This is a genomic window from Paracoccus sp. KR1-242 (assembly GCF_049446195.1).
GTDB lineage: Bacteria > Pseudomonadota > Alphaproteobacteria > Rhodobacterales > Rhodobacteraceae > Paracoccus > Paracoccus broussonetiae.
Map to the genome: position 1 here is coordinate 552,806 of NZ_JBMSED010000001.1, position 56,526 is coordinate 609,331.

A 56,526-nucleotide genomic window follows, 5' to 3' on the forward strand; every position below is an offset into this window, starting at 1 on the left:
GACGCGCTGGCCCTTGGCCGCGCAAGGCAGGTGACGAAACCGGGGCTAGCCACACGCCTGATGCAGGCGCTGCGTCAGAAGAAAGGTCAGTAACATGTGCGGGATCATTGGCATTCTTGGGGGTCACGAGGTTTCTCCGCAGCTGGTCGAGGCGTTGAAGCGTCTTGAATACCGGGGCTATGACAGTGCGGGCGTGGCGACGGTGGACGGGTCGGGTCGGCTTGACCGGCGCCGGGCGGTGGGCAAGCTGGTGAACCTGTCGGATCGTCTGGTGCATGAGCCTTTGCCGGGTCATGCCGGGATCGGGCATACCCGCTGGGCCACGCATGGCGCGGCGACCGAGGCGAATGCCCATCCCCATCGCCACGGTCCTGTGGCGATCGTCCATAACGGGATCATCGAGAATTTCCGCGACCTTCGGGACGAGGTCGTGGCGCTTGGCCTGACCCCGGAATCCGAAACCGACACGGAAATCGTGGCGCTGCTGACGGCCTGGCACATGTCCCAGGGCAAGTCCCCGGTCGAGGCCGCGCGGGCGACGCTGGCGCGGCTGCGGGGCGCCTTCGCGCTGGCCTTCCTGTTCGAGGGCGAGGGCGACCTGATGATCGCCGCGCGCAAGGGCAGCCCGCTGGCGGTGGGCCATGGCAAGGGCGAGATGTTCATCGGCTCGGACGCGGTGGCGCTGGCGCCCTTCACCGACCGCATCACCTATCTGGAAGATGGCGACCACGCGGTCATCACCCGCGAAGGCGCCGAAATCTTCAATGCCGCGGGGGCGCCCGCCAATCGTGAACTCCAGCAGATCGATGTCGGCGCGACCCAGATCGACAAGGGCGGCTATCGCCATTTCATGGCCAAGGAGATCGCCGAGCAGCCGGTGGTGCTGGGCGATGCGCTCAGCCATTACATCAAGGAGGACCGGATCGTCCTGCCCGAGGCGATCGATTTCCGCGATGTCGACCGGCTGACGCTGGTGGGTTGCGGCACCGCCTTCTATGCGGCCTCGGTGGCGCGCTACTGGTTCGAAAGCCTGGCCGGGCTGCCCTGCGATCTGGATGTGGCGTCCGAGTTCCGCTATCGCGAGCCGCCGCTGTCGCCGAAAAGCTGGGCCATGTTCATCAGCCAGTCGGGCGAGACCGCCGACACGCTGGCGGCGCTGCATTACGCCCGCGACAAGGTCGCCCGGACGGTGGGGGTGGTGAATGTGGGGACCTCGGCCATCGCGCGGGACGCCGACATCGCGCTGCCGACGCTGGCGGGGATCGAGGTCGGCGTGGCCTCGTCCAAGGCCTTCACCTGCCAGCTTGCGGTGCTGGCGGTTCTGGCGCTGAAGGCGGCGCATGACCGCGGCCGGCTGGACGATGCCGGGCTGCGCGCCCATCTGGCGGACCTGCGCACCCTGCCGGGGCTGCTGAACCGGACGCTGGCGACCAGCGAGGAATGCCGCGCCCTGGCGGGCTGGCTGTCCGAGGCGCAGGACGTGCTTTATCTTGGCCGCGGCCCGCTTTACCCGGTGGCGCTGGAGGGGGCGCTGAAGCTGAAGGAGCTGAGCTATATCCACGCCGAGGGATATGCCTCGGGCGAGCTGAAGCACGGCCCGATCGCGCTGATCGACCGCAACGTGCCTGTGGTGGTGGTCGCGCCGCGCGACGCGCTGTTCGAGAAGACGGTCTCGAACATGCAGGAGGTGATGGCCCGCCACGGCCAGGTGCTGCTGATCTCGGATGCCGAGGGCATCGAGAAAGGCGGCCACGGCGTCCATGCCAGCCTGGCCATGCCCAGCGGCGGCGGCGCCTTCCAGGCCATCCTTTACGCCGTGCCCATGCAATACCTCGCCTATCACACCGCCGTCGCAAAGGGCACCGACGTCGACCAGCCGCGAAACCTCGCTAAATCCGTTACCGTCGAGTAGCGGCTGGCCGGCTTTTCAGGGTCAGTCGGTTTCGCCCACCGCTTTCCAGATCAGGGCGCCGATCGCGGCGCCCACGATCGGCGCGACCCAGAACAGCCACAGCTGCGACAGGGCCGTGCCACCCGCGAACAGCGCCTGGCTGGTCGAGCGTGCCGGGTTGACCGAGGTGTTGGTGACCGGGATCGAGATCAGGTGAATCAGCGTCAGGGCAAGGCCGATTGCCAGCGGGCCGAACCCGACCGGCGCGCGGCCATGGGTGACGCCCAGGATGACGATCAGGAAGAAGGCCGTCAGCACGATCTCGATCACAAGGCCCGACAGCATCGAATAGCCGTCGGGAGAGGCCGCGCCGTAGCCGTTTGCGGCAAAGCTGCCAAGATCGGCGCCGGTCTTGCCCGAGGCGATCACGTAAAGGACGGCCGCCGCCAGGATCGCGCCCACAAGCTGCGCGACGATATAGGGGACGACCCGAGAGCCGGGAAATCGCCCGGCGACGGTAAGACCAATGGTGACGGCCGGGTTGAAATGCCCGCCCGAGATCCCGCCCACGGCATAGGCCATGGTCACGACCGTCAGGCCGAAGGCCAGGGCAACCCCGGCAAAGCCGATTCCAAGATTGGGGACGCCCGCGGCAAGGATCGCGCTGCCGCAGCCCCCGAAGACCAGCCAGAAGGTGCCGAGAGCTTCCGCGCCCAATTGCTTCTGCATAATTCCACTCCACATGACGATGCGCCGGTCATCCTTGGTGGCCGACGCGGCGATGGTGTCACCGAGTCACATGGGCGTGAAACAAAACTTCATCGGCAATCATCCGCTTGCGCCGGACTGTTGCAGCCCGGCTGCATGTCAGGAGAGAGCCTTAAATCCATGTTCCGCACAGAAAATCGCCGCCCGGATCGGCAGAATCACGGGCGGCGCACAGTCGGGCAGGCTCGCATCCGGCAGGATGCGGATGGGGTGTTTACAGGTGGATCCGCTGGAACGCCGCGCGGTCGATCCCCAGCTTTCCAAGGTCGCGCGCGGACGGGATCTTGTGCATCTCGACGGCCGACGCGGCATGGATCGCGGCACGGAACGTGCTGAAAGCCGAACGGAGGGATTGAAGGACGGTCATCTTTGCCACCTGTCTGGTCTCGTGAAATCTCGATACCGTTCAGATGGGCTTGCCGCCCTGTTTCTGCAACGCAGCGAAAGGGCAAGTCCGCCATGCTTTCCCCGCATGGCACGGAATGTGTACGCGCCCCGCGGGGGGCGGGGCGCGTCGGATATTTAATCCTCGTCCCCGCCCAACTGGGCCAGGACCTGGCCCTTGCCACGGGCGCGCAGGATCAGCGGGACGATCAGCGCCAGCGCGGCGATCCCCAGAAGCGTCGCGGCGATGGGCGATTGCACCAGCACCGTCCAGTCGCCCTGGCTGATCGACAGCGCGCGGCGCAGCTGCTGTTCTGCCATCGGACCAAGGATCAGGCCGACGACGATCGGCGCGATGGGGTATCCGAACAGACGCATCACATAGCCCAGCACGCCAAAGCCCAGCAGCATCCCCAGCTCGAATGTCGAGGGGTTGGCGCCAATGGTGCCCAGCGTCGCGAACAGCAGGATGCCCGCGTAAAGCCAGGGTTTCGGAACGGTCAGCAGCTTCACCCACAGCCCGATCAGGGGCAGGTTCAGCACCAGAAGCATGGCGTTCGCGATCAGAAGCGAGGCGATCAACCCCCAGACCAGAGTCGGGTTGGTGGCGAACAGAAGCGGTCCCGGTTGCAGGCCGAACTGCTGGAACCCCGCCAGCATGATTGCCGCCGTGGCCGAGGTCGGCAGGCCCAGCGTCAGCAGTGGCACCAGAGTCCCCGCAGCCGAGGCGTTGTTCGCGGCCTCGGGCCCGGCGACGCCTTCGATCGCGCCATTGCCGAATTCCTCGGGGTGCTTGGTCAGCTTCTTCTCGGTCGCATAGCTGAGAAAGGTGCCGATCTCGGCCCCGCCAGCGGGCATTGCGCCGATCGGGAAACCAAGCGCGGTTCCGCGCAGCCACGGTTTCCACGACCGCGCCCAGTCATTGCGGCTCATCCAGACGGAACCCTTGACGGCGGTGACTTCATCCTCGTGCTGGTTCATCTGGCCGGCGATGAAGAGCGCCTCGCCGATGGCGAACATGGCGACGGCCATGGTCGTGACCTCGATCCCGTCCAGAAGCTCGGGCACGCCAAAGGACAGGCGTGCCTGTCCGGTCAGCTGGTCGATGCCGACACAGGCCAGCGCCAGCCCCAGGAACAGCGAGGTAAGGCCCCGCAGCGCGGAATCGCCGAATGCGGCCGAAACGGTGACGAAGGCCAGTACCATCAGCGCGAAATATTCGCGCGGGCCAAAGACCAGCGCCACCTTGACGATGCTGGGTGCCAGAAAGGCCAGCAGCAACGTGGCGATCAGGCCCGCGACGAACGAGCCGATGGCGGCTGTCGCCAGTGCCGGCCCGCCACGGCCCTTGCGGGCCATCTTGTTGCCTTCCAGCGCGGTGATGATCGAGGCGCTTTCGCCCGGCGTGTTCAACAGGATCGAGGTGGTCGAACCACCATACATCCCACCGTAATAGATGCCCGCGAACATGATCAGCGAACCCGCCGGGTCCAGCCGATAGGTGACGGGCAGCAGCAGCGCCACGGTCAGCGCCGGGCCAATGCCGGGCAGGACGCCGACGGCGGTGCCCAGAGTCACGCCGATCAGCGCGTAAAGCAGCATCATCGGCTCGGCTGCGGTGACCAGGCCCTGCATCAGGAAATCGAACGCGCCCATGCGTCAGCCCCCCGGGAAAAACAGATGTTCAAGCGGCCCTGCAGGCAGGTGCAGCATCAGAAGCTGGGCAAAGACCACCCAGACGGCAAAGGAGAAGACGATGCCCACCGGGATTGTCATCGCCAGATTGCGCTTGCCGAAGGCCCGCGCGGTGAAGGCGAACAGGACGCCCGTCGCGATCGAGAAGCCCGCGGCGTGCAGCAGCAGAAGTTGCGCGGCCAGACCGGCCACGATCCACAGGACCGGCGGGATGTTCTGCGCGGGGCGGTCGGGAAAATCGCCCTTCACCGCTGCAATCACGGTCCAGAAGGCCAGGCCCAGCAGGCCGAAGGCGACGACGCGCGGTACGCTGGCCGGACCCACACCGGAATAGCCGCCAAGATCGGCAAGGCGCGCGCTGTCCCACAGCATCACGCCCGCAACGATGGCGAGGCCAGCGGCGATGGCAAGCGCCGCCGTATCACGGCGGCGCGGCATTTTCGGGTCGCTTGCGCTCATTTCACCAGACCGATGTCCTTGAGGACGGTCTGCGTCGAGGAGACGTCCTTCTCAAGCTGGGTGTCGAATTCGGGACCGGCCAGATAGGTGTCCGACCAGCCCTTGTCGGCCAGTTGTTTCTGCCAGTTTTCGGATTTCACCATCTTCTCGATGTCGGCAGTCACCTTGGCCTTCTGTTCGTCCGACAGGCCCGGAGCGGCGGCGACCATGCGCCAGTTCTGCAGTTCGACGTCCAGCCCGGCCTCCTTCAGGGTCGGGGCGTCGGCGCCCTCGACACGCTCGGGGGACGAGACGGCCAGCAGGCGCAGGGTGCCCGCCTTGATCTGCGCATCGAATTCGCCCAGCGAGGAAATGCCTGCCGTCACCTGGTTGCCAAGGATCGCGGCCAGCGCCTCGCCACCGCCGGAATAGGCGATGTAGTTGATCTTGGTCGGATCGACGCCCGCAGCCTTGGCGATCAGGCCCACGGCAATGTGGTCGGTGCCACCGGCCGAGCCACCTGCCCAGCTGACAGCACCCGGATCGGCTTTCAGCGCCTCGACCAGACCGGCAATGTCCTTGATGGGCGAGGCAGCGGGGACCACGATCGCCTCATACTCGCCGGTCAGGCGCGCGATCGGGGTCACGTCCTTCAGCGAGACGGGCGAATTGTTGGTCAGGATGGCGCCCACCATGACATAGCCGCCGACGATCAGTGCGTCCGGGTTGCCCTTGTTCTGGCTGGCGAATTGCGCAAGGCCGATGGTGCCGCCCGCGCCGGGGACGTTCTGGACCTGCACCGATTTCGAGATGCCTTCCTCTTGCAGGACGGTTTGCATGGTGCGCGCGGTCTGGTCCCAGCCACCGCCGGGGTTGGCAGGCGCGATGATGGTATAGTCGGCCAGGGCGGGCATGGCGACGGCGCCGGCAAACAGGCTGGCGAGAACGAAGTGCTTCATGACATTCCTCCGCAAGGCGCCGCGACGGTCGATGCCGGAGCGGTCGCATAAGTCTTGTTCTGATCAGAAACCCGCGCTTCTCCCAAAGCGCCGGGCATCCTCCCGGATCGGCACAGGGACCGATCCGGCGACAGTTCCACCACAGGAACCTGTCACGAACCTGACATGGCGCGAAAAAATCAGAAGCGGGGGGTCAGCGCCCCGAAATGGCCTCGGTCCAGCGGGCCAGCAGCTTGGCCCGCGTTGCCTGATCCAGATAGGCCAGAAGCCCCGGACTGACCGGCACCGGCTTCAGCCGCAACCCGGCCAGGTCCTGCATCCCGCCCGCAGGACTTTGCTGCCCCGCAACCTCAAGGCTGACGGCGGACAGGCGCAGTGTCCGTGACAGCAGGGTCTGCCCCTCGGGGGACATCAGAAAGGACAGAAGCTCGGCCCCCAGTTCGGGGTGGCGCGCCGCCGCGGGAACCAGCGCTACGCGCGAGACGACGACGGTGAAATCGCGCGGCAAGATCAGCCCGACATCGGGATGCCGCCGCGCCCAATCCGCCGCATAAGAACCCAGAAGGTTGTATCCGATCGCCAGCCTGCCGTCCGAGATCCGCTCAAGCAGGGCGCTGCTGGTCGGGAATTGCTGGACGCCCGCGCGTCCCATCGCCTGCACCACCGACCAGATGCCGGGGTAAAGTTCCTGGTCGCGCGCCATGAACAGATAACCCACGCCAGAGCGGGCGATGTCATAGGTACCGATCCGCCCCCGCGCCTGATCTGGATGCCCCGCGATCCAGCGCACCAGATCCGCGCGGGTGGCGGGCGGTTCCTGTCCGGCAAAGCTGGGCTTGTGATAGGCAAAGACCGCGGGTTCGAATGTCAGGGCATAGGCCGTGTCCCGCCAGTTCGCCCAATCCGGCCAGTCCGGCGTGTCGGGCGTTACGACCGCGCGGGCAAAGCCGTCATTCGCCAGCTTGATCTGCAGGTCCATCGCCGATGAAAAGGCGAAATCCGCCGTGCCGGTGCCCTGGCGCGTCTCGCGCACGATGCGTTCATGCAACTCGCCGGTCAGCAGGTTGTCATAGCGCACCGCCAGATCCGGATGCCGGGCCTGAAACGCCTGCAGCAGGGGCGCGGCCAGGTCGTTGTCGAGCGAGGAATAGACGACGATTTCCCGCGCCGAGGTGCCGGAAGGGGCGGGAAACAGGACCGTCTGCGCCCCCGAGGTTGCGACAGAAAGCGCAAGGAAGGCAGCGATTGCTGGCAATAGGGCGGGCAGGCGCATGATCGGCCAAGATTGCCCCAGCCCGGCGCCGTTCACAAGCGCCGCGCATGAGGCTAGGTTCTGCCGGTAAGGGAGGACGGGCGTGCGCATCTTGCTGGTCGAGGACAATCTTTCGCTGGCTGAAGGGCTTTCGGCGCTGCTTCGGCAGGCGGGCTATGCCGTGGACGTGGTCCATGACGGGGCCTCTGCCGAGGCGCTGGCGGCGGCCGAAAGCTTCGATCTGGTCATCCTTGATCTGAACCTGCCGCAGATGGACGGGCTCGAGGTGCTGCGCGCCATGCGCGGCCGACGGAACACGGCCGCGGTGATGATCCTGACCGCGCGCGGTTCACCCGAGGAACGGGTGCGCGGGCTGGATCTTGGCGCGGACGACTATCTGATCAAGCCCTTCGACATCGGCGAGTTCGAGGCGCGGATCCGCTCGCTGCTGCGGCGACAGGCGGGCCTGCGCAATGCGACCGTCAGCTTCGGCGGATTGAGTTTCGACCAGAACAGCCGCAGCTTTCTGGTCGAAGGGCAGCTTCTGGACCTGCCGGCGCGGGAACGGGGGCTGCTGGAACTGCTGATTACCCGCGCGGGCAAGGTGGTGCCGCGCGAAGCCATCGTGCAATCCCTGACCTCGTTGGAGGATGACCTGTCCGCCAATGCGATCGAGCAATATGTCAGCCGCCTTCGCAAGCGCCTTGCGCCTGCGGGCCTGACCGTCCGGACCGCGCGCGGGATCGGATATTACCTTGACCGGGCCTCGCCGTGACGCGGCGCGGGCCATTCTCGATCCGGCGCCGCCTGCTGGTCTGGCTGCTGGTGGCGACAGCGGCACTTGGCGTATTGGCGCTGCTTGACACCCGGAGCGAGGCTGAACGCATGGCGACCGCGCTGGCCGACCGTGTGCTGGCCGGGTCGGCGCTGGTGATCGCCGAACGCGCCTCGTTGGATGACAACGGGCTTATCGCCATCGACATTCCCTATGGCGCGCTGGAAATGCTGAGCTCCGCTGCCGAGGACCGTGTCTTTTACCGGGTCGATGGACCGCCCGGCCACGTCGTGACGGGCTATGACGATCTGCCCGTGGCGAATGCCGTGCAGGGGGGAGATCCGGCCTTTTCGACCGGCGTTTTCCGGGGCGAGCCGGTGCGCGTCGCCAGCCTTGCGCGCGCGGCTTCGACCGGGATCGACGAGGTGCCCTTTGTCGTGACCGTGGCCGAGACCACCAAGGCGCGGGTCGAACTGACGCGTGCCATCATGATGCGCTCGGCCCTGCGGCTTTCGCTGATGATCCTGGGTGCGGCGGCGATTGTCGCGCTGGCGGTCACGATTTCGCTTCGGCCGCTGTATCGGCTGGGCGACGCCATTGCTGAACGAAGTCCCGACGACCTGAGCCCGGTCGAGACGCCGGTCCCGTCCGAGGTGCGCGGTCTGGTCGGGACGATCAACCTGTTCATGTCGCGGCTGAAATCGGCACTGGACGGGCTGCGGAACTTCAGTGGCAATGCCGGGCATCAATTGCGCACGCCCTTGGCCGTGGTCCGCACCCAGCTTGCGCTGGCCGCCCGCGCCTCGAACCTTGGGGACGCGCAGGCGGCGGCGGCCAAGGGCGATGCCGCGGTCGCCCATGCCGAACGGATCCTGGCGCAACTGCTGCTGCTTGCCCGTGTCGATGCCGCGTCGGGGCGTTCGCATGGAACGCTGGACCTGGCCGGCTTTGCCCGCGCCCAGACCGCCGAGCGGATCCCCGAAGCCGCCGAGGCCGGCATAGATCTGGGCTATGAGGGCGAGGAAGGCGCTCTTTCGGTCCGGGCCGAGCCGCTGCTTCTGGGCGAGGCGCTGCAGAACCTGATCGCGAACGCGCTTCTGCATACCGGGCCGGGCGCTGTCGTCACCGTCCGAGCCCGTCGCGAAGGCGATTCGGCGATTCTGGAGGTCGAGGATGACGGACCCGGCATCCCGGCCGAGGCGCGAAGCGCCGCGATCAGCCGTTTTGCCCGTGGCCGCACGCATGGACCGGGCATGGGGCTTGGCCTGCCGGTTGTCGAGGAAATCGCACGACTTTTCGGCGGGGCGCTTGGTCTTCATGATGGAAAAGGGGGCAGGGGCCTTTGCGCCCGCATCCGTTTTCCGCTGTCCGACGCGTGATCCGAAAGCGCTGATAGCGCAAAACTGGAAGATCAGGCTTGCGTTCTGCGAATGGAGCCCCCATTTTCCCGCCATTCGCGTTTTCGTGAATACAGTTTGGTGTCCGGGCCCCTCTGGCGAAACGTGGCGGCACGTTCGTGATGTCGGCATCGATCTTTTACCAGCCGCCTGGACCCTAGTCTTATCATGCAGCAAGGAAGCAACCCTCTCGCGGGGGGAACCGCGAATGGAGCCCAATCATCCACCCTCAGCTATTTCCGCTGGTCCTTCATCGTCACGGCCATAGGCCTGGCGCTGGGCGCGGTGCTGGGGTGGCAATCGACCGGCACGGTCGGCGGGACGCTGTCCGTCTTTTTCATCTGTGCCGTTCTCGCGGTGCTTGAGATCTCGCTCAGCTTCGACAACGCCATCGTCAACGCGAACAAGCTGAAGGACATGACCCCGGCCTGGCAGCGCCGCTTCCTGACCTGGGGTATCATCATTGCCGTATTCGGCATGCGGATCGTCTTCCCTCTGCTGATCGTCGTGATCGCTGCCAATATCGGCCCCTGGCAAGCGATGGTTCTGGCTGCGACCCAGCCCGACCAGTATTCCGCGATCATGCACGACGCTCACCTGCCCATCGCGGCCTTCGGCGGCACCTTCCTGATGATGGTCGGCCTGTCGTTCTTCTTCGACCATGAAAAGGACGTGCACTGGGTTCGCTGGCTGGAAGACAAGATGACCCGCTACGCCACCATCCGCGGCATCGAGGTCGCGGTCGTGCTGGTCACCGTCCTGATCTTCTCGCGCTTCCTGGGCGAGGCGGAATCCGAGATCTTCTTCCGCTCGGCGATCTGGGGTCTTCTGACCTTCCTGCTGGTCGAGGTTCTGGGCGGGCTTCTGGACAGCACGCAGAAACAGACGCTGCAGGCGGGTGCCAAGGGTGGTCTGGGCGCGTTCCTGTATCTTGAGGTTTTGGATGCTTCGTTCAGCTTCGACGGCGTGATCGGTGCGTTCGCGCTGACCCACAACCTGTTCGTCATCGCCATCGGCCTTGGCATCGGCGCGATGTATGTCCGCTCGATGACCATCATGCTGGTCGAGCGCGGCACCCTGGCCGAATACCGCTTCCTTGAGCATGGCGCGTTCTACGCGATCATCGCACTGTCGATCATCATGTTCATCCAGCCGCTGATGCATATCCCCGAGGTCATCACCGGCCTTGGCGGCGCGACGCTGATCGGCATCTCGCTCTGGTCCTCGATCCGCTGGAACCGCAAGCGGGTGGCAAAGGGCTGATCGTTCGCCATCGCAACGACATTGGCCGTCCCCGGACAGCGGGGGCGGCCTTTTTTCTGCCCGCGCGCGACAGGGCGGTGTAACATGGCCCCGGTGTTTCTTTTGAACGAGTAATTTACGTGCGTTACGTGACCTTCCTGATTCTTGCGCTTGCGGTTCTGGCCGCGCTCTATCTGGCCTTTCGCTGGCGGGGCGGCTGGGTGCCCCGCGCAGGACTGATCGCCGCCGCGCTGGCGATGATCGCGTTCGGATCATGGCGCATGATGCCGCAGGCCATGCCCGCCCATGACAGCGGGCAGGATGTCCTGTCCCTTTACGAACAGAAGCGCATCCTGCCGGACGGCCCGATCCCGGTCTATCACCTTGGCCACAGCCTGGTCGGACGGGACATGCCGGCGATGCTGGCGCAGCTTGCCGGGCATGATTATGCCCTGCAACTGGGCTGGGGCACGGCGCTTCGCGAGCATTTCGAACCGGGTGAGACCATCAATGGCTTCGCGCAGGAAAATGCCACGCCCCATTACCGCGACGCCCACAAGGCGCTGGCCAGTCGCGACTACGCCGCCTTCGTCATGACCGAAATGGTCGATCTGAGGGATGCGATCCTTTACAAGGACGCGATCACCTATGCCGGCAAATGGGCGGCCGAGGCGGTGGCCGACAACCCGGACGTGCAGGTCTTCCTGTATGAGACATGGCCCCGGCTGGACGCGAAACCGGACTGGCTGGCGCGCTTGCCGCAAGATCTGGACCAGTTGTGGAGCCAGCTTCTGTGGTCGGCAACTCGCGCGGCGGGCCGTCCGGTCTGGCTGATCCCGGCGGGGCAGGTCATGGCCCGTCTGGTGACCGAGGCCGAGGCCAAGGGCGGTATCGCCGAACTGAAAAGCCGCGAGGACCTGTTCGGTCGCCAGCCCGATGGCAGCCTTGATCCGATCCATCCGAACGACCTTGGCTTCTATCTTGTCGCGCTGACGCATTACGCGGTCATCTATGGCAAAAGTCCGGTCGGCTTGCCGCGCCAGTTGATGCACGCGGACGGCACCCCGGCGCGCGCGCCTTCGCCCGAACTTGCGCGGCGAATGCAGGAAATCGTGTGGGAGGTCGTCACCAGCCAGCCCCTGACCGGGCTGTAGGGTCGGACTGCCTGCAGGGAACCCGACCCGCCCTTTCCGCGTCCTTTTCAGGAAGCGGCTAACCGCCGCTAGCAGAAAACGGAAAGGATACCACCATGAAGATCCTGTCTGCAGCCCTGATCGGGGGCGCGATGCTGATCCTTGCGGGATGCGGGGATAACCCGACCGAACGCGCCGCGACCGGAGGCATCGGGGGTGCCGTGGTCGGCGGCCCGGTCGGTGCCGTCGCGGGCGCGACCGTGGGTGCGGCCACCGCGAACTAGGCGCGCGATCCCTGGCGGATCAGCAAAAGCCATTCGCGGATCGCCTGCAGCGCCGGCGGCTCGTCCAGGAAGGGGATATGGCCGCGATCGGGAACCTCGGCAAAGATCATGTCGGGACGGCGGCGCTGCATTTCGGTCGCGACCTCGGCTGACAGCAGGTCGGAATTGCCACCCCGGATCAGTGCCAGCGGAAGATCCCGCATGGTGTCAAACAGTGGCCACAGGTCGATATCCGGTCCGCCAAAGGCCGAAAGCGTGGCGTCGCGCAGCGCCGGATCATAGGTGATCTTCAGACCCTCGGGCGTTTCGCGGTAATGGCGCAGTGCCTCGGCCAGCCAGCGGCTGGCGGGCACGTTGCGAAATTCGGGCATCAGCTTGGGCAGCTTGGCGGCCAGTTCGGCATGGCTGCGGGCGGCAGGATTGCGGCCGACGTAATCCTTGATCTTTTCAAGCCCTGCGCGCGCCAGCATGGGGCCGACATCGTTCAGGCAAAGCCCATGCAACCGGTTGCCCGAGGTGGCGGCCAGATACATGCCGATCAGCCCACCGCGCGATGTGCCCAGGATCGCCGCCTGCTCGATCTCAAGATGGTTGAGCAGGTCCAGCGCGTCGCGCGCCTCTTGCTGGACGGTATAGCTGTCGGCGCCCGTCCAGTCCGACGCGCCCCGGCCGCGATAGTCGGGGCGGATCAGCCTGACCCCGTCCAGCAGCGGCGCGACATAGTCGAAATCGCCCCCCGTCCGCGTCAGCCCGGACAGGGCCAGAATCGGCAGCCCCTCGCCCTCGTCGCGAAAGGCAAGGCGCGCGCCATCCCCCGCGACGAAGTGGCGCGGTTCCATCACAGGTTTTCCGATTGCGGCATCCCAAGGATGTGATAGCCGCCATCGACCAGCACGGTTTCGCCCGTGGTGCAGGCCCCCCAGTCCGAACACAGCCAGACAGCAGTGCCGCCGATCGCTTCCAGCGTGGCATTGGCGCGCAGGGGGGCGTTCGCCTCGGTATGGCGATAGGTCTTGCGCGCGCCACCGATGGCCGCGCCAGCCAGCGTCTTCATCGGGCCGGGGCTGATCGCGTTGACGCGGATGTTTTCGGGGCCGAGGTCGTTGGCCAGGTAACGGACCGCCGATTCCAGCGCCGCCTTGGCCACGCCCATGACGTTGTAGAAGGGCGTCACCCGGTTCGACCCGCCATAGGTCAGGGTGATGATCGAGCCACCATCGGTCATCAGCGGACGCGCGCGGCGCGCCACGTCGACCAGCGAATAGCACGAGATGGTCAGCGAGTTCTTGAAGTTCTCGCGCGAGGTATCTACGAAGCGACCGGTCAGCTCGTTCTTGTCGGAAAAGGCGATGGCATGGACTAGGAAGTCCAGCTTGCCCCAGCGTTGCCCGATCTGATCGAAGGCCGCATCCAGCGACGCGTCGTCAAGGACATTCACGTCCAGCAGGAAATCCGATCCGACCGATTGCGCCAGCGGTTCGACCCGCTTGCCGAAGGCGTCGCCCTGGTATGAAAAGGCCAGCTCCGCGCCCTGGTCGGCCAGCGCCTTGGCGATGCCCCACGCGATCGAGCGGTCATTCGCGACCCCCATCACAAGGCCGCGCTTCCCCTTCATCAAGTCTGTCATGGTCGATTATCCGATATACTTGGACAGCAGCATCGAACCGTTCGTGCCGCCGAAGCCGAAGGAATTGGTCATCACCGTATCAAGCCCGGCGTTTTCGACAAGCTTCGTCGCGATTTCACGTTCGTGAATTGCGGCGTCCAGCGTCTCGACATTGATCGAGGGGGCGATGAAATCGTTTTCCAGCATCAGAAGGCAATAGATCGCCTCTTGTGCGCCGGTCGCGCCCTGGCTGTGGCCGGTCATCGACTTGGTGGACGAGATCGGGGGCGTCGCGCCCAGGCCAAAGACGCGGCGCACGGCCTCGACTTCACCCACGTCGCCCACGGGGGTCGAGGTGCCATGTGCGTTGATATACCCGACCTTGCGTCCTTGCGGCAGCGTTTCCAGCGCAAGGCGCATGGCGCGTTCGCCGCCTTCGCCCGAAGGGGCCACCATGTCATGCCCGTCAGAGGTCGCGGCATAGCCGGTCACTTCGGCATAGATCTTGGCACCGCGCGCCTTGGCGTGTTCCAGTTCCTCAAGCACGAGGATGCCGCCACCGCCCGAGATGACGAAGCCGTCCCGGTTCGCGTCAAAGGCGCGCGAGGCCTTTTCCGGCTGGTCGTTGAATTTCGAGGACATCGCGCCCATCGCGTCGAAGAGGCAGCTGAGCGTCCAGTCCAGTTCCTCGGCGCCGCCCGCGAACATGATGTCCTGCCGGCCCATCGCGATCTGCTCGGCCGCGTTCCCGATGCAATGCAGCGAGGTCGAGCAGGCCGAGGTGATCGAATAGTTCACGCCCTTGATACGATAGGCCGTGGACAGGTTCGCCGAGATCGTCGAGCTCATGCATTTCGGCACCGCGAAGGGGCCGATGCGCTTGGGCGCGCCCGATGTCAGCACCGTCTGGTGCGCCGCGAACATGCTGGAGGTCGACGGCCCGCCGGACCCGGCGATCAGGCCGGTGCGCGGATTGACGATATCCGTTTCCTCAAGCCCCGCATCCGCGATGGCTTGCTGCATGGCGATATAGGCATAGGCCGCGCCGGGGCCCATGAAGCGCAGCAGGCGCTTGTCGACATGTTCCTTGATGTCCAGTTTGACCGCGCCGGCGACTTGGCTGCGGAAACCGTATTCCTTCATGTCCTCATTGGCGGTGATGCCGGATTTTCCGGCCTTCAACGCGGCAAGGACCTCGTTCTTGTCGTTTCCGATGCTGGAAACGATGCCTAGACCAGTGACGACGACGCGGCGCATGGGCGTTCTCCTGAATTCGAAGTCAGCTTTCCGACAGCGCGACTTTCATGTCCTTGACCTGGTAGATGACTTCGCCATCAGCCTCGACGCGGCCGTCGGCGACGCCCATGGTCAGGCGACGGGTCTGCACCGCCTTGGTGAAGTCTACATGATAGCGCAGCAGCTTGCGATCCGGGCGGACCATGCCGGTCAGCTTGACCTCGCCCACGCCAAGTGCATAGCCGCGGCCCTGCCAGCCGCGCCAGCCAAGGTTGAAGCCGGTCAGCTGCCAGAGCCCGTCAAGGCCAAGGCAGCCGGGCATGATCGGATTGCCGGGGAAGTGGCAGGCGAAGAACCACAGGTCGGGGGTAATGTCGAATTCGGCCACGACATGGCCCTTGCCATGGGTTCCGCCATCGGCCGAGATCTCGGTGATGCGGTCCATCATCAGCATCGGCGGCTCGGGCAATTGCGCATTGCCGGGGCCGAACAGCTCTCCGCGGGCGCAGGCCAGCAGATCTTCCTTGTCAAAGCTTGTCCGGGTCATCGTCATGCGCGTCTATTCTCCCTCGATCCGACATGGCGTCAAACGGCAGCCGCATCGGGGAACCCGGCGCGAAACCTTGGCCGGGTCTATCATTCACGCCCGCAAAGGTGCAAGGGCCGCAGGCCCACAGGCAGCGTCTCGGGACGCGATGCAGTGTCGCGGTTGGGTCAGAACCATTGCCCCGGCTCCATCAGGCCGAAGTCCATCAACTGCTGCGACTGCCAACGGAAGGGTTGCGAGTTGCGCCAGGCGAATGTCTCGATCTGCTGACGAGATCCGGGGTTGCGCGCCAGGGCCTTGGCCACGCGGAACGACGCGACCGCAGCTGTCAGATTGTGGTGCCAAGGGCAGGAATAGGTGTTGTATTCCGCAACGTTGAAGCGGTGGTCGGACAGAAGCCGCAGGCCTGGCTGGCTACGGAACAGTGAAATCCGGTCGATCCGGCGACGGTCAGCGGGAATGTGTTCCTCGAACCGCCAGCGCAGGCCGCCATGAAAATCCAGCTGGCGATCCAGCTGCTTGCCGTCGCGGTCGGCGCGACCCAGCGCGAAATAGCCCGAACGGTCGAACATTGCCTCGTTGATGCTGACGGCATCGGGGAAGCGGTGCAGGTCCGGGGCGTAAAGATCGACGACATAGCTTAGCATCGCCCGTCGCCGCTCCTCGGTGTGGAAGGCCAGCATCTCGCCCACGGTGCGGCTTTCCGAGAACGGATAGAACAGGAACTCGGCGTTGTAGCCGTAATACATCCATATGTCCGGCGGCGCGACGTCCAGGACCGCGTTGACCGCCCGGACATGGGCATCCTGGCCGCGCGTGTCGAATTTCAGGTTGACGATGCGCCCCTCTGCCTCTTCGGGCAGGACATGGGGGGGCAGGGGGTCGGCGGAAAGCGCAAGGATCAGCCGGAAGCCGCATTTCAGGTGATGCGCCAGCGTGTGTCCGACGGCGATCGCATCCTCGATCAAAAGAATCGCGATCGGCCCCTTCTGAAGCCGGTCGGGCGAGTCCTTGAGGAAGTCGACCAAGGTCTGGTGTGTCATTGCCCGACACCCCGCAATTCGGGTTGGGTCGGGTCAGCGCTCGGGGACCGGTGGTCTGGCGCAGCGGGTTTCGTCATTGCCGGACCGGCAAGGAACCACATGGCGTTCTCCGTCAGGATGTTCCCATCGGAGCCTCTATGGCATGTCCGTCCGTCTGTGGTAAAGTCGGGTCGAGCCCTCGGGCCAGAAGCAGGCCCGTCGCCGCCGAAACAGCCGAATTCCTGCGCGAATCCGGTTGAAATACGCGTTTTGCAGGGCTATTTAACCGCGCAAAGCTCCGGCGATATAAGGAAGACAGCCATAGCCCGCAGACCGCATAACGCTCCGCCCACCCGTGACACCGGCCCCCGCGTCAACGAACGAATCCGAGTCGCCGAAATCCGCCTGATCGGCGCGGAAGGTGAAAACATCGGCGTCGTCACACCTGCGCGCGGTCTGGAGCTGGCACAGGAAGCCGGGCTGGACCTGGTCGAGATTTCGCCCAATGCCGTGCCCCCGGTCTGCAAGATCATGGATCTCGGCAAGTTCAAGTACGAACAGCAAAAACGCGAGGCCGAGGCGCGCAAGAAGCAGAAGATCATCGAAATCAAGGAGATCAAGTTCCGCCCCGGAACCGATACCCACGATTACGACGTCAAGATGCGCTCGGTCATGAAGTTCCTGGACGAGGGCGACAAGGTCAAGGTGACCCTGCGCTTCCGCGGGCGCGAAATGGCGCACCAGCAGCTTGGGCTTGAGCTTCTGAACCGCGTGGCCGGCGATGTCGGCGAGGCGGGAAAGATCGAGTCGATGCCCAAGCTTGAAGGGCGTCAGATGGTGATGATGATCGCCCCCAAATAAGGCAGGACGATGGCAGCGGATGTGACGATTCTGGTTCTGCGTGAACCGGGCGCCGATCAGGCGCTGCCATTGCCCGAATACCAGACCTCTGGTTCGGCAGGGGCTGACCTGCGCGCCGATCTGGGCGGGGCAGAGCTTGTCCTTCAGCCCGGCCAGATCCGGCTGGTTCCGACCGGCCTGCGCGTCCAGATCCCCGAAGGCTATGAGATGCAGGTGCGCCCGCGATCCAGCCTTGCGCTGAAGCACGGGGTCACGCTGCCCAACACGCCCGGCACCATCGACAGCGACTATCGCGGTCCTTTGGGTGTCATCATGATCAATCTTGGCCAGCAGCCCTATGCGATCCAGCATGGAGAGCGGATCGCGCAGGCGGTCGTCGCCCCGGTGACGCGTGCACGTTATGTGACCGCCGAGGTGCTGGAAGATACCGCGCGCGGCGCGGGCGGTTTCGGCTCGACCGGCCGGGCCTGATTCCATGCTCATCCTGTTGCTGATGGCTGCCGTGCTTGTCGCGGGGGCCGCTTTTGGCTGGCCGCGCGGAAGCGGCGGCGGCGTCGTCGCGCTGCTTTGGGGGGCGGTCGTGGCGGTCCTGGCGCTTGCACCCGGTTCGGCTTTTGCCCGCATGGCCGGGGGCGACGCGCGTCTGTGGCTGCTGGGCGGTGGTGTCGTTCTGCTGGTCGTCGGCTATCGTGCGGTGCTGCGGCATCTGCACAGAAAGGCGAATCGCGTGTCCGAGCCGAATTCCGAACCTTCCTCCGTCAGCCCCTCGGGTCCGCTGTCCGATGCCGAACTTGACCGCTATGCGCGCCATATCGTGCTGCGGGAACTAGGTGGTCCGGGGCAGGCGGCACTTCGCCGCGCGCGCGTCCTGATCGTGGGCGCGGGCGGGCTTGGCGCGCCGGTCTGCCTGTATCTGGCCGCGGCCGGAGTCGGGCGGATCACGGTCGCCGATGACGACCGGGTCAGCATCTCGAACCTGCAACGCCAGGTGATCTTTCGCGCCAGCGATGACGGGCGGCCCAAGGCCGGGGCCGCGCACGACGCCATGCTGGCGCTGAACCCGCATGTCACCGTCACCGCGCTGGAACGCCGCATTTCCCAGGCCGATGCCGGGCTGATCTCGGACCATGACCTGGTGATCGATGGCACGGACAGCTTTGCCGCGCGCCAGGCGATCAACGGGGCCTGCGTCGCGGCAGGCGTGCCCCTGATCGCAGGCGCGATCGCGCAATGGGAGGGGCAGGTCACCGTCTGGGATCCAAAGCGGGACGCGCCCTGCATGGCCTGCATCTTTCCGCAAGCGCCTGCCCCCGGACTTGCCCCCGCCTGCGCCGAGGCCGGCGTCGTCGGTCCATTGCCGGGGGTCATTGGCAGCATGATGGCGCTGGAGGCGATCAAGATCATCGCCGGTGCCGGCCAGCCGCTGCGTGGGCGGATGATGATCTTCGACGGCCTTTGGGGCGAGAACCGCGTCGTGAAGCTGGCACGGCGCGCCGATTGCCCGGTCTGCGGCTCTGGACATTTCCCCCAAGGGTGAAAGACTCGCGCCGACCGCAATGGAGGCGCGCATGAATCCCGAACTGACCCACTGGACCGGCCCGCTTGGCCTGCCGCGTTTCGACCTGATCCGGGACGAGGACTTTGCTCCGGCCTTCGACGAATGCCTGCGGCTGGCTGGCGAGGCGGTCGAATCGATCGCGGCCAATGCCGCCCCTCCCAGCTTCCAGAATACCGTCGCGGCCCTTGAAACGGCCGAAGAGCCGCTGAACCGGCTTTGTGCCATCTTCTTCAACCTGGCGGGCGTAGATTCAAATCCCGCTCGGGAAGAGTTGCAGCGTCAGATCGCGCCCCGGCTGGCTGCGCATGGCAGCAAGGTCAGCATGGACCCGCGCCTGTTCGACCGGGTCGAGGCGATCATGCAGGACCGGGACGAGCTTTCGCCCGAGGATCGGCGCCTGACCGAACTGACCCTGCGCGGCTTGCGTCGCGCCGGGGCAGGGCTGACCGGCGATGCCCGCGCCCGCATGGCGGCGATCCGCGAAAGGCTGGCGGTCCTTTCCACCGATTTTGCGCAGAACGTGCTGACCGATGAACGCGACTTCACGCTGACCATCCCCGATTCCGGGCTGGCGGGACTGCCCGATTGGCTGGTCAGGTCGATGCGCGCGGCAGCGCGGGAACGCGGGCTTGAGGGCCAGATCGTCACGCTCAGCCGGTCGCTTATTGTGCCCTTCCTGGAATATGCGCAGGACCGCGCGCTGCGCGAAACCGCCTGGCGGGCCTGGACGGCGCGCGGCGATGGCAGCGGGGCAGGCGGGGCCAGCACGGACAACCGCCCGATTGCCGCAGAAATCCTGAAACTGCGCCATGAACGCGCCCGCCTGCTCGGCTATCAGGATTTCGCCAGCTACAAGCTGGAGCCCGAGATGGCTGGGAACGCCGAAACGGTCGAGGCACTGCTGTCCCAAGTCTGGTCCGCTGCCCGTCTTCGGGCCGAGGCCGATGCCGACAAGCTGGGCCGGATGCTGAACGAGGATGGCATCAATGGGGCACTGGAACCCTGGGACTGGCGCTATTACGCCGAACGGCGCCGCAAGGCCGAACACGACCTGGATGAGGCCGAGATCAAACCTTACCTGACGCTGGATGCGATGATCGGCGCGGTCTTTGAAACCGCGCATCGCCTGTTCCGGTTGGAGGCGCAAGAGGTTCAGGCCCCGCTTTGGTCGCCGGATGCCCGGGCGTGGGAAATCACCCGCGACGGCAAGCACATGGCGGTCTTCCTGGGTGATTACTTCGCGCGCCCCGGTAAGCGGTCGGGGGCATGGTGTTCGTCCCTGCAGCAGCAGCATGCGATCGGCGGGGGCGAACGCCCCATCGTCGTCAACGTGTGCAATTTCACCCCGCCCGAGGAAAAGGGTGCGCCCGCCTATCTCAGCTGGGATGACGCGCATACGCTGTTCCACGAATTCGGCCATGCGCTGCACCATATCCTGTCGGACGTGTCCTGGCCGTCGATCTCGGGGACGTCGGTGGCGCGCGACTTCGTGGAACTGCCGAGCCAGCTTTTCGAACATTGGCTGGAACAGCCCGAGGTGCTGGATCGCCACGCCCGCCACGCGACCACCGGCGCGCCGATGCCCGCCGCGCTGCGCGAACGCATCCTGTCGGCGCGGAATGCCGATCAGGGCTTTGCCACGGTCGAATACCTGGAAAGCGCGCTGGTAGACCTGGCCTTTCACCGGGGTGAGCCACCCACAGATCCGATGGCGCGCCAGGCCGAGATCCTGGCCGGTTTGGGGGCCCCTTCTGCAATCCCGATGCGCCACGCGACGCCCCATTTCGCCCATGTCTTCTCGGGCGACGGATACTCGTCAGGCTATTACAGTTATATGTGGTCCGAGGTCATGGATGCCGACGCGTTCGAGGCTTTCATGGAAAAAGGCGACGCCTTTGACCCCGAAATCGCCGCGAAACTGGAGCAGTGGATCCTGTCCAAAGGAGATTCTGCACCCGCTGACGAACTTTGGTTGAAATTCAGGGAACGAAAACCGGGGGTTCACGCTTTGTTGAAAGGACGCGACCTTCTGGACGTTGCTTCCTGATTCAACGGGAGAACCGGACATGACTGTGAAGAGACTTTATGCCCTTGCCGCCGTTGTCGTGCTGGCAGGGGTCGCAGCCTGCGATCAGGCTGGCCCCGTAACGCCCCAGGACACCCCTGGCCCGATGGCGCAGTCAAGCGCGCTGAACGGCACCTACAACCTGCTTCGTTCGAACTGCGGCGACACCACCAGCGACAAGAGCCTGGTGATCGACGGCAACAAGTTCATCTTCCCCAGCGCGACCTGCACGGTTGTCTCATCCGAGCAGCAGGTCAACCAAACCCGCGTGACGCTGGCCTGCGAAGGCTCGCCCGCCGCCGGGAACCGGGTCGTCAACCTGCAGCGGAGCCCGGATGGAACGCTGAGGATCGAAGAGAACTCGATCACGCTGACCTATTTCCAGTGCATGAAGGCATCCGCCAGCAGCAGCTCGCTGGTTGGACAGGCCATGTAACGCTGGATCAGGCCCGCACAGAAGCGGGTCGCCCGTCGGGGCGGCCCGAAACCCTTCAGCTATTCCCTGATCTCGTCGCGGTCGACGCCCCAGATCGTGGATTTCGGCACCCAGCCTTTTTCGCCTCCGCCTGACACGCGGCACCAGTCCATGTTGCATTCATGTAGGCGGACGATGGCGCCAGCCTCGGCGCGGGCGACGACATTGCTGTGTTCGTCTGGCTTTGCGAGCAGCTCCAGCATGTCCTTGCGCACGATCGCGGTGCGCACGCCAGACAGCAGCGAATAATGCACCCAGCCCCCGGCGCCGTCCTGATCCTCGACCCGGCGCCAATGGCCGAATTCTGCGACGACGCGCAATGGCATCCCGGCATGGCGGAAGACCCAATCGATCCGGTGCGACAGGCTGGGTCCGCGCCGCGCATTGCCTTCGCTGCCCTTCAGGCTGACATAGCGCGGCAAGGGCAGGTTGGTAACGGGGCCGCGACCGGGATCCGTCTCTCCATCCGGGTTCCGGCTGATCTCGGCATCCGCCGAGACCGAGGGAAGTTCCTTGGCATCCAGGTTCTCGCCCGGATCGGTGGATTGGGCCAAGGCTGCGCCGCCCATCAACATTCCAGCGGCCAATGCCGCCGCACACAGCCTAAGCCCATCAAGTCGCATCTGCCCGTCCCGCTTTTCCGGGGTCTTGTGCCCGCCCCGCATCGCAGGCACTTTGCCAAAGGCCGCCCGCTTTTGGAAGAGAGGTCGGCCAACACGGGGGGAGGGAGCGTCATGCCAGCAGTGGAAATGCAACGCGGCAGGCTGAGGGTGACGGTAACGCGGCGACTGCCCGAGGCGGTCGAGACGCGGATGTCGGAACTGTTCGACGTGGTCCTGCGCAGCGACGATCTGAGGATGTCGCGTGAAGCGCTGGTTGCGGCCATGCAGGACAGCGACGTGCTTGTGCCGACCGTCACCGACAGGATCGATGCAAGCATGCTGGCCCAGGCTGGTGAGCGGCTGAAGCTGATCGCGAACTATGGCGCGGGCTTTGATCACATTGACGTGCAGTCGGCCCGTCAGCGCGGCATCCTGGTCTCGAACACGCCGGGCGTCGTGACCGAGGACACGGCCGACATGACGTTGGCCTTGATGCTTGCGGTGACGCGCCGCCTGCCAGAGGGCATGGCCGAGATGCAGGCCGGGCGCTGGCAGGGGTGGTCGCCGACCTCGCACCTTGGGGGCCGTCTGGGGGGACGGCGCCTTGGCATCCTGGGCATGGGCCGGATCGGGCAGGCGGTCGCGCGCCGCGCCCGGGCTTTTGGGATGCAGATCCACTATCACAACCGCCGCCGCCTGCGCCCCGACGTCGAGGCCGGGCTGGAGGCGACCTGGTGGGAAAGCCTGGACCAGATGCTGGCGCGGATGGACATCGTCAGCGTGAACGCACCGCATACGCCCTCGACCTTTCACCTGCTGAACGCGCGCCGCCTGAAGCTGATGAAGCCGACTGCGGTGGTGGTGAACACCTCGCGCGGCGAGGTGATCGACGAGAATGCCCTGACCCGGATGCTGCGCGCAGGCGAGATCGCGGGCGCGGGCCTTGATGTCTTTGAACACGGGCACGAGATCAATCCCCGCCTGCGCGAGCTGCCCAACGTGGTCCTGCTGCCGCATATGGGCTCGGCCACGATCGAGGGCAGGATCGAGATGGGGGAAAAGGTTCTCATCAACATCAAGACCTATGCGGACGGCCATCGGCCGCCGGATCTGGTCGTCCCCTCGATGCTGTGACCCTTTGCGGCGCCGCACCCGATGCGTCGCTTTCATCGGCTAAATGCGTCATGTCGTTTTTCGACATGAAAATGTCGCGGGCGACCTGCTTGCCGACTGACGCTCTGCCACAACTCGCCCTGAGACAGCTCGCGCATATAGGAGTCGCTTGCCATGAAAACCCATGTGAAGGCCCTTGTGGTCGGAGGCGGGGCCGTCGGTTGCGGCATCGCGCTGCATCTGGCGCGTGCCGGCTGGGACACCCTGCTGGTCGAGCGCGACGAGCTGACGGCCGGGTCCACATGGCATGCCGCCGGTCTTTTGCCGTTGTTCAACATGGGTTACGCGACCAGCCACATCCATGACTATTCGGTCAGGCTTTACGCCGGACTGGAGGCCGAGACGGGTTTGAACGCGGGCTTTACCCGCTGCGGAAACCTGCGCATGGCGCAAACCGACGCTCGGATGGACGAATACATGCTGTATTCCGCGACCGCCGAAACCGTGGGGGTCGAGCATGAATTCCTGACGCCCGCGCAGATTAAGGAACGCTGGCCACTGGTCCGCACCGAAGATCTCAAGGGCGCGCTGTTCCATCCGACCGACGGCTATATCAACCCGGCTGATGTCACCCAGGCGATGGCCAAGGGCGCGCGCATGGCCGGCTGCGCCATCGAGCGTCGCATTCAGGTGAATGGCTATTTCTGGACTGGCGACGAATGGGTCGTCACCTGCGAGCGCATGGTCGAGAAGGGCGGCAACCTGGTGCCCTCGGGCGAGGTCTTCCAGATCCATGCCGAACATGTCGTGACCGCTACCGGAAACCACGCGCAGCGCACGGCGCGGCTGCTGGGGATCAAGATCCCCGCCATTCCGGTCGAGCACCAGTATATCGTGACCGAGCCGGATCCCGCGTTGGTCAAATGGCGGGCCGAAGGCAATCCCGAACATCCGGTCCTGCGCGATGCCGATGCGAAATGGTATGTGCGCGAGGAGCGCGGCGGCTGGATTCTTGGCCCCTATGAACGCAATGCCCCCGCGCGCTTCCTGTATGACGTTCCCGACAGCTTCCGGGCCGATCTGTTCCCGCTGGATCTGGAGCGGATCGAGGAAGAATACATGTCGATGATCCACCGGATCCCGACCTCCGAGACGGTGGGGCTCAAGGACGATTTCAACGGCCCGATCTGCTATACGCCCGACGGCAACCCGCTGGTCGGTCCGGCGCCGGGTCTGCGCAACATGTGGCTGGCCGAGGGCTTCAGCTTCGGGATCACTGCCGCAGGCGGCACCGGCCATTACCTCGCCCAGATGATGATCGAGGGTGAGGCCGAGATCGACATGGCAAGCCTTGATCCTCGGCGCTTCGGGGGCTGGATGACCACCGAATATGCCGCAAAGAAGAACGAGGAAAGCTATGAGCATGTCTTCGTCCTGCACCACCCCGATGAAGAGCGCGAAGCCGCGCGTCCGCTGCGCACCGCCCCTGCCTATGACCGCCAGATCGCGGCTGGCGCCCAGATGGGGCAGGTGAACGGCTGGGAGCGCCCGAACTATTACGCTCCCGCCGGTTTCGACGACCATGCCAGCCGCAGTTTCCGCCGTGGGGGCTGGTGGCAATATGCCGCGGACGAGGCGCGCGCGATCCGTGACAGCGCGGGTCTGATCGACGCCTCGGCCTTTGCCAAGCATCGCGTCAGCGGTGCGGGTGCGACGGCCTTCCTTGACTGGCTGACAACCAACAAGCTGCCGAAGGTCGGGCGCATCAACCTGACCTATGCACTGACCGAGACCGGCACCACCCGGACGGAATACACCATCGTCCGGCTGGCCGAGGACGACTATTACCTGATTTCGGCCGGCGCTTGGGCGGATTACGACGGCGACAATCTGCGAAAGTTGGCCGAGGACAAGACCGCCGAGCTTGGCCAGATCCTTGTGCAGGACATCACCACGCAATGGGGTGTCTTTGCGATCGCGGGGCCGAAATCCCGTGACATCCTGGCCGAGATCGTCCGGGACGCTGATCCCGCGACCGTCCTGGGCAACAAGCGTTTTCCCTGGCTGTCGATGCGCAATATCGAGCTTGGCATGTGTCCCGTCCGCGCGATTCGGGTCGCCTATACGGGCGAGCTGGGCTGGGAGTTGCATCACCCGGTCGAATTCGGCCGCTATCTTTGGGACCAGCTGGTCCGGGCCGGCGAGAAGCATGGGCTGAAGCTGGTTGGTGCACGCGCCCAGAACTGGTTGCGGCAGGAGAAATCCTATCGTGCCTTCGGGACCGAGTTGGGCCGCGACGCGACACCGCTGGAAGCGGGGCTTGATCGTTTCGTCGACCTTGAAAAGGACTTCCGCGGCAAGCAGGCGATGCTTGACAAGGGGATCCGTTCGAAATGCGTCACACTGCTGATCGACGGGCCGGACGATGCCGATCCCTGGGGCCGCGAAGGGCTGTTCCTGGACGGTGCGCGGGTCGGGCGCCTGACCTCGGGCGGGTGGTCTGCGGCCTTCGGCAAGTCCGTTGGGATGGGTTATGTCCGCCCTGACCTGGCCGAGCCGGGCACACGGCTCAAGGTCCGCATACAACGCGAGCTATGGGATGCCGTCGTGACTGAAGACAGTCCCTATGATCCCCAGAACGCCAGAATCCGCGTCGACGGCTGATTCCCTCCCCTGCCGAGACGCGACTGGGCCCGGTTCATGCCGGGCCCATTTTTTATCTCAGGGCCGCAAGCCGCGCATCCAGATCGAGGTGCAGGTCGCGCCGCTCCTCGGGGGAAAGGTAGGCGCCCAGTTCAATCTCGCGCTTGCCATCGGTCAGGACCAGGTAATCCTCGACCGGGCCACCCTGGCGCAGCGCCGCACGCACCCAATAGGGATTGGTCCGCCAGACCCGATCCGGCTTGCCGTGATCCGAGCGGGTCAGGACAAGCGTGCTGCGCGTCAGCTCCAGCACTTCAAGCCGGGGGCCGGTGTGATAGCTGCGCTCGATCGCGTGCCACAGCCCCCAGATCGCGATCAGCGCAAAGGGCAGAAGGCCCCACAACACGGCCGAGCCGATCACCGACAGCATCGGCAGCGCCAACCCCGCCGCCGTCAGGGCGATGACCCAGACGAACCCCCGGCGGGGCAGCGAGTGATGTGGCCAGACCTCGAGCCGATATGAAACGGCCCCGGATTGCTCCGGGGCCGTATCTTTCCAGTCATAAGGCATGGCCTGAGGATCAATGCGCGTGGCTGCGATCCCAGTCCTCGCGCTTGGGCAGCGTCTCGAACGTGTGTTCGGGCGGCGGCGAGGGCAGGGTCCATTCCAGCGTATCCGCGTGCTCGTTCCAGTAGTTCGGAACACCGACCTTCTTGCCCGCGAAGAGCGTGTAGAAGACGATCCCGATGAAGAACAGGAACGAAGCGAACGAGATATAGGCGCCAATCGACGAGATGTTGTTCCAATAGGCGAACTCGACCGGGTAATCGATATAGCGGCGCGGCATGCCCTGACGGCCCAGGAAGTGCTGCGGGAAGAAGATCATGTTCGAGCCGATGAACATGGCAAAGAAGTGAACTTTGCCCGCCCATTCCGGATATTGCCGGCCCGACATCTTGCCGATCCAGAAATAGACGCCCGCGAAGATCGCATAGACCGCACCCAGCGACATCACATAGTGGAAATGCGCCACGACGTAATAGGTGTCGTGATAGACGCGGTCCAGCGGCGCCTGGCTCAGCACGACGCCGGTCACGCCGCCGACGGTGAACAGGAACAGGAAGCCGAAGGCCCAAAGCATCGGCGTCTTGAACTCGATCGAGCCGCCCCACATCGTCGCGATCCACGAGAACACCTTGATGCCCGTGGGCACGGCGATGGTCATGGTGGCCAGCATGAAATAGCTCTGCTGGGTCAGCGACAGGCCCGCCGTGTACATGTGGTGCGCCCAGACGACGAAGCCCAGGATGCCGATCGCGGCCATCGCCAGCACCATCGGCAGGTAGCCGAAGATCGGCTTCTTCGCGAAGGTCGAGATGACGTGGCTGATGATGCCGAAGCCCGGCAGAATGATGATGTAAACCTCGGGGTGGCCGAAGAACCACAGGATGTGCTGGTACAGCACCGGGTCGCCGCCGCCGGCCGGGTCAAAGAAATGCGTGCCGAAGTTGCGGTCCATCAGCAGCATGGTGATCGCGCCCGCCAGAACCGGCAGGGACAGCAGGATCAGCCAGGCTGTGATGAAGACCGACCAGGCGAACAGCGGCACCTTGAACAGCGTCATGCCGGGGGCGCGCATGTTCAGGAAGGTGGTGATGATGTTGATCGCGCCAAGGATCGACGATGCGCCCGAGACGTGGACGGCAAAGATCGCCAGGTCCATCGAATAGCCGGCTTCGCTGGTCGAAAGCGGCGGGTAAAGCACCCAACCCACGCCCGAGCCGGGCTGGTCACTGCCGCCGGGGGCAAGAATCGAGGCGATGCCCAGGCAGACGCCACAGACATACATCCAGTAGCTGAGGTTGTTCAGGCGCGGGAAGGCCATGTCCGGCGCACCGAGATGCAGCGGCATGAAATAGTTGCCGAAGCCGCCGAACAGCGCCGGAATCACCACGAAGAACATCATCAGGACGCCGTGATAGGTGATCAGCACGTTCCACAGATGGCCGTTCGGCGTACATTCCGCCGAGGCATCCGAGATGAACCGCGCCCCTTCAAGGCACATGTACTGCACACCCGGATGCTGCAGCTCCATCCGCATATAGACGGTGAACGCAACCGAGATCAGGCCGACAACGCCAGCCGTGAACAGGTACAGGATACCGATATCCTTGTGGTTTGTTGACATGAACCAGCGGGTGAAGAAACCGCGGGTGTCATGATGGTCTCCGTGGCCGTGAACGGCTGCGTCTGCCATGCTGAACTCCCTAAACATGCGCGGGGCCGGCCGTTCGGGCCGACGGAATCGGCTCAAGTTCTAGAACACAATCTTGCGACCGGCAATCGCGGCGGCACCGGATACGGGCCGCCGCGAGCTAGCGGGGCGTCGCTTGTGATGGTGCTGTTGCACCGCAGCGACAGGTCGCAGGATCAGTTCGCGGCGGGCGCCGCCGCCGGGGCGGCCGCCGCATCCGTGGTGGCGGTGCCGCCCGCTTCGGGCGAGTGCTGCGCAAGGAATGCAATCACGTCAGCCTGGTTCTTGGCCAGCTTGAACGTCATCTTGGTCTTCAACGATTTGTCGCCGACCTTTTCCTCGACATACTTGTTCGGATCGGTGACGTAAGAGGCAAGATCCTCGGTCGTCCAGACCTCGCCGGCTTCACCCAGCTTCACCAGCGCGTCGGAATACTTGAAGCCTTCCAGCGTTCCCGCCTTGCGCCCGACGACGCCATAGAGGTTGGGGCCGGTCTTGCCACCCTTGACCACATCCGTCCCGTCGGGGGACTGGATCATGTGGCAGGCCTTGCACTTCTTGAATTCCTTTTCGCCATTGGCGGCGTCCTGGGCCACGGCAGGCATGGCAAGCAGCATGGCCGCGATCGTGGCGTGAATGGCGATCTTCATGGGCATTTCCTCATAGGTCGTTTTCCAGAGACGGATGGGACCTCTCCCCTCCCTGACCCACATGGCTAACATGGGGCCGCAACCACTGGATACGGGCAAAAGGTCGCACATTGCGCAAGGATGAATATGCCTGGCGGCGAAAATCGCGCGAAGATCAGCCGGATATCGCGGGGAATCGCCCTTCGAAAGTGCGCTTCAGCGCAACGTCCAGATCCTCCAGCCCGACCGGGTGACCCAGATCGACAAGACTGGTCACGCCGTGGCCGGAAATGCCGCAGGGCACGATGCCGGCGTAATGGCCAAGATCGGGTTCGACATTGATCGAGATGCCATGGAAGCTGACCCATTTGCGCAGCTTGACCCCGATCGCGGCGATCTTGTCCTCGCGCATCGAGCCGTCGGGCAGCGGGGTCTTGTCGGGGCGGGCGATCCAGACGCCGACGCGTCCGTCCCGGATTTCGCCGCGCAGATTGAATTCCGCCAGCGCGTCGATGACCCAGCCCTCCAACGCGGCGACAAAGTTGCGGATGTCGCGGCCGCGCCGGTTCAGGTCCAGCATCACATAGATCACGCGCTGCCCGGGCCCGTGATAGGTATATTGCCCGCCGCGCCCGGCGTCGAAAACCGGAAAGCGCGCGTCCAGCAGGTCTTGCGACTTGGCGCTGGTGCCGGCCGTGTAAAGTGGCGGATGCTCGACCAGCCAGATCAGCTCGTCGGCCTCGCCGGCATGGATCTGCGCGGCACGCGCCTCCATGAAGGCGACGGCATCCTGATAGGGGGTAAGTCCGGGGGCGGTGATCCATTCGGTCATGCCCGTCATTTGGCGGGATTCCCGCCGCGCTGCAAGTGGGCGGGCGGATGATGAATTTCGCGCATGATCATTGTGCGGATGTTGAATTTCACTAAATCACCTGTTGCGTCTATACAGACGGCCTCACAACGCCCGGAATCCGCCATGACCCTGCCCCAATCGCCCGTTTTCGAAGCCCTGCGCGCCGCCGCCCGCGACCGCATCCTGGTCCTTGACGGGGCGATGGGGACCCAGATCCAGCAACTGGGATTTGGCGAGGGCGATTTTCTGGGCCATGGCGGGGCCTGCGCCTGCGGCTGCCACCCGCCGGCATTGGGCGAGCATCCGCAAAAGGGCAACAACGACCTTCTGATCCTGACCCAGCCCGACGCGATCGAGGAGATCCATTACCGCTATGCCAAGGCGGGCGCGGATATCGTCGAGACGAACACGTTTTCGTCGACCACCATCGCGCAGGCCGATTACGGGATGCAGGGTGCGGTCTATGACCTGAACTTCCACGGCGCGCGTCTGGTGCGAAAGGCGCTGGACCGCGCCACGGCCGAGGACGGCCGCCCGCGCTGGGTCGCGGGGGCGCTTGGGCCGACCAACCGTACCGCCTCGATCAGCCCGGATGTGAACAATCCGGGTTATCGCGCCGTCACCTTCGACGACCTGCGCATCGCCTATGCCGATCAGATCCGTGGCCTGATCGATGGCGGCGCGGACATGATCCTGATCGAGACGATCTTCGACACGCTGAACGCCAAGGCTGCGGTCTTTGCGGCCGAGGAAGTGTTCGAGGAAAAGGGCCTGCGCCTGCCCGTGATGATTTCCGGCACGATCACCGACCTGTCGGGGCGGACGCTTTCGGGCCAGACCCCGACCGCCTTCTGGTATTCGCTGCGCCATGCCGCCCCCCTGACCATCGGCCTGAACTGCGCCCTTGGCGCCGAAGCCATGCGCCCGCACCTGGCCGAGCTGTCGGGCGTGGCCGATACGCTGATCTGCGCCTATCCGAATGCCGGACTTCCGAATGAGATGGGCCAGTACGACGAAACGCCCGATGACATGGCCCGTCAGGTCGCCGAATTTGCGCGCGAAGGGCTGGTCAACATCGTCGGCGGCTGCTGCGGCTCGACCCCCGAACATATCGCGGCCATCGCCCGTGCCGTCGCCGACATCCCGCCGCGCGTCCTGCCCGAGATCGAGCCGCGCCTGCGCCTGTCTGGGCTGGAGCCTTTCGTCAAGACCGACGATATCCCCTTCGTCAACGTGGGCGAGCGCACGAACGTCACCGGCTCGGCCCGTTTCCGCAAGCTGATCACCAACGGCGACTATGCGCCGGCGCTGGACGTGGCCCGCGACCAGGTCGAGAACGGCGCCCAGATCATCGACGTGAACATGGACGAGGGCCTGATCGATTCGAAGCAGGTGATGATCGACTATCTGAACCTGATCGCGGCCGAGCCTGATATCGCCCGCGTCCCGGTGATGATCGACAGCTCGAAATGGGAGGTGATCGAGGCCGGGCTGAAATGCGTCCAGGGCAAGCCGGTCGTGAACTCGATCAGCCTGAAGGAGGGGGAGGAGCAGTTCCTGCATCACGCCACGCTGTGCCGCCGCTATGGCGCGGCGGTCGTGGTCATGGCGTTTGACGAGACGGGGCAGGCGGATACCGAGAACCGCAAGGTCGAAATCTGCGCCCGCGCCTATGACCTGCTGGTCAACACCGTGGGCTTCCCGCCCGAGGACATCATCTTCGACCCGAACATCTTCGCCGTGGCCACCGGCATCGAAGAGCATGACAACTATGGCATGGATTTCATCGGCGCGACGCGGCGGATCACGCAATCGCTTCCGCATGTTCATATCTCGGGCGGGGTCTCGAACCTGTCCTTCAGCTTCCGCGGCAACGAACCCGTGCGCGAGGCGATGCATGCCGTGTTCCTGTATCACGCCATTCAGGCGGGCATGGACATGGGCATCGTCAATGCGGGCCAGTTGGCCGTCTATGACCAGATCGACGCGGATCTGCGCGAAGCCTGCGAGGACGTGGTCCTGAACCGCAAGCCCGCCAAGGGTGGCACCGCGACCGAGAACATGCTGGAGATCGCCGAGCGCTTCCGTGGCGAGGGCGGCGCAAAGGCCCGCGAAAAGGATCTGACCTGGCGGACCTGGCCGGTGAACAAGCGTCTGGAACATGCGCTGGTCAACGGCATCACCGAATATATAGACGAGGACACCGAAGAGGCGCGCCTCGCCGCCGAACGTCCGCTGCATGTCATCGAAGGCCCGCTGATGGATGGCATGAATGTCGTCGGCGACCTGTTTGGCGCGGGCAAGATGTTCCTGCCGCAGGTGGTGAAATCCGCCCGCGTGATGAAACAGGCCGTGGCGCATCTGCTGCCCTATATGGAAGAGGAAAAGGCCGGCAGCGGCGCGTCCTCGAGCGCGGGCAAGGTGCTGATGGCGACGGTCAAGGGCGACGTCCATGACATCGGCAAGAACATCGTCGGCGTCGTCCTGGCTTGCAACAACTATGAAATCATCGACCTTGGCGTCATGGTCCCGGCGACCAAGATCCTTGAGGTCGCCAAGGCCGAGAAGGTCGACATCATCGGGCTTTCGGGCCTGATCACGCCCTCGCTGGACGAGATGGTGCATGTCGCCAGTGAGATGGAGCGCGAGGGTTTCGACATTCCGCTGTTGATCGGGGGGGCCACGACCAGCCGCGTCCATACTGCGGTCAAGATCAACCCCCGCTATGCCAAGGGGCAGACCGTCTATGTCACCGATGCCAGCCGCGCCGTGGGCGTGGTGGGCAACCTGCTGTCGGGCCAGAAATCGGCCTATGTCGAGAATGTGCGCGCCGAATATATCGACGTGGCGAACAAGCACGCCCGTGCCGAGGCCGAGAAGAAGCGCCTGCCGCTGGCCTCGGCCCGCGACAATGCCGTCAAGATCGACTGGACCGGGTTCGAGGCCAAATCGCCCGAGTTTCTTGGCGCCAGGGTGATCGACGATTTCGACCTGGCCGAGATTGCGCGCTATATCGACTGGACCCCTTTCTTCCAGACATGGGAGCTGAAGGGAGTCTATCCGCGCATTCTCGACGACGAAAAGCAGGGCCAGGTCGCCCGCCAGCTTTTCGCGGATGCCCAAGAGATGCTGAAGCGCATCATCGATGAGGCGTGGTTCAAGCCGCGCGCCGTCATCGGCTTCTGGCCCGCGAACCAGGTCGGCGACGATATCCGCCTGTTCACGGGCGAAGATCGCGAACATGAACTGGCGACGCTGCACACCCTGCGCCAGCAGGTCACCAAGCGTGACGGTCGCCCGAATGTCGCGATGTCCGATTTCGTCGCCCCGGTGGGCTCGCGCGACTATGTCGGCGGCTTCGTCGTGACGGCGGGGGGCGAGGAACAGGCCATCGCCGACCGCTTCAAGGCTGCGCATGACGACTTCTCGGCGATTCTGGTGCAGGCGCTGGCCGACCGCTTTGCCGAGGCGCTGGCCGAGATGATGCATGAACGCGTGCGCAAGCAGTATTGGGGCTATTCGACGGAAAGCTTCTCGCCCGAGGAGTTGATCGGCGAACCCTATCCCGGCATCCGCCCCGCGCCCGGCTATCCGGCCCAGCCCGACCATACCGAAAAGACGACGCTGTTCCGCCTGCTGGACGCGACGGCGGCGACCGGGGTCGAACTGACCGAATCGATGGCGATGTGGCCGGGGGCCTCGGTCTCGGGCCTGTATATCGGCCATCCCGACGCCTATTATTTCGGCGTCGCCAAGGTCGAGCACGATCAGGTTCTGGATTATGCCGCGCGCAAGGGAATGACCGTGACCGAGGCTGAACGCTGGCTTGCTCCGATCCTGAATTACCTTCCCCAGGCGGCTGTCGCGGCCGAGTGAAAAGAACTGCGCGACGGGTGAAAAAGGCCCTTTTCATCCGCCGCGCAACCGTCTAATAGGCGCTTGCTACGAGGATGCGGTCGTGGCGGAATTGGTAGACGCGCAGCGTTGAGGTCGCTGTTCCTTAACCGGAGTGGAAGTTCGAGTCTTCTCGACCGCACCAACTAGCCTAATGGCGAAAAGCGTCGGCTCTGCCGGCGCTTCGTTGTTTTTGGGCCCTGATATCTGTTCCATGGCTTGAACCTGCGGTCGATTTTTCCCGCTCGGCGCCCGCGGCATCGCGGCATTACGACAGTCTTCCTGCATGATTGCGCCATGTCCTGGGCCGCGATGGGTCTGACCTTGATGCGTGCGGACACGGTGCCTGCATCTTGGGCAGCTTGCCTTGTCGCCGTCGGCGCGCCCAATACGATGAATCCCTGAAGAATGCGCGTGGTTTACCCGGACTTCCTGCCGCAAGCCGCCTGAACGGGCGCTGAAAAGCCGCTCTGCTACCAGGTTTTGCGATATGCTCCCCCAGCCCGACGCGGGCCGCATATGCCAGTTGCAATGGCATGGGGGCGGCGCTTAGGCTCAATATGCGGAAACAAGAACGACAGAAACAGGGAGTCCCGCATTGGCAGTCTCAGCCGCAAACGACGCGTTCGTCGTCTTTGACCACGTGCAGAAAAGCTACGACGGTCAGACCCTGGTCGTGAAGGACCTGAACCTGAACATCGGCAAGGGGGAATTCCTGACGATGCTGGGCCCGTCAGGTTCGGGCAAGACCACCTGCCTGATGATGCTGGCCGGGTTCGAGACCGCGACCCATGGCGAAATCCGCCTGAACGGGCGCAATATCAACGACGTGCCGCCCCACAAACGGGGGATCGGCATGGTTTTCCAAAGCTATGCGCTGTTCCCGCACATGACCGTGGGCGAAAACCTGTCCTTTCCGCTGGAGGTGCGGGGGATGAGCGCGGCCGAGCGCACCAGCCGTGTGACCCGGGCGCTCGACATGGTGCAGATGGCGAAATTCGTGAATCGGCGTCCGGCCCAGCTTTCCGGCGGCCAGCAGCAGCGGATCGCATTGGCGCGCGCCCTGGTCTTCGACCCCGAACTGGTGCTGATGGATGAACCGCTGGGCGCGCTGGACAAGCAGCTGCGCGAGCACATGCAGTTCGAGATCAAGGCCCTGCACGACCGTCTGGGCATCACCGTCGTCTATGTGACCCATGACCAGGGCGAGGCGCTGACGATGTCCGACCGCATCGCCGTCTTCAACGATGGGCGCATCCAGCAGCTTGCCCCGCCACCGGTGCTTTACGAACAGCCCGAGAACAGCTTCGTTGCCGGCTTTATCGGCGAAAACAACGCGATACGCGGCACCATCGAACAGTTGCATGGCGACAAGGCGCTGGTGCGGCTGGGCAACGGCGATCTGATCGACGCGACGGCGGTCAATATCCGCGAGACCGGGCAGAACACCACCGTCTCGATCCGGCCCGAGCGGGTCGAGTTCAAGCCGGATCTGATGCCTGCGGGGGCGCACACGCTGGAGGCTCAGGTGCGCGACGTCGTCTACATGGGCGACATCCTGCGGGCGCGGCTGAAGGTCGCCGGACAGGATGATTTCGTGATGAAATACCGCAACACGCTGGGGCAGGTGAAGCTGACGCCGGGTGAAACGATCCGTATCGGCTGGCATCCCGAGGATGCACGCGCGCTGGACCCGGTGTGAGTTGCAAGGACAAGAATCCAACATGAGGGAGTTACCATGAAACGAACGCTGATCCTGACCTCGGCCCTGGTGGCAATCGCCGCCAGCGCGCAGGCGCAGGACAAACAGGTGAACCTGCTCAGCTGGGGCGGCGCCTATGGCAACAGCCACGTCCAGGCCTATGCCAAGCCCTTCGAGGAAAAGACCGGCATCAAGGTCTCGATCGCGGATGCCGACAACCCGGCCACGCCGCTGAAGGCGCAGGTCGAGGCCGGAAACGTCACCACCGACGTCGCCTCGGTCGAATATGCGGACGCGGTGCGCCTGTGCGACGAGGGGCTGCTGGAAGAGATCGATGCCTCGATCCTTGTGCCCGCTGCCGATGGAACCGCCGCAACGGATGATTTCATCGACGGCGCCGTGACCGACTGCTTCGTCGGCACCGATGTCTATTCGATGATCCTGGCCTATGACGACAGCAAGTTCGCCGATGCCAAGCCCAGCGGCCCGGCCGATTTCTTCGACACCGCGAAGTTCCCCGGCAAGCGCACCATGCGCAAGGGCGCCAAGTTCAATCTGGAATTTGCCCTGATGGCTGACGGCGTCGCGCCCGACAAGGTCTATGAAACGCTGGGCACGCCCGAGGGTGTGGACCGCGCCTTCAAGAAGCTCGACACGATCAAGAAGGACGTGATCTGGTGGGAAGCCGGCGCACAGCCGCCGCAGCTTCTGGCCGATGGCGAGGTCAGCATGGCTTTCGCCTTCAACGGCCGGATCTTCAGCGCCGCCCAGGCCGAAGGCAAGCCGTTCAAGATCGTCTGGGATGGCCAGATCTATGAGATGGAAGGCTGGGTTGTGCCCAAGGGTGCCCCGCATCTTGAAACCGCCAAGGAATTCATCGCCTTCTCGACCTCGCCCGAGCCGCAGGCCCGCGCAGCCGAGTTCATCAGCTATGGTCCGCCGCGCAAGTCGGCCGCCGCGCTGGTCGGCAATATCGAAGGCAGCGATGTCCCGATGGGGCCGAACCTTCCGACCTTCGCCGAGAACATGAAGCAGGCGCTGGCCTCGAACCTGGATTTCTGGGTCGATCATGACGCCGAACTGAACGAGCGCTTCAACAGCTGGCTCGCGAACTGAGTTTCTGGCCGCGGCGGCTCGTCCGCCGCGGCATCTGCCTGCACCGGGAGGTGCCAAGAAATCACGGCCAAAGAGCCGGATTCACCAAACAGGGAGTTCAACGAAACATGAAGAAAGTGCTGATTCTGACATCGGCCCTTGGCAGCTTGGCCCTTGCCGCCCAGGCGCAAGAGGTCAACGTGGTGTCCTGGGGCGGGGCCTACGAGAAATCGCAGGTCGAAGCCTATAACAAGCCCTTTACCGAAAAGACCGGCATCAAGGTCAACATGATCGCCGCCGACAACCCGGCCACGCCTCTGAAGGCGCAGGTCGAGGCGAAGAACATCACCGGCGACGTCTTTGATATCGAGGTCTCGGACGCCATCCGCCTTTGCGACGAAGGCGCGCTGGTCGAGATCGACCCGGCAAGCCTGCCCGCCGCGCCGGACGGCACCTCGGCGGCCGATGACTTCATCCCCGGTGCGCTGCAGGATTGCGCTGTCGCGAACATCTTCTGGGGCACGGTCATCGCTTTCGACACGACCAAGTTTTCCGGCGAGAAGCCGAAGACCGCGGCGGATTTCTTCGACACGACGAAATTCCCCGGAAAGCGCGGCCTGCCCAAGAACCCCAAACGGACGCTGTATCTGGCACTGATCGCCGATGGGGTCGCGCCCGACCAGATCTATGAGACGCTTTCGACCCCCGAAGGCGTGGACCGCGCCTTCAAGAAACTGGACACCATCAAGAAGGACGTCGTCTGGTGGGAGGCAGGGGCCCAGCCGGTGCAACTGCTGGCCGATGGCGAGGTGGTCATGGCCACGGGCTATAACGGCCGCTTCTTCGACGCGATGGTGGCCGAGGGCAAGCCCTTCGAAATCATCTGGGATGGCCAGTACATGGACATGGACATGTTCGCGATTCCCAAGGATTCGCCCAATCCCGAGGCGGCCATGGAATATCTGAAATTCGCCACCGATACCCAGCGGCTGGCCGATCAGGCGAAATGGATCGCCTATGGTCCGTCGCGGAAAAGCTCCGCTGCGCTGGTCGGGATGTATCAGGACGGCAAGACCGAAATGGCGCCGCACATGCCGACCAGTCCCGAGCATATGGAGACCGCGGTGATGGACGACCCGGAATTCTGGGCCGACCATTCGGCGGAACTGTCCGAGCGGTTCAATTCGTGGCTGGCCGCCGGCTGATCGTGCGCTTCCGCCGCCCGGATTCGTCGGGCGGCGGGCTTTCCCTGACCTGTCGAAGACCCTGCTGAAGGACCAAGATGGCAAAAGCCCTTGACCCCCACGCCGCCATCGTGACCGAGGCCACCGGCCTTGACGCAGGTGGCACATTGCGGACCGCAGACGGACAACCGCTGGCCCGTGCGCTGGCGCGCAGTTCGCGCCGCGCGCGACGTCGCGCCTTCCTGCTGGTTCTGCCGCTTTTGCTGTTCATCCTGGTGACATTTGTCTTTCCGATCGGGCAGATGCTGCAGCGTTCGGTAAAGAATGACGGCTTTTCGGCGAACATGCCCCAGTTGACGGCGTGGTTTCACGACCATCCCCGCGGCGCCGAGCCGGACGAGGCGGCTTGGGGCGCGCTGGCCGCCGATCTCCAGGCCGCGTCCAAGGCGCGGACCATCGGCGTCGTCGGCACCCGGGTCAATTACGACATGCCGGGCACGCGCTCGCTGTTCACCTCGGCCGGGCGCAAGGTCCGCGACGGGCTGGAGCCGCCCTATCGCGACGCGATGCTGGAGATCGACAAGAACTGGGGCGACCCGCGGCTTTGGTCGGTGATGCGCGAGGCATCCTCGGCTTACACGGCGAACTTCTATCTTGCCGCGATTGACCGGACGCGGGACGATAACGGCAATATCGTGCAGGTGGCCGAACAGCAGCGCATCTATCTGAAACTGTTCATGCGCACCTTCTGGCTGTCGCTGGTCATCACCGCGACTACCTTCCTGCTGGGATTCCCCATTGCGCATCTGCTGGCGACGCTGCCGACACGAAAGTCGAACCTGCTGATGATCCTTGTCCTGCTGCCATTCTGGACGTCACTTCTGGTGCGAACCACGGCGTGGATGGTGCTGCTGCAGCAGCAGGGCGTGGTCAACGACATCCTGGTCGGTCTCCGCATCATCGGGGAAAACCAGAGGTTGCAGATGATCTACAACCAGACCGGCACCATCATCGCGATGACGCATATCCTGCTGCCCTTCATGATCCTGCCGCTTTACTCGGTGATGCGGACGATCAATCCATCCTATGTGCGGGCCGCGCGCTCTTTGGGGGCGACAAGCTGGACGGCCTTCCGCCGCATCTATTTCCCGCAGACGCTGCCGGGCCTGGGGGCAGGGGCACTGCTCGTCTTCATCCTTGCGGTCGGCTATTACATCACGCCCGCATTGGTCGGCGGCTCGTCCGGGCAGCTGATCTCGAACCTGATCGCGATGCACATGACGCAGACGCTGAACTGGTCCATGGCCGCGGCGCTGGCCGCGCTGCTGCTGGGCGGGGTGCTGATCCTGTATTGGGTCTATGACCGCCTGGTCGGCATCGACAACCTGAAGCTGGGGTAATCATCATGGCGCTTCCAACCTATGCGACCAAGCTGGAGCGGGTGTGGCACTATGCCTATCTGGTGATCTGCGCGGCGATCTTCTTCTTCCTGATCGCCCCGATCGTCGTGGTGATCCCGCTCAGCTTCAACGCCGAGCCCTATTTCACCTTCACCGACAAGATGCTGTCCTTCGACCCTGCCGGCTACTCGATGCGCTGGTATGACAGCCTGCTGACCTTCGGGATGCAGCAGCCCGATGCCGAACGCGGCATGGCCTGGTGGATGGATGCCTGGCAGAACGCGAAATGGGTGCAGGCGGCGAAAAGCTCGCTGATCATCGGCTTCTTCGCGACGATCGTCGCGACGGTTCTGGGAACGCTGGCGGCGCTGGGCCTGTCGCGCCCCGAGATGCCGTTTCGCCGCGCGATCATGGCGATCCTGATCTCGCCCATGATCGTTCCGATCATCATTACCGCGACGGGGATGTTCTTCTTCTATTCGAACCCGTGCGAGCCGCTGACCTGGCTTGGGCTGAACCCGCAATGCGGGAGGCTGGCCGGAACCTATCTGGGTGTGATCCTCGCCCATGCCACGCTGGGCATTCCCTTCGTCATCATCACCGTGACGGCAACGCTGGTGGGCTTCGACCAGTCGCTGGCGCGGGCCGCGGCAAGCCTGGGCGCCAATCCGCGCAAGACCTTCTTCCGCATCATCATGCCGCTGATCCTGCCGGGCGTGATCTCGGGCGCGCTCTTCGCCTTTGTCACCTCGTTCGACGAGGTGGTGGCGGTGCTGTTCATTGCCGGGCCGGATCAGCAGACCATTCCGCGCCAGATGTGGAACGGCATCCGCGAGCAGATCTCGCCCGCGATCCTGGCGGTGGCGACGCTGTTGGTGATCTTCTCGATCGCGCTGCTGACCGCGGTCGAAATGCTGCGCCGCCGTTCGGAACGCCTGCGCGGCGTCACCCCGAGCTAGACTGCGCCGCACGCCCCTGCGACCTTGAACCCGCCGCCCTGTTGGGCGGCGTTTTCGTCTTCACTGTTTCGGAAATACCCCCGCCGAAGGCGGCCCCGCCTCGGCATGCAGCAGATGTCGGCCGCCATCTGTCCACACCTCAGGGCAGGATCGACAGCCAGAACCAGATCGTCAGGATCGACAGCGCAGTCGAGACCAGCACGGTCGACGCCGCGACCCGCTTTGCCGAGTTGTAGATCGCGGCAAACAGATAGGCGTTGACGCCGGGGGCCATGCTGGCGGTGATGACGGCGGATCGCATCGCCTCGGTCGGCAGCTTGAACAGCATTCCCAGCCCATAGGTGGTGACCGGGTGGATCACCAGCGAACAGATGCAGCAGACCGCGATGGCGGTGCTGTCCCCCTCGGGGCGATAGCGGTACAGGACGCCGCCAAGCCCGAAAAGTGCCGCGGGCAGGGCGGCACGGGCCATCATGTCGGCCGCTGCCCAGAATCCCTCCGGCATGACCAGTCCGGCGCTGGTCAGCACATTCATCACCGCGCCTGACAGGATGCCCAGGATCAGCGGCGTGTGCAGGACGCCCGACAGCGCGCGCATCGCGATCTGGCCGATGGCCAGGCTTTTGCCGCGCGCGCGCGTCACCTCCATCATGGTGATGCCGAAGGTGTAAAGCAGCGGCGAGTGGATCGCGATGATGGCGACGTTCCCTGCCAGCGCCTCGTGCCCATAGGCGCGCTCCATGATCGGGATGCCCAGCAGCAGCGAGTTCGAGAACAGGCAGCAGAAGCCGATGGCGACGGCATCCTCGGGGCTGCGCTTCAACCAGGTGCGGGCCAGCCCCCAGCCGACGAAATAGGACAGAAACGCCCCCGCATAGAAGGCGACCCACATGCCGATATTCATGTCCCGCGACATGTCGAGGCGCGCGACATTGGTGAACAGCAGCACCGGTACCGCGAAGTTCTGGGCAAACCGCATCAGCCCGTCGACGGCGACCTCGGTGAACATCTTTCGCCAGGCGACCAGATAGCCGAATCCGATGACGATGAAGACTGGCAGGATGACGTCGAAAAGAATGGTCATGTCAGGTTCAGAACAAGTCCGTCATGGGCGGGAATGACATTGTCCGGCGTCTCGGCCATGACGTCGTCGTAATCCAGATCGATATGCATGTTGGTGATGATGCCCTGCGCGCATCCCGACCGGGCGATCCATTCCAGCGCAAGGTCCAGATGCGCATGGCTGGGATGGGGGTGACGGCGCAGGCCGTCGCAGATGAAGGTCTGCGCGCCCTCTATCACCGGCCATGCGACGGCTGGGATGCTCAGCACGTCGGGCAGATAGACCAGTCCCCCACCCTCGGAGGCGATGCGAAACCCAAGCGCGGTGCTGTCGCCATGGTCGACCTCGAACGGGGTCAGCGCGATGATACCGCCCGAACCCTCGATCTCGAAGGGGCCGTCGATCAGGTTCATGCCGCAGACCGGGGGATAGGACGATCCCGGCGGCGTCTCGAAGATATAGCCGAAGCGCGTCATCAGCGCGGCTGCGGTCGTGGCATCGGCATAGACCGGCATCCGGCTGCCGGTGTTGAAGACGATCTGTCGCAGGTCGTCGATGCCGTGGATATGGTCGGCATGGGCATGGGTATAGACGACTCCGTCCAGATCCCCGATCCCTGCGCCCAGCAATTGCGGCACAAGGTCCGGCCCGGTATCGATCAGCACACGGGTGCTGCCTTCCGGTCCTTCACGCTCGACCAGCAACGAACAGCGCCGCCTGCGGTTGCGCGGGTTGGTCGGATTGCATTCGCCCCAGCGGTCTCCCAGTCGCGGCACGCCGCCCGAAGAGCCGCAGCCGAGAATGGTGGCGCGGATCATGCCGCCGCCTTCGTGAACAGCCGGTCGAAGTTCGATGTGGTCAGGGCGGCGAATTCCGCCTCGGTCATGCCCAGGGTCTGCGCGCCGATCCGAGCCGTATGGACGACGAAGGCGGGTTCATTGCGCTTGCCGCGATGGGGAGGCGGCGCAAGATAGGGGGCGTCGGTTTCCACAAGAATGCGATCGTGCGGTGCTGCTGCAAAGATCTCGCGGATCTCGGTCGAGCGCGGGAAGGCGGCAATCCCCGACATGGACAGATAGAACCCCAGATCGATGGCAGTGCGCGCCAGTTTCGGACCGCTGGTATAGCAGTGCATCACGCAGTCGAAGGCGCCGACGCGATGCTCTTCGGTCAGGATGCGGGCCATGTCCTCGTCCGCGTCGCGGGAATGGATGATCAGGGGCAGGCCCGTCCGGCGCGCGGCCTCGATATGGATGCGCAGGCTTTCGGCCTGGATGATCGCGCTTTCTGCGGTGTAGTGATAGTCGAGCCCGGTTTCCCCGAAGGCCACGAATTTCGGATGCCGGGACAGCAGCACCAGCTCCTCGACCGCGACAAGCGGCTCGTCGGCCGCATACATCGGATGGGTGCCGGCGGCGTAGAACAGACCATCATGCGCCTCGGCCAGGGCGCGGACATTCGGCTCATTGCGAAGGCGAGTGCAGATCGTGACCATGCGGCGGACGCCGGCGGCCTTGGCGCGGGCGATCAGCTGGTCCTCTTCCCCCGCGAAATCGGGAAAATCCAGGTGGAAATGGCTGTCGACCAGTTCGGGAAGGGCAAGGGTGTCGGACATCTTGGCAATTTCCCGCAATGGCGGGCCTTATACAGCGGGCTGATTTGCAAGCCCGATCAGCATATCCATGACCAGGGCGGAAGGGTCAAGGTTGACGGCCCGCCCGGCGCGGGCCCTTGCCGAAAGCTCGGCTTGGGCCGAGGCCCAAAGCTGTGCTGCCCGCTGATCGGGCGAAATCCTGCCCAGCACCTCGGCTTCGCCCATGGCTGCTTCAGGCAGGGGGGCGCCCAGCAGGCCGCTGCGCGCCGCCCGAGTCAGGAAACGGTCCAGCAGCGTGACGACCAGGTCGAAGGGATCGCCATCCGCGCCGGGCCGGCCTGCCGCCAGATCGGCAAGGCTTGCGGCGGCGCGCCGGTCCATGCGCGGGTAATCTGCAAACAGCGCGACGATCGCAGCATAGACGGCAAGCCCGTCCTGCGCGGCAAGGCGGACCGCCTCGCCCACCGAGCCACCGGCAAGGGCGGAAAGCCTGGCCGCATCGCCTTCGACCGCAAGATCGTCCAGAATCTGCGACATCGCCTCGGCCGGCAGCGGATGCAGCCGCAATTCGCGGCAGCGAGAGCGGATGGTCGGCAGCAATCGGCCCGGCTGATGGGCGACCAGGATCAGGGTCGTGTCGCGCGGCGGTTCCTCAAGCTGCTTCAGCAGCGCATTGGCCGCAGCCGTGTTCATCTCGTCCGCAGCGTCGATGATGGCGACGCGGTGCCCGCCTTCGGCTGCGGACATGTGCAGGAAGGATTGCAGTCTCCGGACTTCGTCCACCGTGATTTCCGCCCTGAGGCGACCGCTTTTCTCGTCCACCGGACGACGAAGCAACATCAGCCGGGGTTCTGACAGCGCAAGGACGCGGCGGATGACGGGTTGCGCGGGATCGATTTCAATCCGGTCGGGCGCACCCCCGGCAAGCAGCCATTTCGCCATAGTCCAGGCAAGCGTGGCCTTGCCCGTGCCGCGTGGTCCGGTCAGCAGCCAGGCGTGGTGCATGCGTCCCGATTGCGCCGCGCCCAGAAAGTCGGAAATCGCAGCGTCCTGCCCCAAAACGCGCGTGCTTTCGCGGGGATGGGGCATGCCGGGCACGCGGTCCGGTTCGGGCAGGGGGCTCTCCGCCGTCACGGCAGGGCGGCAAGGACGCGGGCCGCGACCTCGTCCTCGGTCCCGCTGCCGTCGATGATGCGCAGGCGGTCGGGCAGTTCGGCGGCGAGATCAAGGAACCCGCGGCGCAGGCGCTGCTGAAACTCCAGCCCCAGGCTTTCGAAGCGATCCTCGGCGCCGCCGCGCAGGGTGCCGCGCGCCAGCGAGATATCGGGCGCGATGTCGATTACAAAGGTAAGGTCCGGTTCTATGCCGATGACCAGCCTGTGCAGGTCTTCTACCAGCAGGCGGTTTTCGGCCCGCGCCAAGCCTTGATAGACCCGAGAGGAATCGGCGAAGCGATCGGTGATGACCGTCGCCTTGCGCGCCAGCGCGGGACGGATCAGACGCTCCACATGATCGCGTCGCGCGGCGGTAAACAGCAGAAGCTCGGTTTCGGGGGACCAGCGTTCCCCGCCGCCTTCGACCAGCAACTTGCGGATCTCTTCGGCGCCAGGGCTGCCGCCCGGTTCCCGGGTCAGCACGACTTCGGCACCACCTTCGCGCAGGCTTTGCGCCAAGCGGCGGGCCTGGGTCGATTTGCCGGAGCCGTCGATCCCCTCGAAGCTGATAAACATCGGCCCGCGGGTCAGTTGCTGGCCGCCTGGAGCGCGCGCTGGCCCAGACGTTCGGCGGCGTTCTGCAGGCGGCCGAAGACCCCCGCGCGACCGACATCGCTGGCGGCGATCAGGGGCAGGCGGGACTGGCCGGCGCCGGGGATGTTGACGATCAGGTCACCCAGCTTGTCACCCATGGTGATCGGCGCTTCGATCGGACCGTTGAAAACGGCCTCGGCAGTGACGCCGGATTGCGCGCCTGCGGGAAGCAGAACCTTGACGCCATCCTCGGTGGTCAGGCCGACCTTGCCTTGGTCGCCCAGCCAGACCGGGGCCTGGGCGACGATCTCACCCTTGGGGACGATGGTGCGCATGGTGAACTGGCGATAGGCCCAGTTGACGATCCGCTCGGACTCTTCTGCACGGGCGCGTTCGCTGGGAAGGCCGGTGACGACGAAGATGATGCGACGATCACCCTGAACGGCCGAGCCGACCAGACCATAGCCCGCCTCTTGCGTGTGGCCGGTCTTCAGCCCGTCGGCTTTCCAGTCGCCACCACCCAGATGCAGAAGCGGGTTCCGGTTGTTGGCGTTCGAGGGCACGCGACCCTTGTAGTTGTATTCGCGCAGGCCGAAATTCTTGTAAAGATCCGGGAACTTGGTGATCATCCGGTTGGCGAGGATACCCAGATCGTGCATCGACATGCGGTGGTCCGGGTTCGGCCAGCCCGAGGCATTCGCGAAATGCGAATTGTTCATGCCAATCTGCTTGGCGCGTTCGTTCATCGAACGGGCAAAAGCCTCTTCGGTGCCCGCAAGCCCTTCGGCGACGACCACGCAGGCATCGTTGCCCGAGTTGATGATGATGCCGTGGATCAGCTCTTCCACCGTGGGACGGTCCGCGGGCTCGACGAACATTTTCGAGCCTCCCATCTGCCAGGCCTTGGTCGAGACGGGGAACGTCGTGTCCATCGTCACCCGGCCGTCGTGAAGCGCCTCGAACAGCATGTTGAGCGTCATCAGCTTCGACATCGAGGCGGGTGGCATCGGCTCGTCCGCGTTCTTTTCCATCAGCACGGTGCCGGTGGAGACGTCATAGACCCATGCCGCGCGGGCGTTTGTGTCGAAGGCCTGCGCGGGCAGGGCGAATGCCATGACAAGAGCGATGATGCGGAGCGCAAGAGCAGGCATTGAGGATCCTTGGCCTTGAAGTTTCGCGCATATGGTTATCCCAGCCGCGTTCCAGCCGCAACGCTGCTCGACCCCCTGACCTGCCAATGTGATCACCCGCCGCGGGGGCGGGTGCGGCGGTCAATAGCTGCGGATCAACCCGACCAGCCGGCCCTGCACGCGGACCTTTTCTTCTGGAAGGACGCGGGTTTCATAGGCGGGGTTCGCAGCCTCCAGCGCGATCATCCCGCCCTTGCGGCGATAGCGTTTCAGCGTCGCTTCGAATCCCTCGACCAGCGCGACGACGATATCGCCATTATCCGCCGTGTCCTGTTCGCGGATCACCACGACGTCGCCATCGTTGATCCCCGCCTCGATCATCGAGTCGCCCCTGACCTCCAGCGCATAGTGGTGGTCCTGCGCCGTCAGCATTGTGCTTGGCACGGCGATATGGTGCGAGACTTCCGAAATCGCCTCGATCGGGACGCCGGCGGCGATGCGGCCCATGACAGGAAGTTCGATCGCCGAGACCGAAATCTCCAGCGCAGCGCGCGGTTGCGGGGCGGGGCGTTCGGGCGCGTTGCCGGTGACGACGCGCGGCTGGAAGCCCGAGCCCTTGCTCAGCGTGTCGGGCAGTCGGACGATTTCCAGCGCGCGGGCACGATGCGGCAGGCGGCGGATGAAGCCCCTTTCCTCAAGCGCGGTCACCAAACGATGGATCCCCGACTTCGAACGCAGGTCCAATGCTGTCTTCATTTCGTCGAACGAGGGGGGAACCCCGTCGCGGGCCATGCGTGCCTGAATGAATTCAAGCAGCTGGATTTGCTTTCTGGTCAGCATCGTCTTTTCCTGCTCTGCCGCGACTGACATGATGTTCCTTGAATGTTCTAGAACGATCAACACCTTGCGTCAATCACTAAGCCGATTCGGGTAAAGATTGGCTTAATCCGGTCAGAGCCGGACGAAGTTGACCTGTTCGCCCGCCTTGCGGGCAGGGTCGCGGGCGGGGCGGACCAGAAGCGCGTCGGCTTCGGCCAATATCCATTGCCGCGCGCTGTCCTGATCGGTGAACGGGTCGATCACCTCCAGTCCCGCGCCCTTTTCAAGGCGCGCGCGCTGGTAATGCTGGCGGTCGCCTTCGGGCGGCAGGTCGCGGGCCAGCACCGCGCGTTCGGGCTCGTCACCGGGGGGCAGGCCCTGCATCGCGCGGATCAGAGGTTGCATGAAAAGCTTTCCGCAGACGATGGCCGAGACCGGGTTTCCCGGCAGTCCAAGCATCGCTGTCGGTCCCATCCGCCCGGCCATCAGCGGTTTGCCGGGCCGCATGGCAAGCTTGTAGAAGGAACGCTCCATCCCCAGATCGCCCGAAACCTTGGCAATCAGGTCGTGATCCCCCACCGATGCGCCGCCGATCGTCACGATCAGGTCCGCGCCCTCGGCCTCGGCAAAGCGGGCGCGCAGGCTTTCCTCGGTGTCGCGGGCAAGAGGCAGGATCGCAGCCTCGGCCCCCGCTTCGCGCGCAAGCGCCGCAATGGCGATGTCGTTCGAGCTGATGATCTGTCCCGCGCCGGGATGGCCGCCGGGTGGCACAAGTTCGTCCCCCCCGGCCAGCACCACAACGCGGGGACGCCGGGCCACGGTGATGCGCGGGACGTTCATGGCAGCGATCAGCCCCAGGTCCGAGGAGCGCAGCGCGCGCGCGGGCAGGAATTCGGTACCTTCGGCGAAATCATTGCCCTTCAGACGGATATTCAGGTTCCCGCTGCTTTCCGCCACGGTGATCCGGTCGCCGTCGCGCGTGACATGTTCCTGCATGACGACCCGGTCATAGCCGGGCGGAACCGCTGCGCCGGTGAAGATGCGGATGGCCGTGCCGTTGGGCGTCTCGCCTTCGAAGGGCACGCCCGCGGCAGCGGTTCCGATCACCGGCAAGGGACCGGGCAGATCGGCCGAGCGGAGCGCGTAGCCGTCCATCGCCGAGGCGTCGAAAGGGGGCTGCGTCAACCGCGCCACGGCCGGTGCCAGCAGCGCCCGGCCAAGCGCGTCATGGACAGCGACTTCCTCGGGTTCCGGCGGGGTCGCGAGCGCAAGGACAAGGGCACGGGCTTCTTCGACGCTGATCATGGAGTGCCTTTCGCGATGCGGCTTTCGGGGGGCTTCACGGGGCGGCGCGGAACTCGCCCGATTTGCCGCCGGTCTTGGACAGCAGGCGGATCCCCTCGATCCGCATGTCCTTTTGCGCCGCCTTCAGCATGTCATAGACGGTCAGGCAGGCCGTGGTGACGGCGGTCAGCGCCTCCATCTCGACCCCGGTCTTGCCGGCGGTCTTGACGGTTGCCGTGACGCGGATGCCGGGCAGGGCGGGGTCGGCGGCAAGATCGACCGCGACCTTGGTGATCGGCAGCGGATGGCAAAGCGGGATCAGGTCCGAGGTGCGCTTGGCCCCCATGATCCCGGCCAGCCGCGCGACGCCCATGACATCGCCCTTGGCTGCGCCGCCCTGGGCCAGCGCCAGAGTTTCGGCGGACATGATGACGGTGCCTTCGGCCACGGCTTCGCGCGCGGTTTCCGCCTTGGACGAGACGTCGACCATGTGGGCCTGTCCCTGGGAATCGAAATGGGTCAGCGTCATGCGGCCAGCCCCAGAATGTCGCGCGTGGCGCGAGTGACGTCCGCCTGGCGCATCAGGCTTTCCCCGATCAGGAAGCGCCTGACCCCGGCATCGGCCATCCGGTTCAGATCCTCCGGGGTGAAAAGGCCACTTTCGCAGACCACGTCGCGATCGGCAGGGACATGCGGGGCCAGGTCCAGCGTCGTTTGCAGGCTGACATCGAAGGTCTTGAGATTGCGGTTGTTGATCCCGACCAGCGGCGATTTCAGCCGAAGCGCGCGGTCCAGCTCCTCACGGTCATGGACCTCGATCAAGGCATCCATGCCCCAATGGAAGGCGGCGTCCTCAAGCTCGGCGGCCAGGGCATCGTCGACCGAGGCCATGATGATCAGGATGCAATCCGCGCCCCATGCGCGCGCCTCGGCCACCTGATAGGTGTCGTAAAGAAAATCCTTGCGCAGTGCGGGCAGGTCGCAGGCGGCACGGGCGGCGGTCAGGAAATCCGGCGCACCCTGAAAGCTGGGTCCGTCCGTCAGCACCGACAGGCAGGCGGCGCCCCCGGCCTGATAGGCGCGGGCCAGCGCCGGCGGGTCGAAATCGGGGCGGATCAGTCCCTTCGACGGGCTCGCTTTCTTGATCTCGGCGATCAGGGCGTGGCCGGTGCCTGCCTTGTCCGCCAGTGCGCGGGCGAACCCGCGAGGGGCATCGGCGGCGCGTGCGGCCTCTTCGACCCCGGCCAGCGGGCGGGCGGCCTTGGCGGCGGCGATTTCGTCAAGCTTGTAGGCTTTGATGCGGTCCAGAATGTCCATGTCGGATTTTTACTCTGCGTCGGCTGTTTCGGAAAGAGCCCAGTCGATCGGGGCGTCGCCTTGCGCCGCCAGCCAGTCATTGACCCGGCTGAACGGGCGCGAGCCGAAAAAGCCGCGACGGGCGGAAAGAGGCGAGGGGTGGGCGGTTTCGATCACCAGATCCTGCGGACGCGGCAGACCCGCCAACGCCTTTTGCGCGTGTGCGCCCCAAAGGATGAAGGCCAGCGGGCGTTCAGCCTGTGCGCGGGCGACGGCCTGGCGGGCCAGCCGCTCCCATCCCCATTTCGCATGGATCCCGGCCTGACCGGGAAGAACCGAAAGCGAGGTGTTCAGCAGCAGGACACCCTGACGTGCCCAGTGGCTCAGGTCGCCATTTTCCGGGGCGCGGCCAAGGTCGTCGCGCATCTCGGCATAGATGTTCCTCAGCGAGCGCGGCAACGCGGTTTCGGGTGTGACCGAAAAGGCCAGCCCGTTCGCATGTCCCTGCGTGGGATAGGGATCCTGACCCAGGATCACGACCCGCGCGCGTTCGGGGGGCGTCAGGTCCAGTGCCGCAAAGACGCGGGCGGGGCCGGGCAGCCAGTCCTGACCTTCCAGCCGCGTCGAAATGGCGGGCCAGTCGTCGCGGAAGAAGGGCAGGTCGGCCCAGGCTTGGGGCAGGCTCATGCCTCGGGCGGGGCGCCGACCTGGCGGGCCAGCGCCTCCAGCTTGGCGGCGGCCTTGCCGCTATCGATGGACTCGCGCGCCATTTCGGCCCCGCTGCGCAGGTCCGAGGCGCGGCCCGCGATCACCAGCGCCGCGGCGGCATTCAGAAGCACCGCGTCGCGATAGGCCCCTTTTTCTCCCGCCAGAAGCGCGCGCAGCGCGGCTGCGTTCTGCGCGGGTTCGCCGCCCAGCACCGAGTCGAAAGGATGGACGGGCAGGCCCGCATCCTCGGGCGAGATCTCGAATTCGGTCACGTCGCCGTCCTTCAGCTGCGCGACCCAGGTCGGTCCCGCGATCGAGATCTCGTCCGTGCCGTCCGAGCCATGGACAAGCCACGCCTTGTCGCTGCCCAGCTCGCGCAGGGTCTCGGCCATAGGGCGGTTCCAGATCCTGTCGAAGGTTCCGGTCAACTGCCGGCGGACCGAGCCGGGATTGGTCATCGGTCCCAGCAGGTTGAAGATGGTGCGCGTGCCAAGTTCGGTCCGGGCAGGGCCGACATGGCGCATCGCGGGATGGTGCATGGGCGCCATCATGAAGCAGATGCCGATCTCGGCCAGCGCCTGTTCCGCGACCTCGGGCGGGGTCATGACGTTCAGGCCCAGATGGGTCATCGCGTCGGCCGAGCCGGATTTCGACGACAGGTTGCGGTTGCCGTGCTTGGCGACCGGCACGCCCGCCCCCGCGACGACAAAGGCCGTCGCGGTCGAGATGTTCAGCGTGCCCTTGCCGTCGCCGCCGGTGCCGACGATGTCGATCGCGTCATCGGGGGCCTTGATGCGGTTCATGCGGGCACGCATCGCGCGGGTCGCGGCGGCCATTTCCTCGACCGTCTCGCCACGCACGCGCATCGCCATCAGCAGGCCGCCGATCTGGGCGGGGGTGGCCGCGCCCTCGAACAGCGCGCCGAACGCGGCCTCGGCCTCGGCCCCGGTCAGGGGACGGGTTGCTGCCACGCCGATCAGCGGGCGGATATCCGAAGGCGCGTTCATGCTGCCGATTCCAGGTTCGAGCAGCGGCGCAGGAAGTTGCGGATCATGTCATGTCCGTATTCCGAGGCGATGCTTTCGGGGTGAAACTGCACCCCCTCGATCGGCAGCGTCCGGTGCGTAAGCCCCATGATGGTGCCGTCCGGCGCGGTCGCGGTGACGCGCAGGCAGTCGGGCAGGCTTTCCGGCTCGACCGTCAGCGAGTGATAGCGCGTCGCCGTCAGCGGCGAGGGAAGGCCCGCGAAGACCCCGGTGCCGTCATGGCTGATCGCGTCGGTTTTGCCGTGGACGATGCGGCTGGCGCGCACGACCTTGCCGCCGAAGGCCTCGCCGATGGCCTGATGGCCAAGACAGACGCCCAGGATCGGCACCGCGCGTTCGGCGGCGGCCTTGATCAGCGGGACGATGATCCCCGCCTGTGCCGGATCGCAGGGACCGGGCGAGATCAGGATACCTTGCGCACCCATGCCAAGGGCGTCCTCGACGCTCAGCGCATCGTTTCGCCAGACCCGGACATCCGCACCGGCTTCGCCCATGTAATGGACGAGGTTCCAAGTGAAGCTGTCGTAGTTGTCGATGAGCAGGATCATGGCTGGGCCTTGCATTGGGGGGTGAACCCCGGAAAATCTGCGGTTATAGATGGTGCAAAGCCGGCAGGAGGGTCAACCCCGCGGGCGACAAAAACAGGGGCGGAGGGAGCGGGTCACCCATGGCAAGGGGATTTGCGGCGGGACTGTTTCAGGGGGCGCTGGCCTGCAGCGCCGGACTTGTCGTCCTTTCGCTGCTGCTGCCGCCACCTCCGCGCGCGGTTGTCGCGTTGACGCCGGAACCTTCCCCCGCTGCCATTCCCGATCCTGCGGTGCAACCGCAAGCGGAACCCGTGCCGCTGCCTGCTGCCGCCGAGATCCCGGCCGCGCCGGCCACGCCGCTTGTGGCCGAACCCGTGGCGCCGCCCGCCCCCCTGGCTCCCGTGGCAGAGGATGCATTGGCGATTCCGCCCCCCGCGCCCGCCACTGCCAGTGAGGCGGAGGATGTGGACAGCGGGCCAGCGGCCGAGACGCTTGCCATGCCGGAAGCGTCGGAATTTGCCCGCAGCTCTGACCTTGCGCCTGCCACGCCAGAACCAATGGCGACCTTGGACCGGCCGGGCGAGGCGCCCGCAATTCCGGCCCCTGCGGGCGAGATCTCACCCGCCTCGGCCACGCCCGTTCCGCTGCCCGAGGCGCGCGGAGATGCCCCCGCCGCCCCGACGATGACCGCGCCAGCCCCCGATCCGGTCGATCTGCCGCTGATGGTCTACGCCGACCCCGCCGCGCAGCCGACCCCCGCCGCCGCGACCGTGCCAGAGCGCCCGAAGCTGCCAGAGGGTGGGCCGGACGCGGCCCCGGTCGCCCGCATTCCCGCGCCCGCCCCGGTCTCGGCCCCGGCCGTTGGGGACGGGCTGGACCTGACCACCCCGCCCGATTTCGGTGCCTTGCACCTCAACGATGCGAATTGAGTGATCCTATGCTGCCCTTGAACCCCGCCCTTGCCGCAACCTTCCGCCCCCCGGTGATGGAGGCGCGGCGCTGGTTGGAGGGGGTGACCTTCGCCCCCGACCGCCCCCTGATCAACGTGAGTCAGGCCGCCCCGGTCGAGCCGCCGCCGGAGCCTCTGCGCCGCGCGATGGCCGACGCCGCGCTGAACCTGCCGGACGCGCATTTCTATGGCCCCGTGCTGGGGCGTGCGGAACTGCGCGAGGCGGTGGCAAAGGACTGGAGCCATGCCTATGGCGGCACGATTCGCGCGGGTCAGGTCGCGATCACTCAGGGCTGCAATCAGGCCTTTTGCGCGGCGATCCAGACCCTTGCTGGGGCAGGGGACGAGATCATCCTGCCGCTGCCCTGGTATTTCAACCACAAGATGTGGCTGGACATGCAGGGCATCCGTTCGGTCGGTCTGCATTGCGGGCAGGGAATGATCCCCGACGCGGCCGAGGCGGCGAAGTTGATCAACGATCGCACCCGCGCGATCGTGCTGGTCAGCCCCAACAACCCCTCCGGCGCGGAATACCCGGCGGAGACCCTGCGGGCATTCTTCGATCTCGCGCGTTCGCGCAACCTGGCGCTGATCGTGGACGAGACCTATCGCGATTTCGACTCGCGGTCGGGCGCGCCGCATGCACTGTTCTCCGATCCGGACTGGGGCGACACGCTGATCCACCTTTACAGCTTCTCGAAGGCCTACCGTCTTACCGGTCATCGCATCGGGGCGCTGATCGCCAGCGATGCCCGGATGGTCGAGGTCGAAAAGTTCCTGGACACCGTCGCCATCTGCGCCAGCCAGATCGGCCAGATCGGCGCGGCCTGGGGGATGGAGAACCTTGGCGATTGGCTGGCCGGCGAGCGGGCCGAGATCCTGGCCCGCCGCGCCGCGATGGAGGAGGGCATGGCGACCCTTCAGGGCTGGAAGGTCAAGGGCTGCGGGGCCTATTTCGCCTGGGTCGAGCACCCGTTCGACCTGTCCTCTCCCGAGCTTGCCCGGCGGCTGGTGCGCGAGGCGGGCGTGTTGTTGCTGCCGGGTACCATGTTCATGCCCGAAGGCGACGCGCAGGGGGCGCGCCATGTGCGCATCGCCTTTGCCAACGCGGACAGGGCAGGGATCGGCGCGCTGATGCAGCGGCTGGCAGGCTTTCAGGGCTGAGGAAACCGGCAGTCTTTTGATCGCGCTTCCCCGGCCCGGAAGGGTCGCGGCACTTGCCGCCGGGGGCCGTGCAGCCTAAAGACTGCCGACAGGACGAAAACACGGGCAGGACAATCACATGCGCGGCAAGGGCAAATCGACCATCGTCTGGTTGCTGATGGGGATGCTGGTCCTGGGGCTTGGCGGCTTCGGCGTGACCAATTTCTCGACCGGGACGAGCGATATCGGATCGGTCGGCGATGTCGAAGTGTCGTCGCGCGACTACGCGCGCGCGCTTCACAACGAGATGCAGGACTTCTCGGCCCGTACCGGCCGGCAATTGACCCCGGCAGAGGCCCGGACCATCGGGATCGACCAGGCCGCGCTGTCGCGCCTGCTGATCGGTGCTGCGCTTGAGGACGAGGCGAACCGGCTGGGCGTTTCCGTCGGCGACCAGGCCGTCCTGGCCCAGATCCGCGATGCCGCCGCGTTCAAGGGGCTGGACGGCAAGTTCGACCGCGCGCGCTATGCCGATACGCTGAGCCGCGAAGGCATCCGCGAGCCCGAGTTCGAACATGACCTGCGCATGGACGAAGCCCGTCTGATCCTGAACCGTGCGGCCCTGGCTGGCGTCACCGCCCCGGCGGCCGTGACCGATCGCACCCTTGGCTGGCTGCGCGAGACGCGCGACATCCACTGGATCGAACTGACTGCCGCCGATCTGCACGCACCCATCGCGGCGCCGGACGACGCCACGCTGGAAGCCTGGCACAAGGCGAACGAAGCCCGCTTCACCGCGCCCGAGACGCGCAAGATCACCTATGTCTGGCTGACCCCCGAAATGCTGGAAAGCAAGGTCGAAGTGGACGAGCAGGCCCTGAAGGATCTGTACCAACAGCGCATCTCGGACTTCCAGCAGCCCGAGCGCCGCATGGTCGAGCGTCTGGTCTTTCCGACCGCCGACGCCGCCGCTGCCGCCAAGGCCCGTCTCGACAAGGGCGAGATCACTTTCGAACAGCTTGCGGGCGAACGCGGCCTGAGCCTGACCGATATCGACCTGGGCGAAGTCAGCAAGGCGCAGCTTGGTGCCGCGGGCGATGCCGTCTTTGCGCTGGAACAGCCCGGCGTCGCCGGACCGGCGGACAGCGATCTTGGTCCCGCGCTTTTCGCAATGAACGCGATCCTTGAACCGGTGAACGTCACTTTCGATCAGGCCAAGGCCGACCTGCGGGTCGAAGCCGCGCTGGACCGTGCCCGCCGCCAGATCGAGGAACAGACCACCAGCGTCTCGGACCAGCTTGCAGGCGGCGCCACGCTTGAGGATCTGGCCAAGGAAGCCGGAATGCAGATCGGCAAGATCGACTGGACGGGGGCCGAGGATTCGACCCCGAACAGCATCGCCGCCTATCCCGAGTTCCGCCAGAAGGCCGCCGAGATCGGGCAGTCGGACTTTCCCGAGATCGTCTCGTTCGAGGATGGCGGCATCTTTGCGCTGCGCCTTGACGAGATCGTGCCGCCAAAGCTGATTCCCTTTGCCGAAGTGCGCACCCGCGTCTTGGACGACTGGATGCAGAACGAAACCCGCCGTCAGCTTCTGGCCCTGGCCGAAGAGCGCAAGGTCGCGACCGAAGCCGCCGCTGGCCCGGTGCCCGATCCCGCCCCGGCAGCGACCGCACCCGTCGCGCAGGCGGTGGGTGCCGTGGCCCAGACGCCCGCGCCCGCCGAACCCGTGACCGCCCCCGCTGCGCCGGACAAGGGCCATGCCCAGACCGGCCTGACCCGTGGCGGTTTCATCAACGGCGTGCCGCAGGATGTCATCACCCGCGCCTTCAAGATCACCGACCCCGGCACGACCGAGGTTGTCGATGCCGAAAACCGGGTCTTCCTTGTGACGCTTGACCAGGTTCATGCCGCCGAAACCGACGGAACCGAGGCCGCGCAGATGCGCGATGGCATCCAGAACCGGCTGAGCGATTCGATGCGTCAGGACGTGTTCGAATACTTCACCCGTGCCGTTCAGACGCAAAGCGGCGTCGCCGTGAACCAGACCGCAGTCGATGCGGTGAATGCGCAGATGCAGTGATGGATATTGCACCCGAGTTTCCCGATTTCGAACGCGGCTGGGCCGAAGGCCGGAACCAGCTTCTGACCATCCGCCTTGCGGCTGACCTGGACACCCCCGTCAGCCTGATGCTGAAACTGGCCGAGGCGCAGACGAACAGCTTCATGCTGGAAAGTGTGACCGGGGGCGAGGTTCGCGGCCGCTATTCCTTCGTCGGCATGAAGCCTGACGTGGTCTGGGACTGCCGCGACGGCAAGGCGCGGATCAACCGCAATGCCCGCTATTCCGAGGAGTTCACCACCGATGAACGCCCGGCGCTGGAAAGCCTGCGCGCCCTGATCGCGGAATCCCGTATCGACATGCCCGACGGCGTGCCTGCGGGTGCGGCGGGGCTGTTCGGCTATCTGGGCTACGACATGATCCGGCTGGTCGAGCGCCTGCCGAACGTGAATACCGATACGCTGGGCCTGCCCGACGCGGTGATGATGCGCCCCTCGGTCGTGGCTGTCCTGGATGGCGTCAAGGGCGAGGTGCTGCTGTGTGCCCCCGCCTGGCACCAGGACGGGCTGCCGGCTCGGGCCGCCTATGCCCAGACGGCCGAGCGTCTGATGGAGGCCCTGCGTTCGCTTGACCGCCAGCCCAGCGAACCGCGCGCCCTTGGTCACGATTTGAAGGTCGGGGAACTGCGCTCGAACTTCTCGAAAGAGGCCTATCTGGCCGCGGTCGAGAAGGCCAAGGACTATATCCGCGCGGGCGACATCTTCCAGGTCGTGCCCTCGCAACGCTGGGCGATGGATTTCCCGCTGCCGCCCTTTGCGCTTTACCGCAGCCTCCGGCGCACGAACCCGTCGCCATTCATGTTCTTCCTGAACTTCGGCGGCTTCCAGATCGTCGGCGCCAGCCCCGAGATCCTCGTTCGCCTGCGCGGCGGTGAAGTCACCGTGCGCCCGATCGCCGGCACGCGTCCGCGCGGCGCGACGGTGGACGAAGATAACGCGCTGGAAGCCGATCTTCTGGCCGACGAAAAGGAACTGGCCGAGCATCTGATGCTGCTGGACCTGGGCCGCAACGACGTCGGACGCGTCGCCAAGATGGGTACCGTCACCCCGACGGAGAAGTTCATCGTCGAACGCTACAGCCACGTCATGCACATCGTATCGAACGTGGTGGGCGAGCTTCGCGAGGGTGAGGACGCGCTTTCCGCGCTGCTGGCGGGGATGCCCGCGGGCACCGTGTCGGG

Annotated in this window: 53 protein-coding genes and 1 tRNA gene (2 of these 54 only partly in view); 25 read left to right on the forward strand and 29 right to left on the reverse strand. The window is 65.2% G+C overall.

What is annotated here, in order from left to right:
• Both glmU and glmS read left to right on the forward strand, forming a co-directional pair.
• On the forward strand, positions 1-93 hold the 3' portion of the coding sequence (gene glmU / locus ACO2Q4_RS02715; protein ID WP_423317131.1) for a bifunctional UDP-N-acetylglucosamine diphosphorylase/glucosamine-1-phosphate N-acetyltransferase GlmU. It extends 1,248 nt beyond the left edge of the window; the window shows 93 of its 1,341 coding nt (coding positions 1,249-1,341); the start codon falls outside the window, past its left edge; its stop codon occupies positions 91-93.
• 1 nt (position 94) lies between these two features.
• Positions 95-1,912 (forward strand): glutamine--fructose-6-phosphate transaminase (isomerizing), encoded by a 1,818-nt coding sequence (glmS, locus tag ACO2Q4_RS02720; protein ID WP_423317133.1) that lies wholly within the window; start codon positions 95-97, stop codon positions 1,910-1,912.
• A gap of 21 nt (positions 1,913-1,933) precedes the next feature.
• On the opposite strand, the gene aqpZ is transcribed toward glmS, so the two are convergent.
• The 6 genes from aqpZ to ACO2Q4_RS02750 form a co-directional block, all read right to left on the reverse strand.
• A complete protein-coding gene (gene aqpZ / locus ACO2Q4_RS02725; RefSeq protein WP_311760163.1) occupies positions 1,934-2,620 on the reverse strand; it encodes an aquaporin Z in 687 nt (228 codons plus the stop codon).
• Between the two features lie 253 nt (positions 2,621-2,873).
• Entirely contained in the window at positions 2,874-3,026 is a 153-nt protein-coding gene (locus ACO2Q4_RS02730) for a hypothetical protein (RefSeq protein WP_311760162.1), read from the reverse strand.
• 155 nt (positions 3,027-3,181) lie between these two features.
• Positions 3,182-4,699, reverse strand: coding sequence for a tripartite tricarboxylate transporter permease (locus ACO2Q4_RS02735; protein ID WP_311760161.1), 1,518 nt, complete (start codon positions 4,697-4,699; stop codon positions 3,182-3,184).
• A 3-nt stretch (positions 4,700-4,702) separates the two neighbouring features.
• Positions 4,703-5,197, reverse strand: coding sequence for a tripartite tricarboxylate transporter TctB family protein (locus ACO2Q4_RS02740; protein ID WP_423317135.1), 495 nt, complete (start codon positions 5,195-5,197; stop codon positions 4,703-4,705).
• Entirely contained in the window at positions 5,194-6,135 is a 942-nt protein-coding gene (locus ACO2Q4_RS02745; RefSeq protein WP_395134992.1) for a Bug family tripartite tricarboxylate transporter substrate binding protein, read from the reverse strand. Before ACO2Q4_RS02745 ends, ACO2Q4_RS02740 begins: the two co-directional genes overlap by 4 nt.
• A 193-nt stretch (positions 6,136-6,328) precedes the next feature.
• Complete coding sequence (locus ACO2Q4_RS02750) at positions 6,329-7,408, reverse strand: ABC transporter substrate-binding protein (protein ID WP_423317138.1); 1,080 nt, start codon at positions 7,406-7,408, stop codon at positions 6,329-6,331.
• 82 nt (positions 7,409-7,490) lie between these two features.
• On the opposite strand from ACO2Q4_RS02750, the gene ACO2Q4_RS02755 reads away from it, so the two are divergent.
• The 5 genes from ACO2Q4_RS02755 (at position 7,491) to ACO2Q4_RS02775 (ending at position 12,218) form a co-directional block, all read left to right on the forward strand.
• A complete protein-coding gene (locus ACO2Q4_RS02755) occupies positions 7,491-8,162 on the forward strand; it encodes a response regulator transcription factor (protein WP_311760157.1) in 672 nt (223 codons plus the stop codon).
• Positions 8,159-9,541 carry a sensor histidine kinase gene (locus ACO2Q4_RS02760; RefSeq protein ID WP_423317140.1) on the forward strand — a complete coding sequence of 461 codons (1,383 nt, stop codon included), beginning with the start codon at positions 8,159-8,161 and terminating at the stop codon, positions 9,539-9,541. Before ACO2Q4_RS02755 ends, ACO2Q4_RS02760 begins: the two co-directional genes overlap by 4 nt.
• 186 nt (positions 9,542-9,727) lie before the next feature.
• Positions 9,728-10,822: a DUF475 domain-containing protein gene (locus ACO2Q4_RS02765; protein ID WP_311760155.1), complete on the forward strand. Its 1,095-nt coding sequence runs from the start codon at positions 9,728-9,730 to the stop codon at positions 10,820-10,822.
• Between the two features lie 119 nt (positions 10,823-10,941).
• Positions 10,942-11,955, forward strand: a complete 1,014-nt coding sequence (locus ACO2Q4_RS02770; RefSeq protein WP_423317142.1) for a hypothetical protein — start codon at positions 10,942-10,944, stop codon at positions 11,953-11,955.
• A gap of 95 nt (positions 11,956-12,050) precedes the next feature.
• Positions 12,051-12,218 (forward strand): hypothetical protein, encoded by a 168-nt coding sequence (locus ACO2Q4_RS02775; RefSeq protein WP_311760153.1) that lies wholly within the window; start codon positions 12,051-12,053, stop codon positions 12,216-12,218.
• On the opposite strand, the gene ACO2Q4_RS02780 is transcribed toward ACO2Q4_RS02775, so the two are convergent.
• The 5 genes from ACO2Q4_RS02780 to ACO2Q4_RS02800 all read right to left on the reverse strand — a co-directional run bounded on the left by ACO2Q4_RS02780 (position 12,215) and on the right by ACO2Q4_RS02800 (position 16,650).
• Entirely contained in the window at positions 12,215-13,057 is an 843-nt protein-coding gene (locus tag ACO2Q4_RS02780; RefSeq protein WP_423317145.1) for an alpha/beta fold hydrolase, read from the reverse strand. The genes ACO2Q4_RS02775 and ACO2Q4_RS02780 overlap by 4 nt on opposite strands.
• Complete coding sequence (locus ACO2Q4_RS02785) at positions 13,057-13,845, reverse strand: enoyl-ACP reductase FabI (RefSeq protein ID WP_311760151.1); 789 nt, start codon at positions 13,843-13,845, stop codon at positions 13,057-13,059. The genes ACO2Q4_RS02780 and ACO2Q4_RS02785 overlap by 1 nt, the downstream gene beginning before the upstream one ends.
• Positions 13,846-13,851: 6 nt before the next feature.
• On the reverse strand, positions 13,852-15,081 hold the full coding sequence (gene fabB / locus ACO2Q4_RS02790; protein ID WP_311760150.1) for a beta-ketoacyl-ACP synthase I: 1,230 nt from the start codon (positions 15,079-15,081) through the stop codon (positions 13,852-13,854).
• Between the two features lie 22 nt (positions 15,082-15,103).
• Complete coding sequence (gene fabA, locus ACO2Q4_RS02795) at positions 15,104-15,613, reverse strand: bifunctional 3-hydroxydecanoyl-ACP dehydratase/trans-2-decenoyl-ACP isomerase (RefSeq protein ID WP_423317148.1); 510 nt, start codon at positions 15,611-15,613, stop codon at positions 15,104-15,106.
• A 161-nt stretch (positions 15,614-15,774) separates the two neighbouring features.
• On the reverse strand, positions 15,775-16,650 hold the full coding sequence (locus ACO2Q4_RS02800) for a glycosyltransferase family 2 protein (protein ID WP_423317150.1): 876 nt from the start codon (positions 16,648-16,650) through the stop codon (positions 15,775-15,777).
• Between the two features lie 300 nt (positions 16,651-16,950).
• Here ACO2Q4_RS02800 and infC point away from each other — a divergent pair, with 300 nt between their 5' ends.
• From infC to ACO2Q4_RS02825, 5 genes are read left to right on the forward strand one after another with little or no spacing between them, the layout of a single operon-like run.
• Complete coding sequence (gene infC, locus ACO2Q4_RS02805) at positions 16,951-17,490, forward strand: translation initiation factor IF-3 (RefSeq protein WP_390908447.1); 540 nt, start codon at positions 16,951-16,953, stop codon at positions 17,488-17,490.
• 9 nt (positions 17,491-17,499) lie between these two features.
• Positions 17,500-17,961: a dUTP diphosphatase gene (gene dut / locus ACO2Q4_RS02810; protein ID WP_311760146.1), complete on the forward strand. Its 462-nt coding sequence runs from the start codon at positions 17,500-17,502 to the stop codon at positions 17,959-17,961.
• Positions 17,962-17,965: 4 nt separating this feature from the next.
• Entirely contained in the window at positions 17,966-19,027 is a 1,062-nt protein-coding gene (locus ACO2Q4_RS02815) for a HesA/MoeB/ThiF family protein (RefSeq protein WP_423317152.1), read from the forward strand.
• A 31-nt stretch (positions 19,028-19,058) separates the two neighbouring features.
• A complete protein-coding gene (locus ACO2Q4_RS02820) occupies positions 19,059-21,095 on the forward strand; it encodes a M3 family metallopeptidase (RefSeq protein WP_423317154.1) in 2,037 nt (678 codons plus the stop codon).
• A 19-nt stretch (positions 21,096-21,114) separates the two neighbouring features.
• Positions 21,115-21,549, forward strand: coding sequence for a hypothetical protein (locus ACO2Q4_RS02825; RefSeq protein WP_311760143.1), 435 nt, complete (start codon positions 21,115-21,117; stop codon positions 21,547-21,549).
• A gap of 59 nt (positions 21,550-21,608) precedes the next feature.
• On the opposite strand, the gene ACO2Q4_RS02830 is transcribed toward ACO2Q4_RS02825, so the two are convergent.
• Positions 21,609-22,163: an SH3 domain-containing protein gene (locus ACO2Q4_RS02830; protein ID WP_390908445.1), complete on the reverse strand. Its 555-nt coding sequence runs from the start codon at positions 22,161-22,163 to the stop codon at positions 21,609-21,611.
• Between the two features lie 174 nt (positions 22,164-22,337).
• Between ACO2Q4_RS02830 and ACO2Q4_RS02835 the strand changes: the two genes are divergently transcribed.
• Together ACO2Q4_RS02835 and ACO2Q4_RS02840 are read left to right on the forward strand one after the other, a co-directional pair.
• On the forward strand, positions 22,338-23,324 hold the full coding sequence (locus ACO2Q4_RS02835; protein WP_311760171.1) for a 2-hydroxyacid dehydrogenase: 987 nt from the start codon (positions 22,338-22,340) through the stop codon (positions 23,322-23,324).
• 153 nt (positions 23,325-23,477) lie between these two features.
• Positions 23,478-25,967 (forward strand): GcvT family protein, encoded by a 2,490-nt coding sequence (locus ACO2Q4_RS02840; RefSeq protein ID WP_423317156.1) that lies wholly within the window; start codon positions 23,478-23,480, stop codon positions 25,965-25,967.
• Between the two features lie 52 nt (positions 25,968-26,019).
• Here the strand turns inward: ACO2Q4_RS02840 and ACO2Q4_RS02845 are convergent, their stop codons facing one another.
• From ACO2Q4_RS02845 to lipB, 4 genes are all read right to left on the reverse strand, one after another.
• Positions 26,020-26,517 carry a DUF2244 domain-containing protein gene (locus tag ACO2Q4_RS02845; RefSeq protein WP_311760140.1) on the reverse strand — a complete coding sequence of 166 codons (498 nt, stop codon included), beginning with the start codon at positions 26,515-26,517 and terminating at the stop codon, positions 26,020-26,022.
• A gap of 10 nt (positions 26,518-26,527) precedes the next feature.
• The gene (locus ACO2Q4_RS02850; protein ID WP_311760139.1) at positions 26,528-28,204 is read right to left on the reverse strand and encodes a cytochrome c oxidase subunit I; all 1,677 of its coding nucleotides are present in this window, start codon (positions 28,202-28,204) and stop codon (positions 26,528-26,530) included.
• Positions 28,205-28,377: 173 nt separating this feature from the next.
• Positions 28,378-28,851 carry a c-type cytochrome gene (locus ACO2Q4_RS02855; protein WP_311760138.1) on the reverse strand — a complete coding sequence of 158 codons (474 nt, stop codon included), beginning with the start codon at positions 28,849-28,851 and terminating at the stop codon, positions 28,378-28,380.
• 154 nt (positions 28,852-29,005) lie between these two features.
• Positions 29,006-29,749: a lipoyl(octanoyl) transferase LipB gene (gene lipB / locus ACO2Q4_RS02860; protein ID WP_423317311.1), complete on the reverse strand. Its 744-nt coding sequence runs from the start codon at positions 29,747-29,749 to the stop codon at positions 29,006-29,008.
• Between the two features lie 57 nt (positions 29,750-29,806).
• On the opposite strand from lipB, the gene metH reads away from it, so the two are divergent.
• From metH to ACO2Q4_RS02895, 7 genes are all read left to right on the forward strand, one after another.
• Positions 29,807-33,559 carry a methionine synthase gene (gene metH, locus ACO2Q4_RS02865; RefSeq protein WP_423317159.1) on the forward strand — a complete coding sequence of 1,251 codons (3,753 nt, stop codon included), beginning with the start codon at positions 29,807-29,809 and terminating at the stop codon, positions 33,557-33,559.
• A gap of 76 nt (positions 33,560-33,635) precedes the next feature.
• Positions 33,636-33,722, forward strand: a tRNA-Leu gene (locus ACO2Q4_RS02870).
• Positions 33,723-34,175: 453 nt separating this feature from the next.
• Complete coding sequence (locus tag ACO2Q4_RS02875) at positions 34,176-35,279, forward strand: ABC transporter ATP-binding protein (protein ID WP_311760135.1); 1,104 nt, start codon at positions 34,176-34,178, stop codon at positions 35,277-35,279.
• Between the two features lie 36 nt (positions 35,280-35,315).
• Positions 35,316-36,395, forward strand: a complete 1,080-nt coding sequence (locus ACO2Q4_RS02880) for an ABC transporter substrate-binding protein (protein ID WP_311760134.1) — start codon at positions 35,316-35,318, stop codon at positions 36,393-36,395.
• 107 nt (positions 36,396-36,502) lie between these two features.
• A complete protein-coding gene (locus ACO2Q4_RS02885; protein WP_311760133.1) occupies positions 36,503-37,579 on the forward strand; it encodes an ABC transporter substrate-binding protein in 1,077 nt (358 codons plus the stop codon).
• Between the two features lie 77 nt (positions 37,580-37,656).
• Positions 37,657-38,958: an ABC transporter permease gene (locus ACO2Q4_RS02890; RefSeq protein ID WP_423317162.1), complete on the forward strand. Its 1,302-nt coding sequence runs from the start codon at positions 37,657-37,659 to the stop codon at positions 38,956-38,958.
• A gap of 5 nt (positions 38,959-38,963) precedes the next feature.
• Positions 38,964-39,917 (forward strand): ABC transporter permease, encoded by a 954-nt coding sequence (locus ACO2Q4_RS02895; protein WP_311760131.1) that lies wholly within the window; start codon positions 38,964-38,966, stop codon positions 39,915-39,917.
• A gap of 139 nt (positions 39,918-40,056) precedes the next feature.
• On the opposite strand, the gene ACO2Q4_RS02900 is transcribed toward ACO2Q4_RS02895, so the two are convergent.
• The 13 genes from ACO2Q4_RS02900 to ACO2Q4_RS02960 form a co-directional block, all read right to left on the reverse strand.
• Positions 40,057-41,001, reverse strand: a complete 945-nt coding sequence (locus tag ACO2Q4_RS02900) for an AEC family transporter (RefSeq protein ID WP_311760130.1) — start codon at positions 40,999-41,001, stop codon at positions 40,057-40,059.
• Positions 40,998-41,798, reverse strand: coding sequence for an MBL fold metallo-hydrolase (locus ACO2Q4_RS02905; RefSeq protein ID WP_423317165.1), 801 nt, complete (start codon positions 41,796-41,798; stop codon positions 40,998-41,000). The genes ACO2Q4_RS02900 and ACO2Q4_RS02905 overlap by 4 nt, the downstream gene beginning before the upstream one ends.
• On the reverse strand, positions 41,795-42,595 hold the full coding sequence (locus tag ACO2Q4_RS02910) for a TatD family hydrolase (RefSeq protein ID WP_423317167.1): 801 nt from the start codon (positions 42,593-42,595) through the stop codon (positions 41,795-41,797). Before ACO2Q4_RS02910 ends, ACO2Q4_RS02905 begins: the two co-directional genes overlap by 4 nt.
• 27 nt (positions 42,596-42,622) lie before the next feature.
• Entirely contained in the window at positions 42,623-43,708 is a 1,086-nt protein-coding gene (locus ACO2Q4_RS02915; RefSeq protein ID WP_423317169.1) for a DNA polymerase III subunit delta', read from the reverse strand.
• Complete coding sequence (tmk, locus tag ACO2Q4_RS02920; RefSeq protein WP_311760126.1) at positions 43,705-44,304, reverse strand: dTMP kinase; 600 nt, start codon at positions 44,302-44,304, stop codon at positions 43,705-43,707. Before tmk ends, ACO2Q4_RS02915 begins: the two co-directional genes overlap by 4 nt.
• Positions 44,305-44,315: 11 nt before the next feature.
• Positions 44,316-45,473, reverse strand: a complete 1,158-nt coding sequence (locus ACO2Q4_RS02925) for a D-alanyl-D-alanine carboxypeptidase family protein (protein WP_311760125.1) — start codon at positions 45,471-45,473, stop codon at positions 44,316-44,318.
• A 120-nt stretch (positions 45,474-45,593) separates the two neighbouring features.
• The gene (gene lexA, locus ACO2Q4_RS02930) at positions 45,594-46,292 is read right to left on the reverse strand and encodes a transcriptional repressor LexA (protein WP_311760170.1); all 699 of its coding nucleotides are present in this window, start codon (positions 46,290-46,292) and stop codon (positions 45,594-45,596) included.
• Positions 46,293-46,403: 111 nt separating this feature from the next.
• Complete coding sequence (glp, locus tag ACO2Q4_RS02935; protein ID WP_423317172.1) at positions 46,404-47,576, reverse strand: gephyrin-like molybdotransferase Glp; 1,173 nt, start codon at positions 47,574-47,576, stop codon at positions 46,404-46,406.
• Positions 47,577-47,610: 34 nt separating this feature from the next.
• The gene (gene moaC / locus ACO2Q4_RS02940) at positions 47,611-48,084 is read right to left on the reverse strand and encodes a cyclic pyranopterin monophosphate synthase MoaC (protein ID WP_311760123.1); all 474 of its coding nucleotides are present in this window, start codon (positions 48,082-48,084) and stop codon (positions 47,611-47,613) included.
• On the reverse strand, positions 48,081-48,872 hold the full coding sequence (gene trpC / locus ACO2Q4_RS02945; protein WP_311760122.1) for an indole-3-glycerol phosphate synthase TrpC: 792 nt from the start codon (positions 48,870-48,872) through the stop codon (positions 48,081-48,083). Before trpC ends, moaC begins: the two co-directional genes overlap by 4 nt.
• Positions 48,873-48,881: 9 nt before the next feature.
• On the reverse strand, positions 48,882-49,538 hold the full coding sequence (locus ACO2Q4_RS02950) for a uracil-DNA glycosylase (RefSeq protein ID WP_423317175.1): 657 nt from the start codon (positions 49,536-49,538) through the stop codon (positions 48,882-48,884).
• Complete coding sequence (gene trpD / locus ACO2Q4_RS02955; protein ID WP_311760120.1) at positions 49,535-50,566, reverse strand: anthranilate phosphoribosyltransferase; 1,032 nt, start codon at positions 50,564-50,566, stop codon at positions 49,535-49,537. The genes ACO2Q4_RS02950 and trpD overlap by 4 nt, the downstream gene beginning before the upstream one ends.
• A complete protein-coding gene (locus ACO2Q4_RS02960) occupies positions 50,563-51,153 on the reverse strand; it encodes an anthranilate synthase component II (protein WP_311760119.1) in 591 nt (196 codons plus the stop codon). The genes trpD and ACO2Q4_RS02960 overlap by 4 nt, the downstream gene beginning before the upstream one ends.
• A gap of 119 nt (positions 51,154-51,272) precedes the next feature.
• On the opposite strand from ACO2Q4_RS02960, the gene ACO2Q4_RS02965 reads away from it, so the two are divergent.
• The 4 genes from ACO2Q4_RS02965 to trpE form a co-directional block, all read left to right on the forward strand.
• On the forward strand, positions 51,273-52,061 hold the full coding sequence (locus tag ACO2Q4_RS02965; protein WP_423317177.1) for a hypothetical protein: 789 nt from the start codon (positions 51,273-51,275) through the stop codon (positions 52,059-52,061).
• An 8-nt stretch (positions 52,062-52,069) separates the two neighbouring features.
• Positions 52,070-53,245, forward strand: a complete 1,176-nt coding sequence (locus ACO2Q4_RS02970) for an aminotransferase (RefSeq protein ID WP_423317179.1) — start codon at positions 52,070-52,072, stop codon at positions 53,243-53,245.
• Between the two features lie 118 nt (positions 53,246-53,363).
• Positions 53,364-55,307: a peptidyl-prolyl cis-trans isomerase gene (locus ACO2Q4_RS02975; protein WP_395135015.1), complete on the forward strand. Its 1,944-nt coding sequence runs from the start codon at positions 53,364-53,366 to the stop codon at positions 55,305-55,307.
• Positions 55,307-56,526 carry the 5' portion of an anthranilate synthase component I gene (gene trpE, locus ACO2Q4_RS02980; protein WP_423317181.1) on the forward strand. Its footprint extends 283 nt past the window's final position, so the window shows 1,220 of its 1,503 coding nt (coding positions 1-1,220); it begins with the start codon at positions 55,307-55,309; its stop codon lies off the right edge, out of view. Before ACO2Q4_RS02975 ends, trpE begins: the two co-directional genes overlap by 1 nt.

Coding starts and splice junctions, on each gene's coding strand:
- fabB (WP_311760150.1), bottom strand. CDS start 15,081: ATGCGCCGCGTCGTCGTCACTGGTCTAGGCATCGTTTCCAGCATCGGA.
- ACO2Q4_RS02820 (WP_423317154.1), top strand. CDS start 19,059: ATGAATCCCGAACTGACCCACTGGACCGGCCCGCTTGGCCTGCCGCGT.
- ACO2Q4_RS02740 (WP_423317135.1), bottom strand. CDS start 5,197: ATGAGCGCAAGCGACCCGAAAATGCCGCGCCGCCGTGATACGGCGGCG.
- ACO2Q4_RS02855 (WP_311760138.1), bottom strand. CDS start 28,851: ATGAAGATCGCCATTCACGCCACGATCGCGGCCATGCTGCTTGCCATG.
- ACO2Q4_RS02765 (WP_311760155.1), top strand. CDS start 9,728: ATGCAGCAAGGAAGCAACCCTCTCGCGGGGGGAACCGCGAATGGAGCC.
- ACO2Q4_RS02975 (WP_395135015.1), top strand. CDS start 53,364: ATGCGCGGCAAGGGCAAATCGACCATCGTCTGGTTGCTGATGGGGATG.
- ACO2Q4_RS02750 (WP_423317138.1), bottom strand. CDS start 7,408: ATGCGCCTGCCCGCCCTATTGCCAGCAATCGCTGCCTTCCTTGCGCTT.
- ACO2Q4_RS02885 (WP_311760133.1), top strand. CDS start 36,503: ATGAAGAAAGTGCTGATTCTGACATCGGCCCTTGGCAGCTTGGCCCTT.
- ACO2Q4_RS02730 (WP_311760162.1), bottom strand. CDS start 3,026: ATGACCGTCCTTCAATCCCTCCGTTCGGCTTTCAGCACGTTCCGTGCC.
- trpD (WP_311760120.1), bottom strand. CDS start 50,566: ATGAACGCGCCTTCGGATATCCGCCCGCTGATCGGCGTGGCAGCAACC.
- ACO2Q4_RS02890 (WP_423317162.1), top strand. CDS start 37,657: ATGGCAAAAGCCCTTGACCCCCACGCCGCCATCGTGACCGAGGCCACC.
- ACO2Q4_RS02800 (WP_423317150.1), bottom strand. CDS start 16,650: ATGACACACCAGACCTTGGTCGACTTCCTCAAGGACTCGCCCGACCGG.
- ACO2Q4_RS02825 (WP_311760143.1), top strand. CDS start 21,115: ATGACTGTGAAGAGACTTTATGCCCTTGCCGCCGTTGTCGTGCTGGCA.
- ACO2Q4_RS02970 (WP_423317179.1), top strand. CDS start 52,070: ATGCTGCCCTTGAACCCCGCCCTTGCCGCAACCTTCCGCCCCCCGGTG.
- ACO2Q4_RS02905 (WP_423317165.1), bottom strand. CDS start 41,798: ATGATCCGCGCCACCATTCTCGGCTGCGGCTCTTCGGGCGGCGTGCCG.
- ACO2Q4_RS02840 (WP_423317156.1), top strand. CDS start 23,478: ATGAAAACCCATGTGAAGGCCCTTGTGGTCGGAGGCGGGGCCGTCGGT.
- ACO2Q4_RS02735 (WP_311760161.1), bottom strand. CDS start 4,699: ATGGGCGCGTTCGATTTCCTGATGCAGGGCCTGGTCACCGCAGCCGAG.
- ACO2Q4_RS02775 (WP_311760153.1), top strand. CDS start 12,051: ATGAAGATCCTGTCTGCAGCCCTGATCGGGGGCGCGATGCTGATCCTT.
- ACO2Q4_RS02925 (WP_311760125.1), bottom strand. CDS start 45,473: ATGCCTGCTCTTGCGCTCCGCATCATCGCTCTTGTCATGGCATTCGCC.
- ACO2Q4_RS02830 (WP_390908445.1), bottom strand. CDS start 22,163: ATGTTGATGGGCGGCGCAGCCTTGGCCCAATCCACCGATCCGGGCGAG.
- tmk (WP_311760126.1), bottom strand. CDS start 44,304: ATGTTTATCAGCTTCGAGGGGATCGACGGCTCCGGCAAATCGACCCAG.
- ACO2Q4_RS02965 (WP_423317177.1), top strand. CDS start 51,273: ATGGCAAGGGGATTTGCGGCGGGACTGTTTCAGGGGGCGCTGGCCTGC.
- aqpZ (WP_311760163.1), bottom strand. CDS start 2,620: ATGCAGAAGCAATTGGGCGCGGAAGCTCTCGGCACCTTCTGGCTGGTC.
- ACO2Q4_RS02850 (WP_311760139.1), bottom strand. CDS start 28,204: ATGGCAGACGCAGCCGTTCACGGCCACGGAGACCATCATGACACCCGC.
- ACO2Q4_RS02880 (WP_311760134.1), top strand. CDS start 35,316: ATGAAACGAACGCTGATCCTGACCTCGGCCCTGGTGGCAATCGCCGCC.
- ACO2Q4_RS02960 (WP_311760119.1), bottom strand. CDS start 51,153: ATGATCCTGCTCATCGACAACTACGACAGCTTCACTTGGAACCTCGTC.
- ACO2Q4_RS02780 (WP_423317145.1), bottom strand. CDS start 13,057: ATGGAACCGCGCCACTTCGTCGCGGGGGATGGCGCGCGCCTTGCCTTT.
- dut (WP_311760146.1), top strand. CDS start 17,500: ATGGCAGCGGATGTGACGATTCTGGTTCTGCGTGAACCGGGCGCCGAT.
- ACO2Q4_RS02900 (WP_311760130.1), bottom strand. CDS start 41,001: ATGACCATTCTTTTCGACGTCATCCTGCCAGTCTTCATCGTCATCGGA.
- trpC (WP_311760122.1), bottom strand. CDS start 48,872: ATGGACATTCTGGACCGCATCAAAGCCTACAAGCTTGACGAAATCGCC.
- ACO2Q4_RS02745 (WP_395134992.1), bottom strand. CDS start 6,135: ATGAAGCACTTCGTTCTCGCCAGCCTGTTTGCCGGCGCCGTCGCCATG.
- moaC (WP_311760123.1), bottom strand. CDS start 48,084: ATGACGCTGACCCATTTCGATTCCCAGGGACAGGCCCACATGGTCGAC.
- ACO2Q4_RS02895 (WP_311760131.1), top strand. CDS start 38,964: ATGGCGCTTCCAACCTATGCGACCAAGCTGGAGCGGGTGTGGCACTAT.
- ACO2Q4_RS02835 (WP_311760171.1), top strand. CDS start 22,338: ATGCAACGCGGCAGGCTGAGGGTGACGGTAACGCGGCGACTGCCCGAG.
- ACO2Q4_RS02845 (WP_311760140.1), bottom strand. CDS start 26,517: ATGCCTTATGACTGGAAAGATACGGCCCCGGAGCAATCCGGGGCCGTT.
- ACO2Q4_RS02815 (WP_423317152.1), top strand. CDS start 17,966: ATGCTCATCCTGTTGCTGATGGCTGCCGTGCTTGTCGCGGGGGCCGCT.
- ACO2Q4_RS02910 (WP_423317167.1), bottom strand. CDS start 42,595: ATGTCCGACACCCTTGCCCTTCCCGAACTGGTCGACAGCCATTTCCAC.
- lexA (WP_311760170.1), bottom strand. CDS start 46,292: ATGCTGACCAGAAAGCAAATCCAGCTGCTTGAATTCATTCAGGCACGC.
- ACO2Q4_RS02950 (WP_423317175.1), bottom strand. CDS start 49,538: ATGAGCCTGCCCCAAGCCTGGGCCGACCTGCCCTTCTTCCGCGACGAC.
- ACO2Q4_RS02785 (WP_311760151.1), bottom strand. CDS start 13,845: ATGACAGACTTGATGAAGGGGAAGCGCGGCCTTGTGATGGGGGTCGCG.
- fabA (WP_423317148.1), bottom strand. CDS start 15,613: ATGACGATGACCCGGACAAGCTTTGACAAGGAAGATCTGCTGGCCTGC.
- glp (WP_423317172.1), bottom strand. CDS start 47,576: ATGATCAGCGTCGAAGAAGCCCGTGCCCTTGTCCTTGCGCTCGCGACC.
- metH (WP_423317159.1), top strand. CDS start 29,807: ATGACCCTGCCCCAATCGCCCGTTTTCGAAGCCCTGCGCGCCGCCGCC.
- glmS (WP_423317133.1), top strand. CDS start 95: ATGTGCGGGATCATTGGCATTCTTGGGGGTCACGAGGTTTCTCCGCAG.